The following is a 55926-nucleotide window of genomic DNA, read 5'->3' as shown; positions in this document are numbered from 1 at the left end:
TCGTCGCGGACGTCGAGCTGGACGGAGCGAGCGCCGATCTCGGCGGCGACCGCGGCGCCCTGGTCGGCGTCCCGGGCGCCGATCCAGACGGTGTGGCCCGCCTCGACGAGCTGACGGGCGGTTTCCTTGCCGAGGCCGCGGGTGGCCCCGGTGATGAGTGTCGTTGTCATGGGTCCAGCGTCGTGCTCGGCGGCGACCGCAGGGAGTCGCCCGGTTGTCGTAGGACCGGCAGGGCCAGGACCCGGTCGACCGTCGCGCGCAGACTGGGGACATGGCGGACACGGACTTCGGGCACACCCTGCGGCGGCTGCGCGACCACGTCTCCCCCGAGGCGGCGGGAGTGGTCGTCGGGCCCCGTCGGCGTGCGTCCGGTCTGCGCCGAGAGGAACTGGCCGGGCTCGCGGGGATCTCGGCCGACTACCTGACCCGGCTCGAGCAGGGGCGGGCGACCTCGCCGTCCGCCCAGGTCGTCGAGGCGCTCGCGCGGGCGCTGCGGGTCGCCGATGCCGACCGCGAGCTGCTCTACCGGCTCGCCGGGCACGCGGTCCCCGGCGCCGACGTGGTCCCGTCGCGAATCCCGCCGAGCGTGCAGCGACTGCTCGACCGGCTGGCGGACACCCCGGTCGCGGTCCTCGACGCCGCGGGGAACCTGCTCGTCGCCAACGCCCCGTACGACGCACTGATGGGGCCGATCGGCGCGCTGCGCGGGAACGACCGGAACACCGCGTGGCGGCACCTGGTCGGGTCCGGCAGCCGAGCCGTGCACACGCCCGAGGAGCAGGCGGCGTTCGAGGCGAACCTGGTGGCGGGGCTCCGGATGACCGCGGCGCGCTACCCGCTCGACCGCCAGCTGCAGCAGCTCGTGCGGGACCTTCGGGCGGCGAGCCCGCGGTTCGTCGAGCTGTGGGACTCGGGCGCGACCGCGCTCGGCGAGACCGCCCGCCGGAAGGTGATCGACCACCCGGACGTCGGGCTGATCATGCTCGACTGCGACACCCTGGTCGTCGGGCCGGAGGACCTGCGGATCCTGGCGTACACGGCCGAACCCGGGTCGGTGGACGCGGAGCGGCTGGCCCTGGCGATCGTGGTGGGGACGCAGTCGTTGGTGGAGTGAGGCGGGGGTTCGATTTCTGTGTGCCCCGACTCCGACGCGGCCGGACTAGCGAGCGGGCCGCACAGGTTTCCGAGGTGGGAGCGCAAGGGAACCACGACTGTGGAGGACGAGCAGGACCAGCCCGAGGGCCACCGGGAGTGCCACCAACTCGACGGACCCGCTCCCGACGTCCATCGCGCGGACTTCGTTCACCGCGAGCGCCCCGACGTACGGGACGAGACTCAGGACGATCGTGAACGCTGTCCGCCACCACCGCATGATCGCGAGAACGACGGCGCTGATCTCGAGCACTGCCGTCCCGTACCAGGCGTAGAGGTTCCCGTCCCACAGGGACCGGCTGTACTGCCACTGTCCGGGATCGCTGACGCTGCAGTAGCTGAGGGCGCCGAGCAGGAACCACCCGACGGCTGCTGCCGCGGTGTGCTGGGAGCGGTGCGGGCGCCCGAGGACCGCGACGACCGCACACGCGCTGAGCAGGAGCAAGGTCGCCCGGTCGACACTCCAGACGCCCGGGTACCGGTTCAGGAGGTACGGCGACACGGTCCCGAGCAGCACGGACACCAGGAGGACGACGCGCCCGACGTTCCACCGGCCGGAGAGCGCAGCGACGAGGGCGATCACCCAGAGCGCCGCGAACACGAAGCCCGTGTCGCGGAAGGGTCCGACCTGCACCATCGATCCCGGAGCCGGGTTGCCGGTGATCCACGGCGCCCAACTCGAGAACAGGAACTCGGCGAGAGCAAGCCCGGTGCCGAGGGTCAGGGCCACCGTGCTCGCGGGGTTCCGCACATCGGCCACCACGAGCCCGTCGAGCCGCAGGCCCACGCCGTGCTCGGCGATGGCCCGACGTTCCTGGCGGGTCGGACGCTCTCGGCCTTCGCCCTCGGCGACGTCGAGGAGTGTCCCGACGAGCGCGTCGGCGTTCGCGGACCGCCACGCAGCCGGGTACCAGGCGAGCAGTCGCCGGTACCGAGCTTCGAGTTCGGCGCTCATGCTCCGGCCACCTTTCCGGAGATGCTCGACGCGCGCGGCAGACGGGCACGCACCGCGCGCAGCCTGACCTCGAGTCGCTCGGTCTCCAGCGCGAGCCGCTGTTCGCCCTGGGTGGTGAGGGCGAAGTAGCGCCGGAGACGCCCCCCAACGACTTCGTCTCCGGCGCCGGTCACCAGTCCGTCCTGTTCGAGACGTTCCAGTGTCTTGTACAGCGTCGTCACCGGCAGGCTGACGTCGCCCTCCGTGAGCTCGGTGACGGCCTGGATGATGCCGTACCCGTGGAGCCGTCCCCGGGCGAGGGTGGTCATGACCCAGAACGCCGGCTCTCGCAACTCTGCTGTTCGCATGATGGGACCATTTACCCGAATCGGGAATATACCCACCTCTCCAGATGAGCGCTGCGACGACTGCGGCGCGATGCCGTTCCCCCACTTCGCGGGTGATGCCCGCCCTCGGGCTCAAAGACGCCTCACAGGTTGGCTACGATCCGAGGGCGCCGGCTTCCGGCGATCGCACTCGTCCGGCCGTTGTCGGACGGCACACCCGAGGGGACAACCCGTGCCACACAGCACCGCAACACTCCGACGCGCATGCGCGATCGGCGCGACGATCGCCGTCATCGGCCTGAGCACCGGCTTCGGGGCGCTGTCTGCCTCGGCGGCAGAACTGCCGGAAGCAGCACCGGCGACCGCGTCGGCAAGTTCGACCGCGGCCCCCACCGAGGACACCGCGCCCGGAACCGGCACGGACCCCGACACCGACACCGGCGCCGGCGCCGGCGCCGGTGTCGATGAGGAGACCGCAGCAGCGTCGCCCGACGCGACGACTCCTGTCGCCCCGGTTCCGGATGCCGCCGAGGACACGGAGGTGCCCGCGGACGAGACCACCGCGCCCAGCAGCGCTCCGGCCGCCCCGGCGACGTCTGCTCCCGCCGTCGCCGACCCCACCGCGACCATCGCCGGGGATGCGACCGTGGGCAGCACCCTCACCGCGACGGGGACGGGCTTCACCGGCACGCTCTCCTACGTGTGGACTGGTGACGGCACCACACTCCCCGTCACGACCGAGTCCTACCTCGTCCTCCCTTCGGACGCCGGCAAGGTCATCGCCGTCACGATCACGGGCGATGACGACCAGACAGCAACGGCGTCGACCGCTGCGGTGACACAGGCCGCCTCGTTCCCCGAGGCGACCACCGAAGACGAGCCGGTCATGCTGTCCACGACGGCCGGGGAACGGTTCACCCACACGTTCGCCGCGGACGGGTTCCCGAAGCCGACGTACTCGGTGGAGTACTTCTCGCTCGACGACCCGTACGCCGACGAGACCGATCAAGACGAATCCGGTTACCTTCCCTACGGTCTGTCGCTCGACCACTCCACCGGCGTGCTGTCCGGCACCTCTGACTACTCGGGCACGTACGCCTTCCGCATCGTCGCGACCAGCGGCACGACGACCGCCTCGCAGTACGTGAACCTCACGACGGACGCCTCGACACCGCTCGGCGTGCGGGTGACGGCCGAGGACAAGGACACGTTCCTCACCGCTCATTCCACGAGCTGGGTCATCGAGCGCGACGGCACCGTCTGGACCTTCCAGAACGAGACCACGCCCGAGCCCGACGGCGGTTACAGCACCTTGGGCGTGGGCTTCGAGGGCGGGCAGCCGACCATCGACCAGGGCGGCACGCTCCTGGTCGGCGGGAGCCTCGTCGACCGCTTCGGCAACGAGGTCGACGGCGCCGACGGCTACCCGGCACCGTTCACGGTGACGTCCGACCACACCTCTGACGTCATCGTCCCGAACACCGACCCGTGGGCAGGTGCCGAAGTGACGTTCCCGCACGCGTCGACCCACGCCCTGACCGTGGCGTCGAGCAGCTTCGCGACGGCGTTCACGGTGGACGTCCGTCCGACCGCTTCGACGGTGGCGACCCCTGTCGCTCCGACGAGCGCGGTCTCCGCCGCCGTCCCGACCGGCCAGCTGGCCTACACCGGGAGCGACGCGATGCACCTGCTGCCGTGGGCTGCGGGACTCGCGCTGACCGGCGTCGGCGTGATCGCGCTGCAGGCCCGTCGTCGGAAGCGATCCTGACCCACCACCGATGAACGACCGAGGGGCCCAGCGCGTGCTGGGCCCCTCGGTCGTTCGCTGCGAGCCCGCCTGAACCCTTCGGAGAAGGCCCACAGGTCGCGCCCTTCGCCCTTGTCCGGCTCGGACGTCGTCCATAGGCTCCCGCTGTCAGACGATCGTCTGACTCCAGAACGGGACGAGGACGGGCATGAACGACGACACGCAGGTCAGCATGAACCGGGTGCACTGGGACGGTGGTGTGCCGCGCAGTGCGGTGGACGCGCTGCTGCACGACGGCGGGCTGGCGGTGGTCCCGACCAAGGTCGGCTACATCCTGATGACCTCGGACCGCGCGGGTCTGGAGCGGAAGTTCGACGCCAAGGAACGCAACCGCAACAAGCCGGGCGTCGTGCTCGTGAGCTCGCTCGAGATGCTCCGGAGCATCGCGCAGCTCACCCCCGAGATCGACGCCCTGTACCAGCGGTGCTGGGACGAGGACATCCTGCTCGGGTGCATCCTGCCCTGGAGTGACGAGGGCCGAGCGGCGTTGCCGGCGGACGGCTCCGACGAACTCATGATGGACACCCGTGGCACGTCCTGCTTCGTCATCAAGTTCGGCGTCCCCGGTGAGCTCGCCGCCCGCGAACTCTGGACCGAGCACGGCAAGTTCGCCTTCGCGAGCTCGGCCAACCCGTCGGGCACCGGCAACCGTGGCGTGGTCGACGGCATCGGCGAGCGCATCGCCGAGCGCGCCGACGTGATCGTCGAGGCGGACGACTACGTCGCGTCCATCCAGCCGGAGCAGAGTGCCGAGACCCGCTACGAGCAGGGCGTCATGGTGTCGATGGTCGACAGCACGGGGACCCTGATCCCGCTGCAGGACGGACGCCGATCGGTCGTCCCCGCACCGACGCTGATCCGCAAGGGGCTCGACGTCGACCGGATCATGGGGCTGCTCGCGGACACGTTCACGAGCTGGGACTACCGGCAGGGTGAGTACTACTGAGGCCGCACGAGAGGACTTCCGTGGGCCGGAGCCGCCTGTCGCGTGAGGACGCCTCGAGCCGCATCACCGCGTTCGTGTACGGCAACATCGTGATCCTCGGCACGATCGCACCCATGCTCCCGGACACCGCCGAGAGCGGTCGGGGGCTCTGGTACGTCCTCGCCACCGCGTTCTCGACCTTCCTTGCACACACCTTCGCCGAGTCGGTCGGACGACGTGCGCGGAGCGACCACCGCCTCACCGGGGAGACCGTCCGCGCCGAGCTGCGAGATTCGCTGCCCATCCTCACCTCCGGTCTCCTGCCGGCTGCCGTCCTCGCCTACGCCTGGCTGACCGGCACATCCGGGCTCGCGGCCGAGATCATCGCGATCGCGTACCTCGTGGTCCGGCTCGCGCTCCTCGGGCCCGTCGTGGCCAGACTCCGCGGGGAGAACCCGTCCCCGCGGACGTTCGTGGCCGGCCTCGTCCTCGCGCTCGTCGGTGTCGGCATCGCACTGGTCAAAGCAGGTCCGGGGTTCTGAGGCGAGCGTGCGCGAGGCGCGCGAGCGCGGGAACCTCGACACCTCGCGTCGTCACGTGGGCCGGCCGTCGGCGACGGCCGCGACGGCTTCGATCTCGACCAGCTGGTCGTCGTAGCCGAGCACCGTGACCCCGAGCAGGGTGCTCGGCACGTCGTGCGCGCCGAAGGCATCGCGCACCACCTGCCATGCGGCGACGAGGTCGGCCTGCCGTGAGGACGCCACGAGCACCCGGGTGCTCACGACGTCCTCGATGGACGCACCTGCGGCACGCAGCGCCTCCTGCATCGTCTCGATGCACCGGGCAGCCTGGCCCGCGTAGTCGCCGACCGCGACGGTCGACCCGTCCGCGGCGAGCGGGCAGGCCCCGGCGAGGAACACGAGCCGCGTCCCGGCCGGCACGGTGGATGCGTACGCGTACTGCGCCGCGTCGCTCAGGACGTCGGACCGGATGAGACGGACAGCGCTGGCCATACCGGTCATCCTGCCAGCAGCGACGTTCGACCCTCGGCGGCGTCAGGCGCAGTACTCGTACGGCAACATCGCGACCGACCCCACCCAGATAGCACCCACGGTGGTGCCGTCCGTCCCCAGCTGGAACGTCATGTAGCGCCCGTCGGCCTGCACGCTCCACATCGAGTACGGCCCCTGGTCCTCACCGTAGGTGCCGGTGTACTGCAGGTCCGGGTACGCGGAGCGCACCTCGGTCAGGGGCGCTCCGATGCCGATCCCGGCGTCGGTCTCGGGCGAGTTCGTCGTCACCGGGTCCGACCCCACCCCACCGATGGTCACCCCGGCGACCTTCCCGTCGCGGGGGATGACGATGAGCCCGGGGGCGTCGGATCGCTCCCAGAACGTCGTCTCCGGGCTGGCCGGGCACGCATCCGTACTCCGGGTGTAGGCGGCTGCCAGGTCGTCGATCTCGCCCTGCACCGGACCACCGAGGGCGATCGGTCCGACCTCCTCGGTCGAGATGGTCCACGTCGCGGGGTCCGACAGGCTGAAGGCCGTGTCCGTCGCGGTCGGGGTCGCAGCGGGGGTCGCAGTGTCGGGGTCAGCCGGCGCCTCCGGGGTCGCGGTGGCAGTCGCGGTCACGGTCCGGGTCGGCGTCGCAGCCGGTGAGCCGGAACAGGCGGTCAGCGCCATCGCTGCGATGAGCCCGAGGGCCACCCCGGCGGTCCGGGCGGTGCCGTTCACGCGGCCCCCGCCGCACTGCGCCGCTGCCGATCCGGTGGGAGCTGGGGGCCGGGTTGCTGCACGGTCCTCCAGCTGCCGATCCGCGGGTCGAGCCGGACGGCGTCACCGCACTCGTCGCAGTGCGCCGCTCCCGCCTCGCCGAGCAGGATCTTCGCGCCGTCGTGGACGAACGGGTTCGGGTTGCCGGGCATCGTCTGTTTCCCTCCGTCGGCGGATGTCGAAGGGTCCCCGCCCGCAGGCGGGGACCCGACCGGCGCGCGCTCCGGAGAGCCGCAGCGCCAGCCGATGACCCCCGCGCCGTTGCGATGGCCGATCCACCGTACGTCGAGCCTCCACGAGGAACGGAACCCCTCGTCCCCCATCGCAACCAGAGCGTTACACAGCTTCCGGCGCAGCGATCAGGCGGCGTCCTCGACGTCGAACACGACGACCCGCGCACTCGCCGCACCGATGAACTCGGCCACCGGCCGGTGCTCCGGGTGCGGCAGGTACCCGGAGAGCGCTGCCCGATCGCGGAACCGGACGACGAGCATCCAGTGGAACCCGCCCTCCAACCCCTCGGTGCTCACGCTCGTGCCGGCCTGCACCGACTCGACCCCCTCGACCCGCGGCAGGTGCTCACGCGACAGGGCCGAGGCCTCGGACGACCGGTCCTCCCCGTCCCACTCGACCAGCACGGTGTGCGTCACTCCGGACACGTGGTCCCCTTCCTCGAACGCAAGAATGCGAAAACGCCAAAAGCCCAGAACGGCAGATCAGAACGCCGGCGTCCCGCCAGCGATCGTGATCGTCGACCCGGACTGGTAGCTCGACTCAGGGCTGACCAGGTGCACGTAGGCGGCACCGAGCTCAGCGGGCTGCCCGGGACGGCCGAACGGCGAGCTCTCACCGAAGTGCGACACCGTCTCGGCGTCGTCGGAACCCGGCTGCAGCGGCGTCCACACCGGCCCCGGCGCGACGGAGTTCACCCGGATGCCCTTCGGGGCGAGCTGCTGCGCGACGGCCTCGGTGAAGAGCTTGATCGCGCCCTTCGACACGGCGTAGTCGATCTTGTCCGGCGAGGGCGTGGACGCCTGGATCGAGCCGGTCGTCACGATGGTCGAACCGGGCTCGAGGTGCGGCACGGCGGCCTTGGTCAGCCAGAACAGCGAGTAGATGTTGGTCTTGAAGGTGGAGTCGAACATCGACGTGTCGAGCGTGAGGATGTCCTCGTTGCTCTCCATGCGCCCCGCGACCATGACCAGGGTGTCGAGACCGCCGAACTCGTCGACGCCCTTCTGCACCAGGTCCGTGCAGTACTGCTCGTCGGAGATGTCCCCGGGGAACAGCACGGCGCGACGGCCCTCGGACTCGAGCAGGTCGCGGACCTGTTCCGCGTCCTCCTGCTCGTCCGGCAGGTACGAGAGCACCAGGTCCGCACCTTCGCGCGACAGGGCGATGGCGGCGGCACGGCCGATGCCGGAATCGGCACCGGTGACGATGCCGCGGTACCCCTTCAGCCGTCCGAGCCCGACGTAGCTCTCCTCGCCGTGGTCGGGCTTCGGGTCCATCTTCCACGCGGCGCCCGGCAGCGACTGCTCCTGCTTCGGGTACGGCGGTGCCGGGTAGAGGGTGTTCGGATCGCGCTTCTCGTACTGGCTCATGGCCCCACTGTCGTCGCGGCGCCCGCACGGGCGCTCAGCTGGTGGGTGACGGACGCCGAGCAGGCGACCCCGGTTCTGGAGACGGGTGGGGACGGACTGGAGGCGCGGTGCCAGCTGAAACCGCGCCTCCAGTCCGTCAGGTGGTTCAGACGCCGGCCGTGGTCCGGATCCAGGACGAGGCCTGCGACAGCAGGGCGTAGTTCGAGCCGGCCTTGGTGTTCGCGCCGGGGTCGGCGCTGTCGCCGGTGGAGCAGACGGCGACGACCTTGCCGTTGACGAGCAGCGGGCCGCCCGAGTCGCCGTGGTTCGATGCGCCGGTCACGCCGGTGAGGTGCTGGGCACGACCGCTGAAGGCGTCGGTGCTCGCGCCGGTGAGCGAGACGGTGGCCTGGTACAGGCCGTCGGACTGGGTCGCGTTGGCACGCAGGCCGTAGCCCTGGATGGTGCCGGTGCCGCTCGACTTGGCGGTCGCGGTGAGGTCGAGGGGTGCGTAGGTGGACAGCGAGTAGGCGGTCCGCAGGTGCACGAGCGCGATGTCACCCGCCGGCGAGGCGCTGACGCGGTCGACGGCGACGGCCGTACCGCGGTTGACGGTGGAGTTGGAGTGGTAGACGTTCATCGCACCGATGCCGTCGATGCAGTGCCGGGCGGTGAGGATCCACGAGGCGTTGAGCTGCTCGCCGGTGCAGTTGCTGACGTAGCCGGAGGGGATGGAGCCGCCGGAGGCTTCGAGCTGCACCGCCCACGAGGTGGTGGGGGCCTTCTCGCCGCCGACGACCTTCGTGCTGACGGGCAGCGCGGACGCGGGCGAAGCGGCGAACACGCCGGCGGTGATGACGGCGACCGCGGCGAACGCGGCTGCGATGGACTTCTTCATGACGACTCCTCTGTCGGTGAAGCACCTGCCAGTTGCTCTGTGCAACTGATGCGTCATCCTGACCCCCTGTCCAGGGGTCGCACCAGTCCGCACTTCGACGGACGCGGCTGCTTGCGGACCCGAACGCCGTGATCCGGTACGCGAACTGGCTGAGCCGTGCGCCATCGGTCTGGTCGTAGCGTCGAAGCATGACGACCAGTGACGCGATCAACCTGCCGGATCGGTTGACTCCGGCCCTGGACCCTGACCTCGAGGTGCTCGACGCCATGGACCGTGTCATCGCGGCGTGCGTGGAGGGGACCTCGGCGACGGAGGCGGGGGTCGTGCTCGCGGACCGGTCCGGTGCGTTGCAGGTCATCGCCTCGACGAGCGAGCGCAGCAGTGAGGCCGAAGAAGCGCAGCTCGGGACGAACGAGGGCTCGTGCCTCGACTGCTACCGGACCGGCGAGACGATCGACGTGCCCGACGTGTCGACGCACGAGTCGGAGTGGCCGACGTTCGCGGCGACGATGCGCGAACGCGGGCTGCAGGGCACGTTCGCCGAGCCGATCCGTCTGCGGGACCGGACCATCGGCTCCCTGTGCGTCTTCGCCGACCACACCCGCGGGCACAGCGACCAGGACGTCGTGCTGCTCCAGCTGCTCGCCGACGCGGCTTCGGCTGCCCTGGTCCGACAGCGCGACCGCGGGGTGTCGACCACGATCGAGGAACAGGTCGAGGACGCGCTCGAGGCCCGGGAGCTCCTCGAACAGGCCAAGGGCGCACTCGCGTACCGACGGGGCATCCGGATGGACGAGGCGTTCCAGATCCTGCGACGTGCTGCTGCCGGTGCGGGCCGCGGGATCCGGGCCATGGCGGAGGACGTCGTGCACCGGGGCGCCGACCTCGGCAGCACCGGCTAGGCCCGTCGGGTCCGCGGCCCGTCCGGCTCCGTCCGCAGCACCAGGCCGTGGTGGTCGGTGGTGAGCGTCACCGCGACCACCTCGCCGAACGCGTCGCCGTCGAGCTGCACCAGCTCCGGGGTGTCGACGGTCAGCCGCAGCGTCCGTGCCCGGGTGTACCGGAGTGCGCGTGAGGTCGGCAACACGCGAGCGAGGAGTCGCCCGAACCGGGTGCGCGCGAAGAAGCGGTTGAGCGTCAGGGCGTACCCGACCTTGGTCCAGCCGAACCACCCGGCCGGCCGGAACGCCACGGCGTCGAGGATGCCGTCGTCCGGTCGCGCCGCGGGGAGCAGCAGGATGCCCGCGGTCAGGGTGCCGCAGTTCCCGACGATGATCGTGTGTGCGCTCATGCTGCGGAGCGGGCCGTCGTCGATCCCGTAGTGCACGGGGATCTGCCGGTTGCCGATCACGGACCGGGCGATGGGATCCGAGTAGGCCACCCATCCGAACCGCTTCTTCACCCACGCGTTCGTGTCCGCGGCCATGCTCGCATCGAGCCCGATGCCGGTCATCACCAGGAACGCGTGCGACGTCGTGGTGCCCGCCGGGTCGGTCAGGTCGGCCAGCCCGACGTCGATCGGGCGGTCCGTCCCGCTGAAGCCCGCACGGACGGACCGCACCAGGTCGCCGAGGGGCAGACCGAGGTTCCGCGCGAACAGGTTGCCGGTGCCGCTGGGGAGGAGCGCCACCGGGATCCCGGTGCCGCGGAGTTCCGCGGCGACGACCCGGAGCGTGCCGTCACCACCGGCGACGAGGACGACGCTCGGGTGGGCGTCGCGCGCAGCCCGGGCAGCCGCCCGTCCGTCGTCGTCAGCGCTCGTCTCGAACCAGAGCGACTCGGCCCATCCGTGCGCGCGCTCCTCGGCGCCGAGCACCGCTCGGAGGCGGGCCTGGTCGATCTTGGTCGGGTTCACGACCACCGCCGCTCGGAGCTGCTGCGGTTCGTCCGGGAGGTTCGGCACGGGGCGGCAGTCAGTGGATCCGGAGCTCGGACACCATCGGGCAGACGAAGGGGTCGCGGGCGCCGAGGCCGACGCGGTTGAGGTACCGGACGACGATCCCGTAGGAGCGCAGCAGCGTGGTCTCGGTGTACGGCACGTCGAGGGTGTCGCAGTGGTCACGGACGAGCAGGCGAGCCTGCTTCAGCGCCGGACGCGGCATCGACGGGAACAGGTGGTGCTCGACCTGGTAGTTCAGGCCACCCATCAGGAACGACACCCACCAGCCGCCACGGATGTTGCGCGACGTGCGCACCTGGCGGGAGAAGAAGTCGACCTTCGCGTCGTGGGCGATCGTCGGCATGCCCTTGTGGTTCGGGGCGAACGAGGCACCCATCATCACGCCGAACACGGCCAGCTGCACCCCGAGGAACGCACACGCCATCCCGAACGGCAGGAACCAGAACACCACCGTCAGGTAGATCGCGAAACGCGCCACCAGCAGGGCGCCCTCGAGGACCCGCCCCCGGACGTCACTGCGCCCACCCGTCCCGCGGAGCACCGACATGACCGCAGCCCGGTGCAGGTTGATGCCCTCGAGCGTGAGCAACGGGAAGAACAACCAGCCCTGGTACTGCACGAACACCCGGAGCGGCCCGTTCTTGACGGCGGCGGCGTCCTCCGGCAGGAACCGGATCACGTCCGGCGCGATGTCCGGGTCCTTCCCGACGGTGTTCGGGTTGCCGTGGTGGCGGGTGTGCTTGTTCATCCACCACGAGTAGCTGAGCCCAACGAGGAACGTCCCGACCCAGCGGCCAGCACGGTCGTTCCACTTCTGGGACGCGAACACCTGACGGTGCGCGGCCTCGTGCGACAGGAACGCGAACTGCGTGAACAGCACGCCCAGCGCACCGGCCACGATCAGCTGGAACCACGAGTCACCCAGGAACGCGAACGCGACCCAGCACGCGGCCGTCGCCACGACGAGCGCGGAGAACAGCGCCCAGTAGAACCCCCGACGGCGCTCGAGCAGCCCGGCTTCCTTCACCTGCGCCAGCAGCGCGGAGTACGACGAGGTGCCGCCGGTGCGCGGCCCGGCCGGGGAGCCGGTCTTCCGGTAGCCGCCGGTGAGGGGTTTCGAGCTGGTCTCCCGCTGCGGGCTGGTACCGGCGTGCTGCGTGGTCATGGATTCCCTGGTCGTCATCGGAATGGAGGATCGTTCCGGCGGCCGGGGTCTGGGGCTGCTGGTCCAACGCTAGAGCCGCCGCGCTCCTCGGTGCAAGCCACAGGTCCGCGTGTCCGCTGCTCGGCTACGGTTGTCCCGCCTGCTCGACGGAAGGACCGTTCCCCACATGACCGAGGTACGCGAAGCACGACTGGTCGAGACGTTCGTGACCCTCACCGACAGCCTGGTGGCGGACTACGACGTGGTCGACGTCCTGCAGACGCTGGTCGACCGGGCCGTCGAGCTGTTCGACGCCGCCGCGGGTGCCATCCACCTGCTCGACAAGCACGACGAGCTGCGGGTCGTCGCCTCGACGAGCGAGCGCAGCAGCTTCATCGGTCTGCTCCAGCTCAACGCCGGCGAGGGGCCCTGCATCACCGCCGTGACCACCGGCCGGTTGGTGACGTCGGAGAACGCCGACGACCTGCGGCAGCACTGGCCGCGGTTCGCCGAGGCCTCGCGGGCGCGCGGGTACGCGGGGGTCCACGCCATCCCGCTCCGGCTGCGGGACACCACCGTCGGGTCGCTGAACCTGTTCCGCGAGACCGAGGGGGCGCTGAACGGAGCCGATGCCCGAGCCGCGCAGGCCCTCGCCGACGTCGCGACCATCAGCCTGTTGCAGCAACGGACCCTCGAGCACGCGACCCTCACCGCGGAGCAGCTCCAGCGTGCGCTCGACAGCCGGGTCGCCATCGAGCAGGCCAAGGGGTACCTCGCACGTGCGGCCGGGGTCGACGTCGAGCAGGCCTTCGGCATGATCCGTCGCTACGCCCGCGCCCACCAGCGCTCGCTGAGCCAGGTCGCCGCCGCCGTGGCGCGCGACGACGTCCCGCTCGCCGACCTCATCGGGGCCGGAGCGTCCTGAGGGTTCGCTCGGGACGCTCCGGACCGCGCACGACTACTTCGTCGTCGTGAAGGTGCCCCGGGCCCGCTGGTCCGAGCCGTAGCCACGGGCGTGCACCACGTGCGTGCCCGGCGCCAGCGCCGCCACGGTCTTCGTGATCTTCAGGCGGACCTTGCCGGCGGCGTTGGCAGTCGTGCGGGTGGCCCGACCGCCGTCGATGCTGACGGTGACCGACTCGCCGGCACGGAACCCCGTCGCCGAGATCGCGACCTTGGCACCCTTCCGGCTGCTCGTCGGCGTCACGGCGATGGCCGTGCTGGACGCCTGCGCCTCGGCACACGCGTCACCCGGGGTCCCGACCGCCGGAGCGGACGCGGTCGGCCGTCCGTTCACGCTGCGCACGCCGTCGTCCTCGCGGATGCGCATCGTGCCGACCGAGTCACCGATCACCGAACCGCCCTGGGTGTTGCTGAGGGTCATCGCGTAGTCCGACGTCCGCGAGAACGACGGGGTGCGGTCACCGTTCACCGAGACCGCGACCGTGCGGCAGACCTCACCGGGCTGGAACGTGACGGGCTGCACCGCCGGGCGGATGCGCCCGTCGTACGCCTGGTCGAGGTCGAAGTACACGGTGGTGGCCTGCTCGGCCGGTCGGGAGAGCACGACCGCTGCCCGCACCACCGTGCGCGTGCGGCCCTCGTCGACGAACCGGTCCGCGATGCGTGCGGCAGGACGCTTCGTGACCACCGGGGTGCCGAGGGTCGCAGCGGGCACGAGCGACAGGTCGCTCAGCAGGACCCCGCTGTTCTTCTGCGGGACGTCGATCGTCACCTCGCGCACCGACGTCAGGTCGATGCCGGTGAACGTGTCGAGGGGGATGCGCGCCTGCTGCAGGATCGTCTTGCGCGGGGCCATCCGGGTACCGGGGAGCAGCTGTCCGGCACGGCTGGTGTCGGACAGGCGGCGGGTCGCCACGGCACCGGTCGCGTCGCGGAGGGTGATCGAGACGTTCGCGTTCGTCGTCGCGGTGTCGTCCGGGGTCAGGCGGAGCGACAGCGCCTGGAACCCCGTGAAGTCACCGGCCGCCGGAGCCACCGGGACGTGCACCTGGCCGCCGGTCGCCGCCTTGGTGGGCGAGACGTGCAGGGCGGGGGTGGCCGGCACCGACGACGCCAGGTAGGCCGGGGTGTAGTCCGGGGCGTTGGACGAGATCGAGACGCACGCCGGCAGGATCTGCTTCGCGGGCAGGTTGTCGGTGCTCGCGCAGGTCTTCGCCGTCAGGGCCCCGGTCGTGGTGATCGCCGGGTTCGCGGTGTCGAACAGGGCGAGGTCACGCCGGCTCGCGCCGGGCTGGGAGGCGCTCACCCGGATGTCGGCCGTGCCCAGGGCGGCGGGCTGGCGGTTGGTGCCGTCGAACATCGGCAGGAACTGCTGCTCACCGTCGAGCGTCAGGCGGAAGAAGCCGCTGATCAGGCTCGTGCCGATGGCGTACTGCTGGTCGGACGACAGCCGCGTGGTGTGCTTCGCCTTCGCCCCGCAGACCGCGTCGGACTCGTCGTACCAGTCGTCCGACGACGCCTTCGCGTACTTGCCGGGCGTCCACGTCGTGTTGAAGAAGTTGTGGTTCGCACCCATCACCAGCACCGAGGAGCGCAGCACGTCGTCCCCGAAGGCGGTGCGGGAGTCGTCGTAGAAGTGCTGTCCCTGCAGGTCGGACACGTCGCCGTCGCAGTACGGCAGGACGACCGCCGTGTTCGTGTCCGGCAGGGTCATGCGCCCGAAGTCGGTCGGCGCCAGGGGCAGGACGGCACGGATGCCGAAGGGGTTCGTGCGCTGCGTGTTGAGCAGGGCCGCGCGGACCACGCCGTCACCGCCGCGCGAGTGGCCCATGAGGCCGACGTCCTGCAGGTCGAGCTTGCCGGTGAGCAGCGGCGAGAGCCGGGGCTCCTGTCCGGCGTCCGCGCGCTGCAGCAGGCTGAGGTGGTCGAGGACGAGCTGCCCGCGGGCCACCGCTCCGCCGTCGTCCGAGTAGCTGCCGTCGAGGGCGTTGATCGCGTTCGCGGAGATCGACACGACGACGTTGCCGTGGCTCGCCAGCGCGGTCGCTGCTGCGTTGTAGCCGAGGTAGCTCGGGATGTCGGTCTGTCCCTTCCCACACGGCCACGCCTTCGGGTTGTACGTGCCGCCGTAGCAGGCCTCGTGGCGGCCGTGCAGGAACACCACGACCGGACGCTTGCCCGGGGCGTCCTTCGGCACGAAGACCGCGGCACGCATCTCGCCCTTGCGCCCGAAGCCCTTGATCGTCTCGGCTTCGTTGCCCAGGTCGTAGTCGGCCCGGGTGACCGCGTACTGGCCCGCGGCCGCCGGGTCGTCGGTCAGGGGCGCAGGGGCTTCGCTCGGCGCGACCGTCTGCGGCGCGGTGGCGGCCTGCCGGTTGCCCTGCAGGTCGGTCTCGCCCGTCCAGCCGAGCTCGACGCTGCGGGCATCGGCGACCGCGGGGTCGGTCGTGGTGACCGTCAGCTGCCGCTGGTCGAGGCTCGTCTGCGCGACGCCGATGTCGGTGCCGTCCACGAGCAGGACGGGGGCCGCCGCACGGAGCGGCAGGGGGTCGGCGAGGGTCAGGACGACGGTGTACCCGCCGTCGGTCGGCGTGACCGTCCAGTCGTCACCCTGCGCGACGGGCGTGCCCGGGGTCGTGATCGTGGTCGTCCCCGTCGCGGCGGTGGACCCGTCGCCCGGCGCGGCCGTGGCCGGCAACGCCGCGATCGTGCCGGAGACGGCGAGCGCCCCGGCGATGAGTGTCGAACACGCGATCTGCAGCGCGATGGTGGAACGGCGTCTCGGCGAACGGTTCACGTCGGATCTCCCCTGGTGCGACGGGCATGCGCCACCGCACGCTCCGTCGCCAACAGTAGGGAGCGCGCTGCTCACCGCGGATCGTCCTGGAGGATGAGGTGACGGCTCAGTCCCTGAGGGTCCTCACGGGTGCGACCACCGGGTGCCCGACGGCACGCAGACGGCCCCGCGACCAGGGTCGCGGGGCCGTCGATCGTGCGGGTCGATCAGATGCGGCCGACGGTGCGGCGACGACGACGCAGCAGGACCATGAGCGTTGCACCCGCGGCGAGCAGTGCGGCGGCGATGCTCAGCGGGACGGTCGGGTCCGAGCCGGTGAACGCGAGCTCACCGGTGGGCTGGTCGGTTCCGCCGCCACCGCCGCCGCCGGCGCCTGCGGGGCCGCTCGGGGTGGCGGTGGGCACCACTGCGGGTGCCGTCGGGGTGGGTGTCGCGGTGGGCACCGGTGCCGGGGCGCGGACCGTGATGGTGACCGTCTGGGTGTCGTCCGGGCTGGTGCCGTTCGAGGCGGTGATCGTCACGGTCGAGGTGCCCGGGGTGGTCGGGGTGCCGGAGATGACGCCGGTGGTGCTGTCGATCGTCAGGCCGTCGGGCAGGCCCGTGGCGGTGAAGGTCGGGTTCGGGGTGCCGGTCGCGGTGACGGTGGACGAGTAGGGCACGTCCACGGTGCCGTCGGACGGGGTGCCCGAGGTGATGGTGGGCGACTCGGACGGCGTGCCCGGTGCGGGGCAGCCGTTGGAGGCCGTGATCGTGTTCGTGTCGAGGGTGACCGCGCCGGTGCGGGCCAGCAGTCGGCCCTGCACGGTCGCGCCGGTGGTGGCGGTCACGGACTGCTGCGCCAGGACGGTGCCCTGGAACTGGGCGCCGGTGCCGACGGTGGCGGAGCTGCCGACCTGCCAGAACACGTTGCACGAGCTGGCGCCGCCGGTGATCACGATCTGGCTGGCGGACCCGATGGTCAGGGTCGACGCGGCCTGGAACACCCAGACGGAGTTCGCGCTGCCGGCGAGGGTCAGCGCACCGTTGTTCGCCAGGGCGAGGGCGCCGCCGGAGTACACGCCGGGTGAGAGCGAGAGGCCGTTCAGCTCGGTGAGACCGGTCTGGGTCGGGGAGAGCGACGCGGCGACGTTGTACGCGGTGGTGGTGTCGCGCTGGGCCTGTGCGGCCGCGGCGTCGGTCTGGTGCGTGGTGCCGTTGACGACGCCGTTCGGTGCGCCGCCGAAGCCGGTGATGGACGTGCCCGGCGACAACCCGAGGTCGCCGTTGATCACGGAGGGGCCGGTGTTCGTGACCGCGCTCGCGCCGAGGACACCGTAGGTCGATGCGGTGCCGAGGTTGACCGGACCGTCGATGACCGTCGCGGCGGATGCTCCGCCACCGGTCCCGAGGGTGACCAGCGCGGCGACGGCAGCCGCCGACACGACCAGGAGGGAACTGCGTCTGAGATGGCGAGCCTGCACGGTCCGACCGCTTCCTGCAAGGAGAGGCGGGGTGACGTCGGCGACGAGCGCGCATTCTCGGTGGCTCGAAGTATGCGCTTCTCCACAGTGATTACCTAGGAATGTCTGAACATTCGCCCAAAGCCTGGCAGTTGGCCTGGCTGCCTAGGCGATCCCGGCCTGTGAGCGCATGCTCACCACAGGTTGACCGGCCGCTCTCACCAGCGGACGGGTAGGGAGTTCGGGTCTCCCGTCAGCTGGTGCGGCGCCGGTCCCGGGTAGGACCGGTCGCCCACCCCCCGGACACACGGCGAAGGGCCCCGCGATCGGGATCGCGGGGCCCTTGCTGGTGCCGGGTGCTACTTGATGACGACCTTGATGGTCGGGCTGGTGCTCGTGCTGAGCTCCGAGGTCCCGGCGAAGACGGCGTGCAGGTTGTGCGTGCCCTTCTTCAGCGGGAGCTTCGACGTGACCACGCCGTTCTCCACCGTGACGGTGGCGAGGCGCTTCGAGCCCTGGTAGATCCGGGCGGTGCCGTCGACGCTGAAGCCGGTGGCCTTCACCTGGACGGTCGCCTTGCCACCGCTGTACTTGATGGCGGTGCGGGACGGGGCCTTCTCGACGGTGACCGTCATGGCCTTCGCCGTCTTCGAGTTCGTTCCCGAGTAGACCGGGTCCGCGTTGACGAACGAGGCCGTGACCGCGTGCTTGCCGATGGCGAGCGTCTTCGGCAGCGTCATGCTGGCCGCGCCGTCCTTGACCGGGGCGGTGCCGAGGACCTTGCTGCCGTCCTTGAACGTCACCGTGCCCTGCTGGGTACCGATGCCACCGGCGATGGTCGCGGTGACCGTGGCCGGCTTGGCGGTGCCGTAGGTCTGCTCGGCGGCCGACGCGGTGAGCGTGGTGGTCGTCGTCGGCAGCGTGGCGTGCAGGTTGAACTTGTCGACCGTCGAACCGATCGCAGCCGGGTCGGCCGTGGCCGTCGGCTGGAGGGTCACACCGCAGCTGTCCACCTTGCCGTGCTGCACCGCCGAGTTGAGCGTGGTGCAGTCGCTGGCGCGGATGTTCTCGACGGCGAGCTTGTCGTCGGTGACCGAGACCTTCACGAAGGTGCGGACGTGCTCCTGGTTCTCGACCGAGTTGGCGAAGTGACGCTCACCCTTGGGCTCGAGCGGGTCCGCGCCGTAGCCCTGGGTGGCGTCCGGGGTGGTGAGGTCGTAGTACTTCGAACCGGAGGCCGAGTTCGCCGTCATGTAGATGACGCCGCCGGGGCCGGAGAAGACCTCGGGAGCAGCGGGCTGCTCGTTGACGTTGGCCTTCTTGCCGTTCTTGATCGCGTAGCTGCGCGAGTAGGAGTGGTCGTGGCCCTGCAGGACGAGGTCGACACCCATGTCCGAGAACGAACGCGTGAAGTCGAACCGGCGCTGCTGGTTGTCACGGTCGTTTGCGTGGTCGGCCGGCGAGTAGATCGAGTGGTGGTAGACCAGCGTCGTCCACTTCGCGTCGTCGCCGTAGCGGTTGATGACGTCGCGCACGTAGTTCACGTGGGCAGCGTCCGAACCGGCCGCGTAGGCGTTCGAGTTGATGTCGATGAACAGGACGCCCTTGTACATGTACCAGTAGTCGCCACCCGAGTTCGCGGTGGTGTTGCCGCCCGGGTAGAAGTCCGGCACCTTGAGGGAGTTCGGCACCTGGTTGTGCTGCTCGTAGGCCTTGCCGCCCACGTCGTGGTTGCCGATGGTCGAGGCCCACGGGTAACGCTTCAGCACGTCGCTGCTGTCCGCGAACGCGCCCCACTCGTACTCGTTGTTGGCGTGCTCGACCTGGTCACCACCGGAGACCAGGAGCTCGGCGTCCGGCTCGGTCGACGTGGCGTACTTGAGCGTGTCCGCCCAGCCGGCGCCGTCGTCGTCGGTGAAGCCGGACGAACCGATCTGCGGGTCACCGAAGAACAGGAAGTCGAAGTCGCCGGAGAAGCTCTTCGTGGTGAAGGTGTACGACGCGGACCAGGCCGAGCCGTCCGCCGCACCGACGTGGTATGTGTACGAGGTGTTCGGCTCGAGGGCCGAGATCGTCGCGTGGGCGTTGATGTAGCCCGACTCGGCGGCGATGCCCGGGATGCTCTTGGTGTTCGAGTCGGTCGCGCTCGAGTCGGCTGCGGTGTTCGCGGCCTCCGAGGCGGCGACCGTCTGCTTGGCGTCCGTGAAGACGCCGTCCGTCATGGACGCGGTCTTCTGGATCTCGAGCGACTGCGCGACGTTCGTGGGGAAGTACCACGAGGCGATGCGCTGGCTCTCGGTCGCGCCGACGCCGAGCAGGATGTGGATCGGGCCACCGGTCGAGATGTTGGTGGTGGGGGTGTTCGTCGCAGCGGTGGCGGCGTTCGTGCCGACCATCGAGGCACCGGCGATGAGCGCGGCCCCGAGGACGGCCCCGCAGACGCGGAGGGTGGTGGTTCTGCGCCGGGTAGTGGCGCCGGACAGGAGACTCATGTTGGTCCGTTTCTCAGACGTGGGATGGTGCAGCACGGAAGACTCTGCATGCACTGCAAAACGTCTTGGTAAACGCTGAGTGACAGTTCGTCGCTGTTCAGGAACGAACGCGACGTGCCAGCAGTTCGGTGGCGAGCATCAGCCAGCCGCGAGCCGCTCGACGAACCAGATCATCCCCATCACGAACACGCCGGCGGTCACGGCGCCCGTCACCCAGAGCGACACCCGGTGCGCCTTCCGCCGCAGCAGCGAGAGCGGCGGGAAGACGATGACGATGATCGCGAGCTGCACGGCCTCGATGCCGACGTTGAAGATGAGGAGCGAGACCAGCAGCTGCCACGAGAACGCCTCGTGGATGCCGAGGGCCCCGGCGAACCCGAGCCCGTGGATGAGCCCGAAGGCGAAGACGACGGCCAGGCGGGTCCAGCCGGCGCGGTCGAGCGAGAAGTGTCCGTGCTCGCCGACCACCAGTTCGTCGGCCCGCGATCGACGACGCCAGAGCCGCCACAGGTACCAGCCGGCGACCGCGGCGATCGACAGGGCGATGAGCGGCTCGACGACGATCGCGGGCGGGCTGACCACACCGAGGGCGGCGAGGATGAACGTGATCGAGTGGGCGATCGTGAACGCGGACGCCGTGTAGACGACCTCGCGCAGGCGACGCGACCCGGCGATGAGCGCCACGAGGAACAGGATGTGGTCGATCCCGGTGAGCAGGTGCTCGGCGCCGAGGCGGAAGAACTCCCAGAAGCGCGCACCCGCCGACTGCTCGGTCGAGAACGTGCGCTGCGAGGCGTCGAGGGTGGCCGAACCCGTCCGGTCGTCGACGTCGTAGGTGACGATCGTCTTGGTGTCGCGCACGAAGGTCTCGTCGTCGGGGAAGAGCTCCGACGACACCACGTGCCCGGACTGCGTCTCCGACGGTTCCGGACAGGCGAAGTCCGCGGTCACGTGGGCGTACGGCACCTCGTCCTGCAGGTCGACGGTGACCGTGTCGTCGAGCGTGCCGGTGCAGGCCTGCCCACCGGCTCCGGTCACCCGGAACCGGTCGAACACGTACTTCCCGATCGCGTCGGTGTGGGCTTCGGCAGCCGAGACCATGCCGGGGAAGTCCCCGTTGTCCCAGGCCTGCTGCCCCTGCTCGTGCAGCGCGTCGTCGTGCTCGCTCGTGGCCACCGAGACGAGCATCAGGTCGTACTCGAGCCCGAGCTTCGCCTGCACGACGGTCGGCTTCGTGGACGTGACGTCGGCGTAGACCACCGAGCTGAAGCCGTGCGCCGACGCCGGTGCCGCGCCCGCGAGCACGCCGATCACGACCACCCCGAGCAGCACGAGCGCGGCGACGATGCGTGCGACGAGCGCGAACAGGGGGAGGGAGCGGGCAGGGCGGGCGCGCAGGAGCGCGGCGGTGGTTCCGGAGGGCACGCGCAGACGATCCGGCCCGCAGACGACCGGCAGGTGAACAACCGGTGACCAGCAACGGGACGGCGGTCGGACAGGTCCCCGGACCGGCCCGGAGCGGCCGTCGGGCGTGCTTGCATGGTGCCGTGATCCGCCCCGCCACCCGGACGACCTCCCTGTTGACCGCCGTCGCCCTCGCCGCGGCCGGCACCGCTCTGCTGGCCGGCTGCTCCGGGGCGTCGGACGGCGCCACCGGCGGTACCGGCACCGCCCCGACGGCGACCGCGTCGGCGCACGCCTCGGCCGGGGTCCTGGGCACCGGGTTCTCCGACCCCGACCAGCCGCCGGCGCCCGAGGCAACCATCCACCCCGAGCCCGGTTCGTGGTCCGGGGTGCACGCCCCCGCCGGCTACGACGTCGTGCTGCTCTCCGACGCGGGTGACGCCGCCGACGCTCCGACCCGGACCCTGCTCGACGCCGTCGAGTCGTGGGCCGCGGACGAGGACGTCACCGTCACCCCGGTCTCGGCGAAGGGCCCCGACGACCGGATCGCCGCGGTCCTGCGCGCCGTCGACGCCGAGCCCGACCTGGTCATCACCGTCGGCAACCACATGGTCGACCCGCTCGCGGCGGTCTCGCCGACCGCACTCCACCAGCAGTTCCTGGTCGTCGGTGCCGAGATCGCGGAGCCGACGTCGAACGTCACGGCGGCGGACTGGACGGGCGGCGGGTTCCGCGGCGAGGGCCTCGGGCCGTCGAGTCACTACGACCCGGAGACCTTCACCGAGGACCGCGCGGCCCGCGGCCTGCGCGCCGGACTCGCCGCCGTGCTCCACGACCTGCGCGGCATCGTCGTCTGGGTGCCCTGACCGGGCGCTCCCCCGCTACGCGGTCTCCGGCTCCAGGACGCGCGCCCGCACCTGCGCCGCGGCGCCGAGTGCCACGGCGTCAGACCCGAGCGTCGACTGCGCGAGCCGGATCGTCGCCCCGCTGACCGGCGGTTCCGCGGCGATCGCCGCCGTGATGGCCGGTTCGAGCAGGTCCCAGGACCGTGCGATCCCGCCGCCGATCAGGACGGTGGTGACGTCGAGGATCCCCGCGGTCAGCAGTGCAGCACGGGCCAGGCCCCACCCCGCGGTGGCGAAGACGGCGGCCGCGTCGGCGTCCCCACCGCGTGCGGCGACGGCGACGTCCCGTGCCGAGAGCATCCGCCCGGAGCGTTCGGCGTAGCGGTCGGCGATGCCGCGCGCGCCCGCGATGGTCTCCAGGTGCCCGGTCTGCCCGCAGGTGCACCGGGCGTCGCCGAAGCCGGGGACGTGGCCGATCTCGCCGGCGGCACCGCGCGGGCCGGCGAAGAGCCGCCCGTCGAGCACGAGCGCGCCGCCGACGCCGGTGCCGAGGGTCATCCCGAGCACGTCGGACTCCCCCACGACCGCGCCGGTGGCGATCTCGCCGAGCAGGAACGCGTTCACGTCGTTGTCCAGGGTCGCGGGGACGCCGAGGGCGTCCGTCACCGCGCGGGTCACGCCGTACCCGGCCCATCCCGTGAACGAGTTGCCGGTGACCAGGACGGTCCCCGTGGTCCGGTCGACGACGCCGGCCGCGCCCACCCCGACACCCGCCAAGGAGGCCCGGTGCGTCTCGAGCAGACCCGTCACGGCCCCGAGTGCGGCCGTCACGATCGCCGCCCCGCCCGCGTGGGCGGGCGTCGGCAGGTCGAGGCGGTCGATGACCTCGAGGTCGGGCGTGGTCAGGACGACCTTCGTGTTCGTACCGCCGACGTCGACCCCGGCCAGGACCCGGGTCACGCGGTCACCGCCGCGAGTGAGGCGAGGCGCTCCGTCCGACGCTGCCGTTGCAGCACGGGGTCGGGCACCGGCACCGCGGCGAGCAGACGCCGGGTGTAGTCGGTGGTGGGGTGCAGCAGCGTCGTGCCGGTGGTGCCCTGCTCCTCGACGACGCCCTGGCGCATCACGACGACGCGCTCGGCGAAGTGCTGCACGACGGCCAGGTCGTGCGAGACGAACAGGCACGCGAAGCCGAGGTCGTCCTGCAGCTCGCCGAGGACCTCGAGCACGGTCTCCTGCACGCTGACGTCGAGCGCCGACGTCGGTTCGTCGGCGACGAGCAACCGCGGTTCGAGCACCAGAGCCCGAGCGAGCGAGACCCGCTGGCGCTGCCCGCCGGAGAGCTCTCGGGGGGCACGGGACGCCAGGGTCCGCGGCAGCCGGACGGCGTCGAGCACCTCGTCGATGCGACGACGACGATCGGCCGAGGACATCCCGCGACGGTGCACGGCGAGGGGCTCCGCGATGCACTCGGCCACCGACATCCGGGCGTCGAGGGACGCCACCGGGTCCTGCAGCACGACGCCGATGCCGGAGCGGAGTGCACGTCGGTCACGGCCCTTCGCGGTCCGCAGGTCCTGCCCGAACAGCGACACCGTGCCGGACGTCGGCTTGACGAGCCCGAGCGCCACCCGGGCCGCGGTCGACTTGCCGGAGCCGGACTCGCCGACCAGGCCGACGGTCTCACCGGCGTGCACCGCGATGTCGATGCCCGCGAGCGCGTGGACGGCGCGCGCCCCGCGCCCGAACGTCACCGAGACGTCCCGCAGGTCGACCACCGGGGCCGCACCGGGCCTCCCGGCCGGCTCGGTCTCCGCGTCGGTGACGGGAGCCGACGGACGATCGCCCGCCACGTCGAGCCGCGGCACCGCCGCGAGGAGCCGCTTGGTGTACTCGTGCTCGGGGCGGAGCAGGACGTCCTCGACCCCACCGGTCTCGACGATCTCGCCCTGGAGCATGACCGCGACCCGGTCGGCGAAGTCCGCGACGACCCCCATGTTGTGCGTGACGAGCAGCACGCCGGTGCCGGTCTCGACGGCGAGCGCACGGAGGAGCTCGAGGATCTCGGCCTGCACGGTGACGTCGAGGGCGGTGGTCGGCTCGTCCGCGATGAGCAGCTTCGGCGCGTTCGCGATCGCCATCGCGATGACCACGCGCTGACGCTGCCCACCCGACAGCTGGAACGGGAACGACCGGGTGCGCGACTCGGGGTCGGGGATGCCGACCCGGCGCAGCAGGTCGACGGCCTCGGCCGCGGCGGCGGACGCGGAGACGTCACGGTGGTTCCGGATCACCTCGGCGATCTGGGCACCGACGCGGGTGAGCGGGTCGAGGGCGGTCGCGGGCTCCTGGAAGACCATCGAGACGGTCGAGCCGCGCAGGGCCCGGAGTTCGGGCTCGGGGGCGCCGACGACCTCGTGTCCGGCGACGACGGCGCTGCCCGAGGCCGTCGCGTTGCCGGAGAGCAGGCCCATCGCGGCGAGGGCGACGGTGGACTTGCCGGAGCCGGACTCGCCGACCAGGGCGAGGGTCTCGCCGGGGGCGACCGACAGGGACACCCCGCGCACGGCGTCGACGGTGCCGGACTCGGTGCTGAAGGAGACGCCGAGGTCGGTCGTCCGCAGGATCGGTTCGTTGGTCATCAGCGGCCCCGCACGTCGAAGGCGTCCCGCAGTCCGTCGCCCACCGCGTTGAACGCGCAGACGACCAGGATCACGGCCAGACCCGGCGGCACGATGAGCCACCAGCGTCCGGAGTAGGCGGCGGTGAGTCCCGCCGAGAGCATGCCGCCCCAGTCCGTCGCGGGCGGCTGCACACCGAGCCCGAGGTACGAGACGTAGGCGACCAGCAGGATCGCGTCGGCGACCTGGAACGTCGCCGCGACGACGATCGTCGACACCGAGTTCGGCAGCAGGTGCTTGCCGATGGCGCGGGCGTGCGAGCCGCCGATCGCGCGCAGTGTCAGGACGTAGTCGCGGTTCTTGAGCGTCAGGGTCTCGGCGCGGATCAGGCGGGAGGGCACGAGCCACGACACCAGACCGAGGATGACGATGAGACCGCCGACGCCGGGGTTCGTGATCGCCGAGATGACGAGCAGGATGAACAGGGCCGGGATCGCGATGCCGGCGTCGACGACGCGCATCATCAGGGCGTCGACCCAGCCGCCGACGTACCCGGCGACGGAACCCCACAGGGTGCCGACGACGGTGGCCAGGACCCCGGCGGCGATGCCCACCATCAGGGAGACCTTGCCGCCGTACATCAGGCGGCCGAGGACGTCGTGGCCGACGGCGTCGGTGCCGAGCCAGTGCGCGGCGCTCGGGCCCTGGTTGGCCTGCTCGAGCAGCGTGTGGGTCTGGTCGGTCGGGTACACGAACGGGCCGACGAAGCAGAACAGCACGATGACGACGATCAGGGCGAGGCCGATCACGGCGAGGGTGTTGCTCCGGAACCGGCGGGCGGCGAGCCGGAACCCGGTGGCCGCGACGGTGACGGGGGCGCCCGGGGCTTCGGGGGCCATCTGGACGGCGGTCATGCGCGGCTCGCCTTCACTCGCGGGTCGATGAGGGACTGTGCGACGTCGGCGAGCAGGGTGCCGATGACGGTCGCGATGGAGATGACGAGCACGCAGCCGAGCAGCGTCGGGTAGTCGGAGGACTGTGCGGCGTTCCAGAACAGCAGCCCCATGCCGGGGTAGTTGAACAGCTGCTCGGTCACCAGCGCGCCACCGAACAGCACCGGCAGGTAGTACCCGAGCATCGCGACGACGGGAGTCAGCGAGTTCCGGAACACGTGCCGCCGCAGGATCGTCGCGGTCGAGGCGCCGCCGGCACGGGCGGTGCGGACGTAGTCCTCCTGCAGGTTCTCGAGCGTCGAGGCGCGCATGTACCGACTGAACACCGCGATCATCGCGAGGGCTCCGGTCACCACGGGCAGCACGAGTCCGGCCGGGTCCTGGAACACCTCGGCCAGGGTGGTGCCGCTCGGGGCCTGGGACGGCAGCCACGGCAGCTGCTGGCTGAAGACGATGATCAGGACGAGGCCGAGGAAGAACGCCGGCGTCGAGTAGAAGACGAACGCCAGGGCGGTGGCGGCGTAGTCGACCGCACCGTTGCGGCGGGCCGCCTGGAGCATCCCGACCGGGATCGCGACGACGAGTCCGAGCACCGCGGAGATGCCGGTGAGCACGAGGGTCTTCGGCAGGCGCTCGGCGATGAGCTGCGAGACCGGCTCGTTGAGCGTGTACGAGGTGCCGAGGTCGCCGGTCAGCAGACGACCGAGGAACCGCAGGTACTGCACGGGCAGCGGCTGGTCGAGCCCCTGCGCCTGGTTGAACTGGGCGATCTGCGTGGGGGTCGCGGAGACGCCGAGCACGCCGCGGGCGGGGCCGCCGGGCAGCGCGTGCAGCAGGCAGAACACCACGACGGTGACGATGAGGATCACCGCGAGCGCCTGCAGGACGCGCCTGGTGAGGTAGAGAGCTGTGGTCATGCGGCTTCCGATGGTCGGATTGGAGACGTGAGCCGGGGAGGAGGCGCGGTGCGCGTCGGTCGCGCACCGCGCCTCCAGGGTCGGTTTCCTACTTGGTCCACTTCCACTGGGCCGGGTGGAAGTTGGCGAGCGAGTCCTGGTCGAAGCCGGACAGGCCCTTCTTGACGACCGAGATCTGGTAGTCGGGGCTCGGCAGCCAGATCACCGGCAGGTCCTTCGCGACCGCGGCGCTGTAGTCCTGCACGGCGGTGGCGTCGGTCGAGGTGGTGGTCGCGTCGATCAGGGAGTCGACCTCCTTGTTCGAGTAGCTGCCGAAGTTCGCCGAACCGCCGGTCTGGAACAGCGACTCACCGGTCGGGTAGGCCGGGAAGTACCAGCTGCCCGCGGTGCCGAAGAACGACAGGTCCCAGTCGCAGCTGGCCTCGTCCGAGGTGCAGGTCGGGGTCTGCGACAGCACGCTCGACACCGGCGCGGTCTTGATGGTGAAGTCGATGCCGGTCTTCGCGAGCGAGGACTGGATCGCGCTCATCATGTTGTCGGTCACGGTCGAGCCGGACTGCGACAGGACCTGCATCGAGAACTTCGTGCCCTCCTTGACCCCCTCGCCGCACTGGCTGGCGGACGTGCCCGGGTCGGTGCAGACCATCGTGCCGCCCTGCTCCTCCCAACCGTGGCTGGTCAGCAGGTCCTTGGCCTTCGAGGTGCTGAACGGGTACGGGTTCGACTTCTGCACGTCGGAGACGTAGTCGGACTCCTGTGCCTGCGGGATCGGACCGTAGGTCGAGGTGGCGGTGCCGTTGAAGACGACCTTCGACAGCGACGTCTGGTCGATCGACATCTGGACGGCCTGACGGGCGTACAGCTGCTTGAAGACGGCGCCCATCGTGGGGTTGTTGAAGTTGTACGGCATGTACGTGATGGCCCAGCCGGTCCACGGCTCGACCTCGTAGCCCTTCCCGGTGAAGGACGCCTTCTGGTCCATGTCGGTGGCGTTGATGTACCCGTAGTCGACCTCGCCCGAGCGGACGGCGTTCACCTCGGCGTCGGCCGTGGTGAAGGGGAGCAGGTTCACCGTGGTGATCGACGGCTTCTCGCCACCGTCGTACTTCTTGTTGGCTGTCAGCGTGACCTTGCCGGCCGTGGTGAAGGTCTTGACGCCGTAGGGACCGGAGATGGTCTTCCACAGGTCGTCGGTGGCGTAGTCGGAGATCTTGCCGGCGGCGGTGTTGAGGTACTTCCACACCTGCTTCGCGCCGGCGGTGGTCTCGTCGGCGTCGGTCACCTTCGCGGTCGCGCTGGTCTTGTCCCAGGCGTGCTGGGGCAGCGGGATGATGTGGCTCAGCTGGTTGGCGAGCATCCAGTCCGAGTTGTAGGCCTTGTCGAACGTGATGGTGAAGTGCGTGTCGTCGACGGCCTTGAACGACGTCCAGTTGTCCGGCGCCTTGCCCTTGGAGTACGAGCCCCACTGGTCCTTGTTCGCCTTGATCAGGTTGAACCAGAACCCGACGTCGCGGCTCGTGATCGCCTCGCCGTCCGACCAGTGCCGGTCGCCGAGCGTCATGGTGACGCTCTTGCCGTCGTCGGCGAACTTCGCGTCGGTGGCGACGGAGCCGGCCTTGTTCCACGCGATCTTGCCGGTGGAGCCGTCGTACGCGACGAGCGGCTCGTACAGCGACTGGGCGATGGAGCCGTTGTTCGTGTTGAGGTGCGCGGCGGTGCCGATCGGCAGGATCCAGTTCGGCGTGAAGTTGGCGGGGAGCGCGTAGTCGATCTCGTCGGTCGATCCCTGCGAGGCGTTGCCGCCTCCGGAACAGCCGGCGAGCAGCGCGCTCACGGCGATCGCAGCTCCGGTGAGGAGCGCCCAGCGACGGGGCTTGGACATGCGGTGTCTCCTTGTGCGAGGGACTTCGGGGAGGTGGAGCACGGGTGCCGAGCGGCACGAGGACAGTCAAGGACCAAAGCGATTGGAAAAACAAACATCTCGATGTAAAAACTGCGTTACTGCGGAACGGACGAAAGGGTGGACCGCTCGATCCGCCCCGTAGGCTCGCGGCAGAACGGACCACCGACCGGTGTTCCGTTCCCGTTACGCCCGGATTGGAGAAAGTCGTGGCCGATCTCAGCGCCCGCGTCCTCGAGCTCGTCGCCTCGGGGCAGGCCGCCAGCCGGACCGAGATCGCGAAGGTGCTCGGAGCCGCCCCGTCGACCGTCTCGCACGTCGTCGGCCAGCTCCTGGAGCACGGGATCCTCGCCGAGGAAGGCACGGACGTCTCGACCGGCGGGCGCCCCCGCAAGGTGCTCCGCATCGGCGGCATCGACGAGTACGCGGTCGCCGCGGACGTCGGCGGCGGGCACGCGCGCATCGGCGTGGTCCTGCCTGGAGGCGCGATCGAGTCGGTCGCGAACGTCCCGTTCGCGCTCTCCGACGGTCCGACCGCCGGGCTCCAGCGCCTGGCCGCGCTGCTCGAGCGGCTCGCCGACGACCGTGGTCGCGAAGGGCTGCGGGGCGTCGGGCTCAGCCTGCCCGGGCCGGTCGACGTCGTCGCCGGGGTCGTGGACCTGCCGAGCCGGATGCCGGGGTGGAACGGGTTCCCCGTGGCCGCGTGGCTGAGCGACCGGTTCGGCCTGCCGGCGATCGTCGACAACGACGCGAACTGCATGGCGGCGGGTGAGCAGACCGTCCAGGATCCCGCTCGACGCCAGACCATCACGATCAAGGCCGGCTCGGCGATCGGCGCGGGCATCGTCATCGACGGTCGGCTCTACCGGGGGTCGACCGGCGCGGCCGGGGACATCACGCACGTGCGGATCGACGCCGCCGGGGACACCCCGTGCTCGTGTGGCAACACCGGATGCCTGGAGACGGTGGCGTCCGGGGCCGCCCTGGTCCGGATCCTGTCGAACGCGGGGGTCGACGTCGCCTCGACCGCCGACGTCGTCCGGCTCGCCTCGGACGCACACCCCGAGGCCACCCGTGCCGTGCGGATGGCGGGCAAGTACCTGGGCGAGGTGCTCGCCGCCAACGTGAACTTCTTCAACCCGGACGCCGTCTACCTGGGCGGCATCCTGTCGACCCTCGACCCGTTCATCGCCGCCGTGCGCAGCCAGCTCTACGAGAGCTGCCACCCGCTGATGACCCAGCACCTGGCCATCGAGCCGGTGTCGCTCGGTGCCGATGCCGGGCTCGTCGGCGCCGGGCAGTTCGCCCTGCAGCGGGGCCTCGCCGCCTCGCTCGAGGAGCTCTCCGCGCCCATTCCCCAGTCCACCACCAGGAACAGGAGCGTCCGTGTCTGAGACCGGTCCCGTCACCCCCGCCGTCCCCGCCAGCACCGCTGGTGCCCGTCGCCCGGTCATCGCCATCGCCGGGCTCGCCATCGAGACGTCGACGTTCACGCCGACCCGGACCCACGCCCCCGCGTTCCACCCGGACCGCGGCGACGAGGCCGTCGCCCGGTACCCGTTCCTGGCGACCATGGCCGACCGGGCGGACTTCCGCGGGGCGCTCATCGGGCACGCGCTACCCGGCGGGATCGTCGACCGGGCGTCGTACGAAGCCCTGGCCGACGAGATCGTCGAGCGGCTGCGTGCGATGGGTCCGGTCGACGGGCTCTGGTACGACATCCACGGCGCGATGGTGGTCGAGGGGCTCGACGACGCCGAGACGGACCTGCTCGGCCGCATCCGCGCGGTCGTCGGCCCCGACGTCATCGTCTCCGCGTCGATGGACCTGCACGGCAACGTCACGCGCGAGCTCGCCCACCAGGTCGACCTCGTCACCTGCTACCGGATGGCCCCGCACGAGGACACCCTCGAGACGAAGGAGCGTGCCGTCCGGAACCTCGTCGACGTGCTCACCGAACGACCCGTCGGTGCGCAGCGACCCGTGAAGGCCTGGATCCCGATCCCCGTCCTGCTGCCCGGCGAGCAGACCTCGACCCGTCTCGAGCCGGCGAAGTCCCTGTACGCGCAGGTCCCGCTCGTCGAGCAGACCGAGGGCGTGCTCGACGCCGCGATCTGGGTCGGGTACGCGTGGGCCGACCAGCCCCGCGACCAGGCCGTCACCGTCGTCACCGGGTGGGACGAGGCAGCCGTCGCCGCCGGTGCCGAACGGCTCGCGGCGGCGTTCTGGGACGTCCGCGAGGACTTCGTGTTCGTCGCCCCCACCGGCACGTTCGAGGAGTGCCTCGACGCCGCGCTCGCCCCGGGCGCCGCGAAGCCGTACTTCGTCTCGGACTCGGGCGACAACCCCACGGCGGGCGGCTCCGGGGACATGACCTGGGGGCTGACGCAGGTGCTCGCCCGCCCGGAGTTCCAGGACCCGTCCGGCCCGACCGTCATCTACGCGAGCGTGCCCGGACCGGCCGCGGTCGCCGCGGCGGTGGACGCCGGCGTCGGTGCGACGATCACCGTGACCGCCGGTGCGTCGGTGGACCACGTGCACGCGGGCCCGATCACGATGACCGGGCGGGTGCACGCGATCAAGCACGGCGACCGAGACGCCGAGACCGAGGTCGTGCTGCAGGTCGGCAGCGTCTTCGCGATCCTGACGAAGCTGCGGAAGCCGTACCACCACGAGCACGACTTCACCGACCTCGACCTGGCGCCGCGGCAGGCGGACGTCGTCATCGTGAAGATCGGGTACCTCGAACCGGAGCTGTTCGACATGTCCGCCGACTGGATGCTCGCGCTCACCCCGGGCGGTGTCGACCAGGACCTGCTGCGCCTCGGGCACCACAGGATCGAGCGGCCGATGTTCCCCTACGATCGAGTGTTCCCGACGGCACCGGACCTCCGCGCCCGCATCGTCCCCGCCTCCAACGAACCGCTCGGAGCCCCTGCATGAGCACCACCGCCGCACTCGAGATCGCCGTGACCTCTCCGGCGGGTGCGATCACCGCGCGGGACGGCGGCGCCGACCGCGTCGAACTCTGCGTCGGGCTCGAGCTCGGCGGGCTCACCCCGTCCCAGGCCCTGGTCGAGACGACCCACGAGACCGGGATCCCGGCGCACGCGCTGGTCCGCTGCCGTCCGGGCGGGTTCGTGCACTCCCCCGACGAGGTCGAGCTCATGGTGCGCGAGGTCCGCACGGTCCTGCGCTCCGGGGCCGCCGGTGTCGTGGTCGGTGCCCTGCGACCCGACCGGACCCTGGACGAGGACGCCCTCCGCCGCTTCGTGGACGCCGCCCGGTCGGTCAGCGCCACCGCCGAGGTCACCCTGCACCGCGCGATCGACCACGCGACCGACCCCGTCGCCGCCGCCGGGTCGCTCGCCGCGCTCGGGTTCACCCGCGTCCTGACCTCGGGCGCCGCCCCCACCGCGGTCGCCGGCGCCGAGACGATCGCCCGCATGGTCGAGGCCGCCGGGCCCGTGCAGGTGATGGCCGGCGCCGGGGTCACCCCCGCCGACGTCCGCGCACTGCTCGCCACCGGTGCCGCCGCCGTGCACCTGTCGGCCAAGCGTCCGGCCGCGGACAGCACGCACGCCGGGGTGCCGATGGGCGCCGGGGACGACGGCTCGGCGCACTTCGTCACCGACGCCGAGGTCGTCGCGGCCGCGCGGCGCGCGCTCGACGCCTGACCCGCTCGCCGTCACACGGGAATGGCGGCCGTCGGAACCTGCTTGACGCCCCCATGACATCGTCAGCAGCGCGCCGCGGGTGGCTCAGCGTCACGTCCGTCGCACTCGGGTCGTTCGTGCTCGTCCTGTCCGAGTTCCTGCCCATCGGACTGCTCCCCGCCATCGCCGACGACCTGGACGTCGGCATCGGCACCGCCGGCCTGATGGTCGTCGCCACCGGACTCGTCGGCGCCGTCGCGGCACCGGTCGTCACCGTCCTGACCTCGCGACTCGACCGCCGGGTGGTGCTCGTGTCCCTGACCGTGCTGCTCGTCGTCGCCGACGGCCTCGCCGCGATCGCGCCCTCGTTCTGGGTGCTGCTCATCGCACGGATGCTGCTCGGGGTCGGCATCGGGGGCTTCTGGGCCATCGGCGCCGGGATCGCCGGGCGACTCGTCCGGCCCGAGCTGACCATCCGCGCGACCTCGCTCATCACGGCCGGCGTCTCCGTCGCGACCGTCGTGAGCCTGCCGCTCGGCGCCCTGGTGTCGTCGCTCGCCAGCTGGCGCCTCGGCTTCGTGATCGGTGGGGCGCTCGGTGTCGTCGCGCTCGTCCTGCAGCTGGCGATGCTGCCGAGGATCCCCGCGCAGCAGCGGGTGCGGTTCGCCACGCTCGGGTCGCTGCTCCGCGTGCCCCGCGCCCGGGTCGGGCTCATCGCCGCAGCCTTCGTCTTCGCGGCCCAGTTCGCCGCGTACACCTACATCGCGCCGTACCTGCAGCAGCTCGTCGGCGTCGGCCCGGACACCGTAACGATCGCGCTGCTGGTGTTCGGCGTCGCGGGCATCGTCGGGAACTTCGCCGCCGGCTTCACGCTCGACCGCAGTGTCCTCGCCACCATCGGGGCGTCGAAGTTCGTGCTCGCGGCGGCCGTCGTCCTGCTCCCGCTGCTCGCTCACTCCGTCGCGGGGGTCTTCGTGCTGCTCGTCGTGTGGGGCCTGGTGTGGGGTGCGCTGCCGCTCGGGATGCAGACGTGGATGTCGACGGCGTCGTCGGCCGGGTCCGAGACCGGGCTCGCGCTGTTCGTCACGACGATCCAGCTCGCGATCGCCGCCGGTTCGGTGCTCGGTGGGGCCGCGGTGTCGTCGTTCGGTCTGGCTGCCGACTTCTGGCTGGCGGGCGGGGTCGCGATCGTCGGTGCCGTGGTGCTCGTCGCGATGGGGCTGCGGAAGTCGAGCGCCGTGCCGGCGGTCGAGCCGGTCGCGGCCGACCCGACGCCGACCGGCCCGGTGGCCGTCGCCTGCCCCTGACCGCCGCTCCGGGGCCCGCAAGACACCGGTGTTCGCGCGCTGAACACGCGCAGACCGCGGTTCGATCGGTGAACACCGGTGTTCAGCGGAATCGGCACGACGGACGCAAGGTCAGGTCAGGGTGACGATGCGGTCGGCTGCGGCGATCGCCACCGGGTCGTGGGCCGCGTGCACCACCACGACGCCGGCCGCGGCCTCGTCGGCGAGCGCCGCCACCACGAGCGCCGCGGACTCCGCATCGACCCCCGCGGTCGGTTCGTCGACCAGCAGCACCCCGGCACGCTGCGCCAGCCCGAGCGCGACGAGCGTGCGCTGCCGCTGCCCGCCCGAGAGCTCCTCGATCGGCCGATCGGCGAGCTCCGTGATCGCCATCCGCTCGAGCTGCGCGTCGACGACAGCCCGGTCAGCGCGTCCGAGCGGCCGCCACCACGCGCGGTGCCGCCACCGCCCCATCGTGACGGCCGCGCGGACGGTGAGCGGGAGCGTGGTCGGCGGTACGGACTGGGTCACGTAGGCGACGCCGTCGGACGGGAGGCCCGTCACCCGCCCGGCGGTCGGTCGCACGACGTCCGCGACCACGTCGAGCAGCGTCGACTTGCCGGATCCGTTCGGTCCGGTGAGCGCGGTGACGACCCCGGCGGGGAACGTCACGTCGAGCATGTCGAGGACGGTCCGGTCGCCGAGGACGGCCGTCACCCGGTCCAGGTGGACGGCGGATCGGGGATCGGCGAGGGCGGTCGGCTCGGTCGCAGGCACCTGAGCACGCTATCAGTATCGATACTCGTTTTCATGTAGCGTCTCGGACCGTGACCTGGCTGACCGATCCGTTCTCCGTCGACTTCATGCTGCGCGCCCTGGTCGGCGGCTCCCTGGCGGCGATCCTCTGCGCCGTGGTCGGAACGTGGGTGCTGGTCCGGGGCATGGCGTTCCTGGGCGAGGCGCTCTCGCACGGCATGCTGCCCGGCGTCGCGATCGCCACCCTCACCGGGATCCCGCCGGTGCTCGGTGCCGCGGTGAGCGCGGGCGTGATGGTGCTCGGCGTCGGGGCACTGCGTCGTCGTGCACGACTGTCGTACGACACATCGATCGGCCTGCTCTTCGTCGGGATGCTCGCACTCGGCGTGATCATCGTGTCGTCCTCGCGGTCGTTCGCCACCGACGTCACCGCGATCCTGTTCGGCGACGTCCTCGCCGTCACCCGGGCCGACGTCGGCGGCCTCGCGATCGCCGCAGCCGTGGCCCTGGCCGTCGCCGTGGCGTTCCACCGGCCCTTCACCGCACTGGCGTTCGACACCCGCAAGGCCACGACGCTCGGCCTGCACCCACGACTGGCCGAGGTCGTGCTCATCGGGCTCGTCACCCTGGCGGTCGTCGCCTCGTACCGGGCCGTGGGCACCCTGCTCGTCGTGGGCCTGCTGCTCGCGCCGGCGGCCGCCGCCCGCGCCTGGACCCGGCACGTGGCCTCGACGATGCTCCTCGGCGCCGGCATCGGTGCGGCCGCCGTGCTCGTCGGGCTGCTCGTGTCCTGGCACGCCGGCACCGCCGCCGGCGCGAGCATCGCCGCGGTCGCCGTCGCCAGCGTCGTGGTCTCACGCGCCCTGGCCGCCGTCGTCCTGCGGCGCACCCCGATCCCGACACCGGCGCGCGCGGCCGCGCCGGCGGCACCACGATCCGCCGCACCGTCTCGAGAGGGAGCATGAAGCACTCGACCACCAGCCGCGCCCCCGCGCGCCTCCTGTCCACCATCGGCCTCGCCACCGGCCTGGCCCTCACCGTCACCGCCTGTTCCCCGGGCGCCCCGTCGGCCGACAGCTCGACCGGCACCGCCCGTCCCCACGGTTACGTGGCGGGCGCGAGCGAGTCCCAGGAACCCCAGGTGCGCCTCCTGGCCGTGTCGGCGACCGGCGCGACCGCGCTGCACGACCTGCTCACCGAGGAGACCACCGAACTCGACGACGTGAACGCACCGGAGCACTCGGCGACCGACGGCCGGTTCCTCGTGACGAGCGATGCCGACCGCACGACGATCGTCGACGGCGGGTCCTGGACCGTCGACCACGGCGACCACACGCACTACTACGCAGCCGAGCCCCGGGTCGTCGGCACGATCGACGGCGGTGGCCGGGTCGAGGTGCACTCGTCCGAGACCATGACGACGATCACCTGGCCGGACCGCGCCGAGGCCGTCGTGCTCGACCGCGAGGCACTGGGCCAGGGCAAGGTCGACGAGACCGCCCGGATCGACGCGAGCGTCCTGCTGCCGATGGGCGAGCAGCTCGTGGCGGCCGACGGCGACACGGTCCGCGTGCTCGACGCGGACGGCGAGGCGACCGACGCCGCCGACACCGCGCAGACCTGCACCGACCCCGCCGGCGGGATCGTCACCCGCGCCGGTGCCGTCGTGGGCTGCGCCGACGGAGCGGTCGTGGTGGACGACGCCGGCGAGACCTCGTTCGTCGACCTGCCCGACGGCGCCGAGCGTCCGACCGCCTTCGCCGCCCGCGCCGGACGGCCCACCGTCGCCGGACTGGCCGGCACCACCGGGTTCTGGCTGCTCGACGTGCGCGAGCGCTCCTGGCGGCTCGTGCCGACCGAACGGCCCCTGCGCGCCGTGGTCGCGGTGGACGACGAGGACGAGCACGTCGTCGGGGTCGACGACTCCGGGCGGGTGGTCGTCGTGACCGCCTCGACGGGGAAGGTGTCCACGACGACGGCGCTCATCGACATCGGCGCAGACGACCCCGCGCCGATGCTGCAGCTCGACGCCCAGCGCGCCTACGTGGCCGGCCCCGCGGACGGCACCGTGCACGAGATCGACTACGCCGACGGCGCCCGGGTCGCCCGCACGATCGAACTCCCCGTCGCCCCCGTCGCCTTCGCCGAGGTCGGACTGTGACCGGCACCAGGGCCCTGACCGCGGGTCTCGTCGCCGCGATCGTCGCCCTCGTCGCCACGGGTTGCACCACCGCCGGCTCCGACCGACCCCTCGTCGCGGTGACGACGAACATCCTCGGCGACGTCGTCAGCGAAGTCGTCGGGGACCAGGCCGACGTCATGGTCCTCATGCCCCCGGGCGCCGACCCCCACTCGTTCGAGGTCTCCGCGCAGGAAGCCGCACGACTGCGGAGCGCCGACCTGGTGGTCGAGAACGGGCTCGGGCTCGAAGAAGGGGTCGCCCGTCACGTCGCGGCGGCGGCCGCGGACGGCGTGCCGGTCTCCACCGCCGGGGACGCGTTCGATCCGCTGGAGTGGACCACCGAGGACGACAGCGGCCCCGACCCGCACTTCTGGACCGACCCCGCCCGGATGGTCGACGTGGTCGAGGCCCTCGACCAGGACCTGCGCGACGCCGGCATCGAGCCGACCGGCACCGATGCCTACCTGGACGAGCTCCGCGACCTGGACGACACGATGACGACCGCGTTCCGGACCGTGCCCGAGGAACGCCGGGCGCTCGTCACGAACCACCACGTGTTCGGGTACCTGGCCGACCACTACGGGTTCCGGGTCGTCGGGGCGGTGATCCCGAGCGGGACCACCCTGGCCTCTCCGAGCGCCGCCGACCTGCGCGACCTGGCCGACGCCATCGACGAGGCGGGGGTCCGGACGATCTTCGCCGACGCCTCGCAGCCCGCGCGACTGGCCGAGGTACTCGCGGAAGAGGTCGACCTGCACGTCGAGATCCGACCGCTGGCGACGGAGTCCCTCACGGAGGACGGCGACGCCTCCACCTACCTCGGCATGATGCGCTCGAACACCGAGGCCATCGTCGACGGCCTGTCGACTGGTAATTGAGAATGAGAATCAATACAGTGAGCGACATGACGAACACGAAGACGCTCCGGGCCGCGTGGCCCGCCGCCCTGCTCGGCGCGGCCGCCCTGGCCCTGACCGGGTGCGCCACGAACACCGACGCCGGGTCCGACACCGCTGCGACCCCGAAGGCCGACGGGACCCGCATCACCCTCACCTACGACGGCGGCCTGCTCGTCCTCGACCAGGACCTGCAGGTGGTGGCCGACGACGCGATCGACGGCTTCACCCGGGTCAACCCCGCCGGCGACGGACGCCACGTGCTCGTCACCGTGCCCGAGGGCTTCCGGGTCCTCGACACCCAGGCCGAGCCGGCCCTGACCGACGCGGTCTTCCCCGCCGACACCGGTGGCCACGCGGTCGTCCACGGCGACCGCACCGCCCTGTTCGCCGACGGCACCGGCGACGTGACGACGTTCGACCACACCGAGCTCGACGGAGCCGACCTGCCCGAGGTCGAGACGACGAAGTCCGAGGCCGCCCACCACGGCGTCGCGATCGAGCTCGAGGACGGCACGCTCCTGACGACCATCGGCACCGAGGAGAGCCGCTCCGGCGTGCGCGCCCTGGACGCCGACGGCACGGAGATCACCCGGTCCGAGGAGTGCCCCGACGTGCACGGCGAGGGTGCGGTCAAGGGTGAGGTCGCGGTGTTCGGCTGCACCGACGGCGCCCTGGTCTACCAGGACGGCGCGTTCGAGAAGATCGACGCCCCGACCGAGTACGGCCGCACCGGCAACCTGTTCACCACCGATGACTCGTCCGTCGCCGTCGGCGACTACAACGACGACCCCGACAGCGAGGGGTACCTGCTCGACCAGATCGCCCTGATCGACGCGGCTTCGGGGAAGTACACGGTCGCGGACATGCCCGACGGCGTCGGCTTCACGTTCCGCGACCTCGCCCGCGGCCCCGGTGACGAGGCCGTCGTGCTCGGCGACGACGGTGCCCTGCACACCTTCGACGAGACCACCGGCGAGCAGCTGGAGTCGTACCCGGTGATCGACGCGTGGGAGGGCCCGACCGAGTGGCAGGACGCCCACCCGGCCCTGAAGGTCGAGGGTGACATCGCCTACGTCACCGACCCCGCCGAGCAGAAGATCCACGCCGTCGACCTGACCACCGGCAAGGTCATCGCCTCGAGCGACGAGCTGCCGGGCGTGCCCAACGAGATCGCGGTCGCGTAGGGCTGGAAACGACCCGAGACGGACAGGAGGCCCGTGGCGATCCCGCCACGGGCCTCCTGTCCGTCGTCAACGCGTGGACCGCGCGACGTCAGCCGCCGTCCGTCAGCCCTTGACCGGGATCGACTGCGCCTTGAGCGCCGCGATGGTCTTGGACTGCCCGGACTCGAGCGCCTCGCTCAGGGTGCCCGAGCCGGACGCCGCCTGCCCGAAGCCGTCGGAGACGTCCGAGTAGGTCTGCGTCATCGTCGGACCCCAGGTGAAGGGCTGGATGTCCTTCGCCGCGGTGGCGAACTCCTCGTAGATCTTCTGGCCACCGTAGAAGTCGAGCCCCTCGGTCAGGGCCGGCAGGTCGGCGCCGGTGGTCGAGGCCGGGTACAGGTTGGCCTCCTTGTTCAGTGCGGAGAGCGCCTCGGTCGAGGTGTTCAGCCAGACCAGGAACTTCGACGCCTCGGCCGGGTGCTTGCTGCCCGCGAAGACGACGTTCGACGAACCGCCCCAGGCGGCCGACTTGGTCTCGCCGGACTTCCACTGCGGCATCGGAGCGACGGCCCACTTGCCCGAGGTCGACGGCGCACCGCTCGAGATGGTGTTCGCACCCCAGACCGCGGAGACCCAGGTCCAGTCCTTGCCGCTGTCGTAGGCGTTGTTCCATTGGTCGGTGAAGCTCGGCAGGGTGTTGACGAGCTTCTTGTCGATCAGGTCCTGCCAGTAGTCGGCGACCTTCTTCGACGCGGCGTCGTCCAGGTTGACCTTCCAGTCCTGGCCGGAGTTCTCGAACCACTGGCCGCCGGCCTGCGAGACGAGCCCGGCGAACTGGTTGACGTCACCCTTGGCGAAGTTGGTGATGTTGCCGCCGAGCTTCTTGATCTTGACGGCGTCCTCGGCGTACTCCTCCCACGTCTTCGGGGCGTCGAGGCCGGCCTTCTCGAACAGGTCCTTGCGGTAGTACAGCGCCATCGGACCGGAGTCCTGCGGCACGGCGTAGACCGACTTCCCTTCGCCGAAGGTGACCTGGTTCCACAGGCCGTCGGAGAAGTCCTTCTTCGCGTCGCTGATGCCGGCGCACGCGCCGATGTCCTCGAGGCCGCCCTGCACGCGGAACGCCGGCAGGGTGTCGTACTCGACCTGGCCGATGTCCGGCGCCTGCTTGGCCTTCAGCTGGTTGAAGAAGTTCTGGTAGGTGCCGCTGTTGCCGTTCGCGACGATCGAGACCTTGACCTGGATGTCCGGGTTGGCCTTGTTCCAGATCGCGACGACCTTGTCCATGTTCGGCACCCAGGTCGTGAAGTCGAGGGTGACCTTGCCGTCCGAGGGCTTGCAGCTGGCGGCGGCGGTGTCGGATCCACCGCCGCTGCTGCTGCCACCGGTGCTGCAGCCGGCGAGGGCCACGGTGGCGGCCACGGCGATCGCGGCGACGCTGAGGAACTTCGTTGTCTTCATGCTGTTTCCGTTCGGATGTGGTGTGGGGAGAGCTGGTGCGGGAAGGGGTGCGGGTCGAGGGGCTACTTCAGGCCGCCGGAGCCCAGGCCGGAGCGCCAGAAGCGCTGCAGGCTCAGGAAGGCGATGAGCAGCGGGATGATCGAGACGAACGACCCGATGAGCACGAGGGTGCGCAGGTCCGGGTACTGGTTCACGCTCGAGTTCCACGTGTAGAGGCCGAGGGTGACGGGGAACAGCGACGAGTCGCGGAGCATCACGAGCGGCAGGAAGAAGTTGTTCCACACGGCGACGAACTGGAACAGGAAGATCGTCACGAGCGCGGGCGACATCAGTCGGACGGCCACGGTGAAGAACGTGCGGACCTCGCCGGAGCCGTCGATGCGGGCCGCTTCGATGATCTCGTCCGGCACGCTCGACGCCGCGAACAGCCGTGACAGGTAGACGCCGAACGGGCTGACGATGCTCGGCAGGAACACCGACCAGAACGTGTCGGTCAGGTCGACCTGGCTGAAGATGAGGAACAGCGGCAGGGCCAGGGCGGTCGCCGGCACGAGCACGCCGCCGAGGAACACGTTGAACAGGACCTCGCGGCCGCGGAACCGGTACTTGGCCAGGGCGTACCCGCACATCGCGGAGAGCACGGTACCGAGCAGGCCGGCCACCCCGGCGTAGGCGATGCTGTTCAGCAGCCAGCGCAGGTAGATGCCGTCCTGCCGCGTGAACAGCTCGACGAGGTTGCCGAAGAAGTCCTGCACCGAGGTGGCGCTGAACCACAGCGAGAACGTCGAGTTGAAGTTCGCGGCGGTCTTGGTGGACGAGACCAGCAGCCAGAAGATCGGCAGCAGGAAGTAGAGGGTGAAGACCCCCATCACGATCATCGCGGCGCTGCGCGAGATGACGCTCTCACGGGGACCACGCGCTCCGCGCTGGTGCGGACGGGAGGCCCGGTTCGGCTCGAGTGGTCGGCCGACGTCGCGGACGAGGTCACCTTGGGACGGGGCGTTGACGGTCATTCGGCGGCCTTCCGCTGGGTCAGTCGGAGGAACCCGATCGACAGGACGAACGTGGCGACGGCGAGCACGACCGAGAACGCCGCGGCGAGGTTGAAGTTCGGCACCGAGGACGTCGAGTAGACGAGCATGTTCGGCGTGAACGTCGACGAGATGGTCGAGGTGAACTGGCGGAACACGGTCGGCTCGGTCAGCAGCTGCAGGGTGCCGATGACGGAGAACACCGCGGTGAGGACGATGGCCGGCACCACGAGCGGGATCTTGATCGACAGGGCGATCCGGAGCTGGGACGCACCGTCGAGCTTCGCCGCCTCGTACACCTCGGCGGGGATCGCGAGGAGCGACGAGTAGATGATGAGCATGTTGTAGCCGACGTAGACCCAGGTCACGACGTTGGCCACGGCCCACAACACGGTGCTGCCGCCGAGCAGGTCGACCCGCGAGGTCACCGCGGAGAACGGCGACAGGTCGGGGGCGTAGAGGTAGCCCCACATGATCGCGGCGATGACGCCGGGCACCGCGTACGGCGCGAAGAACGCCAGGCGGAAGAACCGCTTGCCGCGCAGCAGCGGGGAGTCGAGCAGCAGGGCGAACAGGAGCGCGAGCCCGAGCATCACCGGCACCTGCACGACACCGAACAGCAGCACGCGGAGCACGGAGCTCCAGAACTCGCCGTCCTGGAACACCAGGGCGTACTGGCTCAGACCGCCGAAGACCTGCGTCGGGGCGCCGAACGTGCCCTGCCGCTCGATCTTCTGCAGCGACTCCCACACGGCGTAGAGGATGGGGACCAGGTAGAACGCCGTGAACAGGACGGCGAACGGCAGGACGAAGATCGCGATGGCGCGGCGGTAGCGGAACCCGCCGCCCCGGCGTCGTCGGGTCGCGCTGGGCGACTGTGCGGTGGTGGTCATGAGCGGTTCCTGTCGGTGCGGATGATCTGGGTCCCGCCGGGGGCGATGGCGGTGGTCCCGGTGACGGGGCGGTCGGCGACGAGCTCGTGGCCGACCTCGTGGTGCTCGACGGTGCGGTCGGAGTGGTTGAGCAGGAAGACCCACTCGTGGGTGTCGTCCCGGCGACGCACGACCTCGAGTCCGGGGCGGACGGCGGGGTCGGCGCGCACCCCGGCCTCGTCGAGGACGCGGTGGACGAAGCCGCCCAGCGCACCGGCGTCGAGCACCGTGGACGTGTACCAAGCGGTCCCGGCGCCGTGCTCGTTGCGGGTCACCGCGGGGCGCCCGGCGAGCGAGCCCTCGGCGTAGTCGACGATGCTCGTCGCACCGCGCAGCTCGACCGGCTCCGACCAGACGCTGCCGGTCGTGCCGTCGGACAGCGCGATCGTGGCGTCGGCGGCGAGCGGGAGGAACTCGTCCACCCGCACGCCGAGCAGGTCGCGGAAGGCGCCGGGGTAGCCACCGGTGCGGACCCGGTCGCGCTCGTCGACGATGCCGCTGAAGCAGCTGACGATCGCGTGTCCGCCGCCGGCGACGTGGTCGGCGATGACGGCCGCGTGCTCGTCGCGGACCAGGTACAGCTCGGGGACGACGACGAGCGCGTACCCGTCGAGCGGTGCCCCGGGGGCGACGACGTCGACGGTCACGCCGAGGTCCCAGAGCGCGGCGTGGAAGGCGTGGACCTGCTCCAGGTAGCGGAGCGCGGTGCTGGGGTGGGCCTCCAGGTCGGCCGCCCACTGGTTCTCCCAGCTGAACACGAGCGCCACGTCGGCGACCACGCGTGAGCCGCGCAGCTCGCCGAGCCGCTCGACCAGGGCGCCGAGCGCGACCACGTCGCGCCAGGTCCCCGACTCGGTGCCGGCGTGCGGCAGCAGCGCGGAGTGGAACTTCTCGCTGCCCTGCACGGACGCGCGCCACTGGAAGAAGCAGACCCCGTCGGCGCCGCGGGCGATGTGCGCCGCGGTGTTCCGGAGCATCTCCCCCGGGGCCTTCGCGACGTTGTGCGGCTGCCAGTTGACGGCGCCCGTCGAGTGCTCCATGAGCAGCCAGGGGGCGCCGCCGGCCAGGCCACGGGTGGTGTCGGCGGCGAAGGCGAGCTCGACGTGCGGCCGGGGCAGGCGGTGGTCCAGGTAGTGGTCGTTCGCGATGACGTCCATGTCGCCGGCCCACGACCAGTAGTCGAGCGCCGTGATGTGCGCAGCGACCATGAAGTTCGTCGTGACGGGCTTGTCGCTCAGCTCGCGCAGGACGGCAGCCTCGGCGCGGTGGTGGCCGAGGAGTTCGTCGGACGAGAACCGGTCGAAGTCGACGGTCTGCGCCGGGTTCGTGAACGACAGCGTCGCGCGGGGCGGCAGCACCTGCTCCCACGCCGAGTAGCGCTGGCTCCAGAACGAGGTGCCCCAGGCGGCGTTGAGTGCGTCGACCGTGCCGTACCGGGCCTGCAACCAGCCGCGGAACGCCTGGGCGGACACGTCGCAGTAGCAGTGTGCGTTGTGGCAGCCGAGCTCGTTCGACACGTGCCAGAGCCGCACGGCGGGGTGGTCGCCGTAGCGCTCGGCGGTGGCGCGGACCAGGGCGAGGGCGTGCTCCCGGTAGATCGGCGAGCTCGGGCAGAACGCCTGGCGGCCACCGGGCCAGCGGGTGGTGCCGTCGGCGACGACGGGCAGGACCTCTGGGTACCGGGTGGTGAGCCACGGCGGTGTCGAGGCGGTGCCCGTGCCGAGGTCGACCCCGATGCCCGCGCCGTGCAGCAGCTCGATGACGGTGTCGAGCGCGGCGAAGTCGTACTCGCCCTGCCGCGGCTCGACGTGCGACCAGCCGAAGACGTTGATCGCGACGAGGTTCACGCCGGCCTCGCGCATGAGCCGGACGTCCTCGACCCACACCTCGGGGTCCCACTGCTCGGGGTTGTAGTCGCACCCGAACGCGAGGCCCGTCGAGCCGAGGCCGAGCGCGCCGGTGGCGGTCGTCGGCAGGGTGGTGGTCGTCACGGGGATCCTCGCTGATCGGGGCGACCCCGGCCGCCTCGGTCGCGTGCGACCCCTTCGACGGCGAAGGCCACCCAGTGTTCTGGGAGCGCTCCCAGTCCGCACCGGCCGATCGGGGCTGGATGTTTCTGGGAGCGCTCCCAGATCAAACACCAGCGGCTGCACCCTGTCAACTGCGAGGCGTTCCGAGGGCTCCTCAGTGGCGGATATGGTTGCCCCATGTCCGAGGTCCGATCCGCTCGTCAGCGCGCCACGATCCAGGACGTCGCCGACGAAGCGGGGATGTCGCGCGGCACCGTCTCACGGGTGCTCAACGACGAGCCGTACGTGTCCCCGAAGGCGCGCGAGGCCGTGCAGGACGCCGTCCGACGCGTCGGCTACGTGCGCAGCGCCGCCGCCCGCAGCCTGGTCACCCGGCGCTCCGGGGCGATCGCGCTCATCGTCCACGAACCCTCGGTCGTGGTGCTCGACGACCCCAACATCGGCAACATCCTGATCGGCACGAACGCCGTGCTGTCCGACGCCGACCAGCAGCTCGTCACGATCATGGTCGACTCCGCCCGTGACAGCGAGCGCGTGGTCGAGTACCTGCGCGGCGGGTTCGTCGACGGTGCCATCGTGCTGTCCGCCCGCGACGGCGACCCGATCACCGGCGCGATCGAGGAGATCGGCATGCCCGCGTGCTTCGTCGGGCACCCGTCCGACGCCGCGAACATCTCGTACATCGGCATCGACAACCGCGCCGCCGCCGAGCAGATCACCCGGCGCCTGGTCGACACCGGTCGACGCCGGATCGGGATGCTGGCGTCGGGGCTCGACCGCGACTCCGGCCAGGACCGTCTGGCGGGGTTCACCGCGGCACTCGGCGAGCGGTTCGACCCCGACCTCGTCGCCCGGAACCCCCTGTTCAGCTACACCGCCGGCGCCGAGGGCATGCGCGAGCTGCTCGAGCGGGCCCCGGACATCGACGGGGTGTTTGCCGCGTCGGACGCGGTCGCCGCCGGTGCGATGGACGTCCTGCAGCGCACCGGCCGGAGCGTGCCGGGTGACGTCGGTGTGGTCGGGTTCGACGACAGCGCCTGGGCGCTGCGGTGCGACCCGCAGCTGTCGACGGTGCGGCAGCCGGCGCGCCTGCTCGGCGAGCAGGCGGCGCACCAGGTGCTCGAGCAGATCGGCGGCACCGACGACGGTCCACGCGGTCTGCTGTTGCCGACGGAGGTCGTCTGGCGCGGGTCCGCGTAGCCGGCCGCAGGACGGACTGGAGGCCCGTGGCGGCGTCGCCACCGGCCTCCCGTCCGTCCGCGGGTGCGTCCCGCACCCGCTGGGTCAGCCCTGCGGCGGCGAGTAGAGCTGCAGGTCGTTGCCCTCGCTGTCCTTGAAGGGGATGATCTTGCCCCACGGGTGCTCGCTGATCTCGCCCTGGATGTCCGCGCCGCGCTCCTTGAGCGCGGCGACCTCGTCCTCGATGCTGCCGTCCGGCTGGAACGACACGACGGCGCCGCCGTCGCTCGCCTGGCTGGCGGACTCGCGCCCGTTCAGGCCGATCATGAGGCCGCCGGCGTCGATCTCGCTCCAGTCGTCGGACTGGTCCTTCACGGTGAGACCGAGCGTGTCGCGGTAGAACGCGACGGCGCGCTCCATGTCGCTGACCGGGACCCAGACTGCTGCGACTCCACTTGCCATGGTGTTTCCTCTCGTCGTGGTGTGCCGTGGACGGTAGGCAGGGCTCGTGCACGCCGGTACAGGGTCGGTGTCCCCCGGCGTCGGGTCAGCCGGCCGCCGGACGCCACATGCTGATCGGGGTCGCCACGCGGAACCCCGCGATCGGCGCACCGTCGGTGAACCCGTGCCGTCGGTACAGCCGGCGGTTCACCGGGGTGGAGGACTCCAGGTACGCGCCGTCCGACGTCCGGTCCGCGCGCTCGAGTGCGTGGCCGAGCAGCAGTCCGCCGATGCCCCGACCACGTGCTGACGCCGACACCCCGATCTCGGCGAGGTACCAGTGCGGGGCGACCGGTCGGGCGCGCTCCATGCGGCGCAGGTGGGCCACCGCGCGGAGCGCCCCGCCGAGCCCCAGGGTCCGGAGGAACGCCGGCACCTGCCGCACGAAGGCGCGGACGCCACCGGGCTGCCGACCGGGTGCCTGCCAGAAGGCGGCGCCGACCACGCGGTCACCGATCGTGGCGACGTCCACCCGACGCGCGGGCATCGGCACCGACCGGATGAGCGCGGCGAACAGCCCGGTCAGCACGGCGGGGCGGTCCTCACCGGATCGCGGCGGCCGGAACTCGGCGAGCACCGGGTCGTCGGCGAAGGCCTCGGCGAGGACGGCCGCGGCCGCCTCGAGCTCGGCGGGTCCTGCTGCTCGGACGACGGTCTCCATGCTGACTCCTCGGTTGTTCGATGATTTGGCCACATGGCCGACTTCATCTTCACGGCCGGTCCCGCACGCGCCCCGTACGCTTCCTGTGATGACCGAGGACCAGCAGTCGCGCGGGTACCGCAGCCGACAGGACCGCCGTGCGGAACTGCTCGACGCCGCCGCCCTGGTCGTGCGGGACGACGGCCTGCGCGGCCTCACCACCCGGGCCGTCGCCGCCCGAGCCGGCGTCGCCCACGGTGTCGTGCACTACGCCTTCGGTGCGCGGCGCAACCTGGTCGTCGCGCTGCTCGAACGGCAGGCACGTGCGGTCCTGCCGCCGGTGCTCGCGGCCGCCGACGAGCACGACGACCTGGCCGCGGCGCTCGAGGCGGGGATCTCGGCGTACCTCGACCTGGTGCGGCGCGAGCCCGAGCGCTTCCGGGTGCTCGAGGCCCTCAGCGCGACGGCCCTCGCCCCGGACGGCGACGGGGACCTGCTCGACGCCGAACGACGGCTCTGGCGCGACGGCGTGGTCGCCGGGATCGAGCGCTGGACCGCACGGCACGGGGCGACGCCGTCCGAGCCGGTGCCCGTCGTCGCCGACGCCGTGATCACCCTGGTGGACGGGCTCGCCCGCGCCGCGTGGAGCGATCCGGACGGCACCGCGACCGCCCGATCGCGGGCGTTGCTGGTGCGCGGATTGACCACCGCGGTGACCACGGCGGTGACCGCCGCCGTGACCGCCGAGCGCTGACCTGCAAACCGACCGGGGAAGCGCTCCGAATGTCATGTGTGCCGCACACTGCGGCGCGTACAGAAAAGAGGGCTGATCATGACCAGCAGCGCAGCAACCGCACGCACCACCTCCGGTTCGACGTGGACCCAGCGGGGCGCGTTCGTCTTCGGTGTCGTCTTCCTGATCGTCGGCATCGCCGGGTTCATCCCCGGACTCACCATGGACATGGGCTCGATGTCCATGGCCGGCCACGGCTCCATGGCCCTGCTCCTGGGCCTGTTCCAGGTGTCCGTCCTGCACAACATCGTGCACCTGCTCTTCGGCATCGTCGGGCTGCTCGCCGCCCGCCGCGCAGCCTCCGCACGCCTGTACCTCGTCGCCGGCGGCATCGTCTACGCGGTGCTCTTCGTCTACGGGCTCTTCACCGCGGGCATGGCCGGTGGCGCGAACTTCGTGCCGCTGAACAGCGCGGACAACGTGCTGCACGCCTTCCTGGCCGTCGCGATGATCGTGCTCGGCTTCGTCCTGCCGCGGATCGGCACGCGCACCGCGCGCTGAACCGCAGCACACGACGGACGGGAGGCCCGTGGCGACACCGCCACGGGCCTCCCGTCCGTCGTCAGGGGCGTCCGTCGTCCGCGTCGACGACGCCCGGGGTCGGGGTCGTGCCCGTGAAGGCGTCGCGCATCGTGCCGACACCGCGCTGCGGGTGGGCGCGGTCCAGGTACTTCGCCCGCGACTCCTTGCGCGGTTCCGGATCGGTGCGCATCGCCTGGTTCCGGTCCTGCTGCAGCGCGCTGTCCACCTCGCCCTCGCGGTTGAACGACCACATGAGCATCGGATCGCCGATCGGCAGGTCGTGTGCGGGCTGCGAACCCATCGGGGTGCTGTGCCAGGTGTGCCAGGTCTTGCCGTACGAGTTCACCAGGTGCCCCATCAGCTCGGTCTCCACCGCGATCGGCAGGCCCGGAGCGACGAGTTCGCCGGAGAACACCTCGTGGTTGTGCGGGTGCCACGACGCCTGCTCGTCCTCGGGCAGGGAGTCGAACAGCCGCTCGGACACGATGTACTCGATGCCGATCAGGTTCGCGTCGGCGGTGTTGCCGTCGAAGAGCACGCACTGCAGCATCTCGGCGTTCACCACCTTGCAGAAGTGGTGCGCCTCCATCTGCACGTCGGGCTCGCCCTTCACGCAGTGGAAGCCGACCACGTAGACGTCGAACCCCCGCAGCGGTGCCGAGGTCTGCAGCACGGCGGCACCGCGGTCGAGCAGGGCGAGCTCGAAGCCGCCGGCCGCTCCGGGCGGGGTGACACCGGTCTTCCGGTCGTGCACGGTGGGGTTCAGGGGCATGGGGGCGTCCTTCCGTCCGTTCGAGGTGGGCGCCATGCAACCCGGCAGCCCCTCGGAACGCTGTGCGGTTGCGGCGTACTGTCCGCTGCATGCCCGCACTCATCGACACGTTCACCCTGTCCAACGGTCTGCACATCCCGAAGATCGGCTTCGGCACCTGGCAGATCCCGTCCGGCTCCGACGCGTACGACGCCACGAAGACCGCCCTCGACCTCGGCTACCGCCACATCGACACCGCCCTGGCGTACGGCAACGAGGCGAGCGTCGGCGAGGCCGTCCGCGACAGCGGCATCCCCCGCGACGAGCTCTTCATCACCACGAAGCTGCCGGCCGAGATCAAGACGGCCTCGGGCGCCCGTGACGCCTTCGAGGAGTCGAGCAACAACCTCGACCTCGGACACGTCGACCTGTACCTGATCCACGCACCGTGGCCCTGGAGCGACATGGGCTCCGACCACCGAGACGGCAACGTCGAGGTGTGGAAGGTCTTCGAGGAGCTCTACGACGCCGGCCGCACCAAGAGCATCGGTGTCTCGAACTTCGCCGTCGCCGACCTCGAGGACCTGCTCGGCCGCACGGACGTCGTCCCGCACGCCAACCAGATCCGCTGGTTCATCGGCAACACCCAGGACGAGACGACCGCCTTCGACCGCGAGCACGACATCCTGACCGAGGGCTACTCCCCGCTCGCCACCGGAGGCCTGCTCGAGAACGAGCAGATCGCCGAGATCGCGGCGAAGTACGACAAGACCGTCGCCCAGGTCGCGATCCGCTACCTGCTCGAGAAGGACGTCCTGCCCCTGCCGAAGTCCACGACCCCGTCACGCATCGCCGAGAACGCCGACGTCGACTTCGTGCTCGCCGCCGAGGACGTGGCCGCGCTCGACGCGCTCGAGGACACCGCGAGCTGACGCGGCCCCACCCCGGACGGGAGGCGCGGTGCCAGCTGGCACCGCGCCTCCCGTCCGGCGTCCTGCACCGGTTCAAGGGCTCGCCAGCCCGTGGCGCGCCCGCCCGCTCAGCGCTCTGCGCTGTCGTACTCGATGAGTCCGTCGTCTTCCAGCCGCTGCAACCGGTCCGCGAACTGGTCGGCGGCCGCATCCCCTCGGATCGCTACTCCTGTGATCGAGCCCCACGTCTCGACGGCTCCGCCGAATTCGTGGATGACATCGTGAGCGATGCGGAAGGCGCGTGCATCACGAGGGCTGACCCTGAAGACCCACGACTGTCCCCGTTCGACACGACCTCCGTACTCAAGCTGTCCGGTTGAAGTGTTCTCGACCGTGTCGATGATGTCTCCGAGATGGACGTCCTTCGCGAACAAGGGGACGCAGCTGACGACGTTGCGGCCGTCGTCGAGGACGATGATCGTCAGGTCTTCGTAGCGGATCGGGTCCCACGACGGATCAAGCTCCACACGGACGACCTTCTCGACTCCGAGCACTGGGTTGTCGTGCGTGACGACGGTGTCATCCGGCATTCCTACGGTTCCTTTCGCAAGCGCGGCGCGCTTCATCCGATCTTCCGCAGCCCGAGCGCAGCCTTCTTCCGCACCCACGGGCGATCGTCGGTCAACTTCTCCTCGAAGGCCTCGCGCGCTCGCGGGTTCGACCGCTTGCTCAACGCGAACACCGCATGCCCGCTGACGTCGTGGTCGTCCATCAGCTGCAGGAGGACATCGACCGCATCCGGCCGCTTCGACTTCCCCAGCGCGAGGGCCACCATCTGCCGTGCTCCTCCGTACTGCGGATCGAGCGCGAGCGCTGCCACGTCATCGAAGTACGTGTCCACGTACGCCGTCTCGATCGAGGCCCCCACCGCCCAGCGCGTACCCGCTTCGTCGGTGAAGTTCCGGAACGCCTCGACCAGCGCAGGCATGGCCGTGCCCTTTGCCGACGGGTTCGACAGCGCATGAGCGAGGTCCTGTTGCATGGCCGGCGTCCGCGCCTTCCGCAGCCACTCGATCAGCAGGGGGATCGCGTCCTTGTAACGAATCCCGGCCTGGGCGAAGACGGACAGGTTCGAGAAGTCGTACCCCAGCGCTCGGAGGTCCGCCAGGATCGCCGACTGCTCGGCGGCTTCTTCTGGAGTGAACGGCATCAGGTCCTCCGGAGCGCAGGGCGGCGAGCTCGGTTCAGGAACGGCTGTGCCGCCTCATGCATGCGAGAACTCGATGCGGAAGCGGAAGTCCTCGAAGTCGACGTCGCCCAGTCCGTTGCTGCACCGAACGACCATCGCGTCGACCTCCTGCTCGACGATCATGCCGAAGTTCCCCGTCCATGCATCCTCCGAGCCGTACGGGGAGCGCCAGACGTTCCACACCCGCATCCGCTCGAGGCGTGACGGGTCGTCGACCGCGAACTCGATGACCGGCGGTGCCGTATCCGTCCAGAGCCGGAAGCCGCGCCCGCTCAGATGGTTGATCGTCACCGTCGACCCCTTGGCGTCGAGCGCCATTCCTTGGTCTCGATCGCCACGGGCCCCCTCGAACACGATCCGTCCCCGTGCGATCCCGGGCGGAAGGTCGAGGATCGCCCAGACCGTCGTGCCCCGCAGATCGATCGACGCTGCTCCGGCTTGCCGGAAGCGCTCCTCCATGAAGATCGACACGAAGAGCAGTCTCCTGCAACGAGCGGGGTCAGAGCCAGCCGGTCTCGTAGGACAGAAAGTCCGGACGCTGCAGAGCTTCCAGTGCTTCTCGAACAGCAGCGAGTCTCTGGGTGCCCTCGACCGCGAACGCGACCAGACGCCCGCGCGTTTCCACGAGCGCGTCATTTCGCTGCAACAGCTCCAGGAGTGCTGCGGCTGCGTCATCACGCTCAACGAATGCTCGGAGAACCCAGAATGCGCTTCGTTCGAGAACTGCAGTCGGCGTGGGACCGACTCCGTCACGCTCCTCGAGACGCACTCTGTCACCGAGCGACCAGCCGTACGTGAAGAACGGGATGCAGCAGAGCTGGTGGGTGCCGTCACCGAGGTCCCGGAAGAGGAGCTGCTCGAACTGCAGAGGACTCGTCGGATCTTCAGCGATCGTCGCGTCCGCGACGAAGTCCACTCGGCCAGCCCACACCGGGTTCGGGTGAAACGCCCATCGAGCTGGATCGGGTGCAGTCAAGCGACCTTCTCCAGCGAGACGCCACGAACAGACGGGCGCTGACCCTCGTCGTGGATGGACGACCGCTTCACGCGGCCTGACCGTATCACCCGATCTTCCGCAGCCCGAGCGCGGCCTTCTTCCGCACCCACGGGCGGTCGTCGGTCAACTTCTCCTCCAAGGCCTCGCGCGCTCGCGGGTTCGGCCGCTTGCTCAACGCGAACACCGCATGCCCGCTGATGTCGTGGTCGTCCATCAGCTGCAGGAGGACGTCGACCGCTTCGGGCCGCTTCGACTTCCCCAGCGCGAGGGCCACCATCTGGCGAGCGCCTCCGTACTGAGGATCGAGCGCGAGCGCTGCCACGTCATCGAAGTACGTGTCCACGTACGCCGTCTCGATCGAGGCCCCCACCGCCCAGCGCGTGCCCGCTTCGTCGGTGAAGTTCCGGAACGCCTCGACCAGCGCGGGCATAGCTGCGCCCTTTGCCGACGGGTTCGTCAGCGTACGAGCGACTGCCCGCTGCATCATCGGCGTCCGCGCCTTCCCTAGCCACTCGATCAGCGTCGGTACCGCGTCCTTGTACCGGACACCGGCCTGGGCGAAGGCGGACAGGTTCGAGAAGTCGTACCCCAGCGCTCGGAGGTCGGCCAGGATCGCCGACTGCTCGGCGGCTTCTTCTGGAGTGAACGGCATCAGGTCCTCGGGAGCGCAGGGCGGCGAGTTCGGTTCACGACCGTCATCGGATCGACAGATTGATCGCGACGACGCCGAGCACGAAGACCAGGACGATGACCACGAGGCCGGTCGCCGGCGTCACTACCCGTCGCCGCACCGTGGGAGCACCGGATGCTCCGATGACCCATGTCGTGATCGTGACGATGAGTGCGACCAGCGGTACGAGGAACTGCGCGGTCTCCCCGACGGCGTACGAACACCGCATCGTCTCGTCGGAGCCACACGGCGTGTACAGCAGCTGCGCGGCGAGCATCCCCGGCAGCGAGCCGATCGCCACGAACACCTCGAGGAACACGAGGAAACAGAACGCGAGTCCGAGCAGCCACCAACCACGTGGACGGCGCTGGACTTCGTCGATGGATGACCGCTTCATGTGAGGCTGACCGTACCGCAGGGGTGACACGGAGCACGGACTCGTAGGGTCGAGTCGTACCGACCGCACACCCGGGTGGGTCCGTGCCCCACAGCGGACCTGACGACGGGAACAGATCGTCCCTGTTGCCGGTTGCACCACACGGTGTCGCAGCCAGTGACACGAGAGCCCAGGAGGCCACCATGACCACCACCGAGACCGCCATCCTCGCCGGCGGATGCTTCTGGGGAGCGCAGCAGCTCCTCCGTCGTCGTCCCGGCATCGTCAGCACCCGCGTCGGCTACTCCGGCGGCGACGTGCCGAACGCGACGTACCGCAACCACGGCGACCACGCCGAGTCGGTCGAGATCGTCTTCGACCCGTCCCAGATCTCGTACCGGGACCTGCTGGAGTTCTTCTTCCAGATCCACGACCCGTCGACGAAGGACCGCCAGGGCAACGACATCGGTCGCAGCTACCGTTCGGCGATCTTCTTCACCTCGGACGAGCAGAAGCAGGTCGCGCTCGACACCATCGCGGACGTCGACGCGTCGGGCATCTGGCCCGGCAAGGTCGTCACCGAGGTCACCGCGGCCGGCCCGTTCTGGGAGGCCGAGGACGAGCACCAGGACTACCTCGAGAAGAACCCGCACGGCTACACCTGCCACTTCGTGCGTCCGGGCTGGAAGCTCCCGCACCGCGACGAGGCGACCGCGGCCGTCTGACCTGACGACCGCTGCGGATCAGCGCGATCCGCCGAGCAGTTCCAACCAGTCCCCGGGAAGGCGATCCGCCGGCCCGGGGACTGCCTGCGTCACGGGGTGGCTGGTGGGGGCTGCGAGCTCGAGCCCCTCGGAGCGGGTGTCGTCGCGGTAGTCCCAGGCCCAGGTCTCGCCGGGCTCGTAGCTCTGGATGACCGCGTGCCCGGTCTCCTCCCAGTGCCGCGTCGCGTGCGTGTTGAGGGAGTCGTCGCAGCAGCCGACGTGGCCGCACGCCGCGCAGCGGCGCAGGTGCACCCACCACGAGCCGGTCGCGTCGCACTCGACGCACCCGTCTCCGCTCGGTGCGATCTCGGGGTGGATCATCTCGGCCTGGTCCGTCATGGCCCCATCATGCCTGTGAAGGGCCACATGCGGTCGGGAGGCACGGGGCGGGCCCGCACCGCGCCTCCAGACCGTCATCGGGTCGCGTCCAGGGCGAGGCGTGGGGCGGTCGTGCGGGTGGCCGGGCCAGGATGGCCCTGGGGCCGACAGCCGATCGGCTCGCAGAGGGAGGACACCGTGGACACAGCGCCGTACTCGCAGCCGTTGCGGGAGTACATCGAACAGCTGCGGACCGAGGGGTACAGCGTCGCGGACGGTCAGACGGCCGACCCGGAGCTGATCGACCCGCACGGCAACCCGGTGCTCACCTGGCAGGACGACTACCCGTACTCGGAGCGCCTGCCGCGGGACGAGTACGAGTACCAGAAGTACCTGCTGCAGATCGAGCTGCTGAAGTGCCAGTACTGGCTCGAGGACACCGGTCAGAAGGTCGTCGTGCTCTTCGAGGGGCGTGACGCCGCGGGCAAGGGCGGCACGATCAAGCGGTTCACGGAGCACCTCAACCCCCGGACCTCGCGGGTCGTCGCGCTGAGCAAGCCGACCGAGCGCGAGCGCGGTGAGTGGTACTTCCAGCGGTACGTGCAGCACCTGCCGGCCGCCGGTGAGATGGTCCTGTTCGACCGCTCCTGGTACAACCGTGCCGGCGTCGAACGGGTGATGGGGTTCTGCAGCGACGACGAGTACGAGTCGTTCATGACCCAGGTGCCGCAGTTCGAGCGGATGCTGGTCGACTCCGGCATCCACCTGACGAAGTTCTGGTTCTCGGTGACCCGGCGCGAGCAGCGAACCCGGTTCGCGATGCGCCAGCTCGACCCGGTGCGACGGTGGAAGCTGTCCGACATCGACCTGCTGTCGCTCGACCGGTGGGAGGACTACACCGAGGCGAAGACGGCGATGTTCACCCGGACGAGCAAGCGCTACGCACCGTGGACGATCGTGCGGTCGAACGACAAGAAGCGCGCCCGGCTCAACGCGATGCGGTACTTCCTGACGCAGTTCGACTACCCGGACAAGGCCGCCGACGTCATCGGCAAGCCGGACCCGCTCATCGTCCGCCGCGGCAAGCGGGACGTCGACGTCGAGTGATTGCCCCGCTCACCCGTGATCCCTCGCCGGTGATCCCCCGCCGCTGATCCGCCCGCCGACTCGGAACGTTTACACGCCGGGGCCTGCCGTCACGCACTCGAAACAGACGGGCAACGGCGCCGACACAGGGCCGCACGACACTTGTCGCACTACCTGTCACCCGACAGGTACTCCGCGAAAGGTCTGCAGTCATGCGTTCTCCGCAAGCACCGCTCCACGCACCGCGCGCCACGTCCGACGTCGACACCCAGGGGCTCGCCCGCCTCGGCTACGAGCAGGAACTCCACCGCGGGGTCGGCTCGTTCTCCTCCTTCGCGGCGGGCTTCTCCTTCGTCTCGATCCTCACCACGGTCTTCCAGCTGTTCGGACTCGGCTTCGGGCTGGGCGGTGCTGCGTTCTTCTGGGCGTGGCCGCTCGTCTTCGGCGGCCAGCTGCTCGTCGCGCTGAACTTCGCGCAGCTCGCGGCCCGCTGGCCCATCTCCGGCGCGATCTTCCAGTGGTCGAGCCGTCTGGCCGGAGCCCGGTTCGGGTGGTTCACCGGCTGGACGATGATCATCGGCCAGATCCTCACCGTCGCGGTGGCGGCCATCGCCGTGCAGGCCGTGCTCCCCGCGATCTGGGACGGGTTCCAGGTCGTCGGCGGTCCGGGCGCGGACCCGTCCGTCGCATCGCCGACCGGTGCCGCGAACGCGGTGGTCCTCGGTCTGGTGATGCTCGCCGTGACGACGATCGTGAACATCACGAGCGTCCGGCTGATGGCCCGCGTGACGAGCTTCGGCGTGCTCATCGAGATCATCGGCGTGGTCGTGCTCATCGGCGCCCTGTTCCTCCTGCCGCACCGCAGCGCCTCCGTGGTGTTCACGACCGCCGGTTCGACGAGCACCGAGCCCTACGTGTGGGCGTTCCTCGCGTCCTCGCTGATGGCCGCGTACGTGATGGTCGGCTTCGACTCGGCC

57 protein-coding genes (2 of these 57 only partly in view) are annotated in these 55926 nt (G+C 70.9%); 22 read left to right on the top strand and 35 right to left on the bottom strand.

Annotation, left to right across the window (positions count from 1 at the left end):
* Positions 1-170: the 5' portion of an SDR family NAD(P)-dependent oxidoreductase gene (locus tag DEJ08_RS01375; protein WP_111054797.1), read on the bottom strand. The gene continues 514 nt to the left of window position 1, outside the view; only the first 170 of its 684 coding nucleotides appear in the window; its start codon is at positions 168-170; the stop codon falls past the left edge of the window.
* Between the two features lie 101 nt (positions 171-271).
* Between DEJ08_RS01375 and DEJ08_RS01370 the strand changes: the two genes are divergently transcribed.
* Entirely contained in the window at positions 272-1114 is an 843-nt protein-coding gene (locus tag DEJ08_RS01370; RefSeq protein ID WP_111054796.1) for a helix-turn-helix transcriptional regulator, read from the top strand.
* Positions 1115-1159: 45 nt separating this feature from the next.
* On the opposite strand, the gene DEJ08_RS01365 is transcribed toward DEJ08_RS01370, so the two are convergent.
* Together DEJ08_RS01365 and DEJ08_RS01360 are read right to left on the bottom strand one after the other, a co-directional pair.
* Positions 1160-2107: a hypothetical protein gene (locus tag DEJ08_RS01365; RefSeq protein ID WP_111054795.1), complete on the bottom strand. Its 948-nt coding sequence runs from the start codon at positions 2105-2107 to the stop codon at positions 1160-1162.
* Positions 2104-2454 (bottom strand): PadR family transcriptional regulator, encoded by a 351-nt coding sequence (locus DEJ08_RS01360; protein WP_111028664.1) that lies wholly within the window; start codon positions 2452-2454, stop codon positions 2104-2106. The genes DEJ08_RS01365 and DEJ08_RS01360 overlap by 4 nt, the downstream gene beginning before the upstream one ends.
* Positions 2455-2665: 211 nt before the next feature.
* On the opposite strand from DEJ08_RS01360, the gene DEJ08_RS01355 reads away from it, so the two are divergent.
* The 3 genes from DEJ08_RS01355 to DEJ08_RS01345 all read left to right on the top strand — a co-directional run bounded on the left by DEJ08_RS01355 (position 2666) and on the right by DEJ08_RS01345 (position 5707).
* On the top strand, positions 2666-4201 hold the full coding sequence (locus tag DEJ08_RS01355) for a putative Ig domain-containing protein (protein WP_111054794.1): 1536 nt from the start codon (positions 2666-2668) through the stop codon (positions 4199-4201).
* A 187-nt stretch (positions 4202-4388) separates the two neighbouring features.
* Positions 4389-5186 carry an L-threonylcarbamoyladenylate synthase gene (locus DEJ08_RS01350; RefSeq protein WP_111054793.1) on the top strand — a complete coding sequence of 266 codons (798 nt, stop codon included), beginning with the start codon at positions 4389-4391 and terminating at the stop codon, positions 5184-5186.
* Positions 5187-5206: 20 nt separating this feature from the next.
* Positions 5207-5707, top strand: coding sequence for a hypothetical protein (locus tag DEJ08_RS01345; protein ID WP_241660384.1), 501 nt, complete (start codon positions 5207-5209; stop codon positions 5705-5707).
* A gap of 51 nt (positions 5708-5758) precedes the next feature.
* Here the strand turns inward: DEJ08_RS01345 and DEJ08_RS01340 are convergent, their stop codons facing one another.
* From DEJ08_RS01340 to DEJ08_RS01315, 6 genes are all read right to left on the bottom strand, one after another.
* A complete protein-coding gene (locus tag DEJ08_RS01340; RefSeq protein ID WP_111054792.1) occupies positions 5759-6178 on the bottom strand; it encodes a Rid family hydrolase in 420 nt (139 codons plus the stop codon).
* A 42-nt stretch (positions 6179-6220) separates the two neighbouring features.
* Positions 6221-6901, bottom strand: a complete 681-nt coding sequence (locus tag DEJ08_RS01335; protein WP_111054791.1) for a hypothetical protein — start codon at positions 6899-6901, stop codon at positions 6221-6223.
* The gene (locus DEJ08_RS01330; RefSeq protein WP_071404793.1) at positions 6898-7092 is read right to left on the bottom strand and encodes a hypothetical protein; all 195 of its coding nucleotides are present in this window, start codon (positions 7090-7092) and stop codon (positions 6898-6900) included. The genes DEJ08_RS01335 and DEJ08_RS01330 overlap by 4 nt, the downstream gene beginning before the upstream one ends.
* A 207-nt stretch (positions 7093-7299) precedes the next feature.
* Positions 7300-7599 (bottom strand): Dabb family protein, encoded by a 300-nt coding sequence (locus DEJ08_RS01325; RefSeq protein ID WP_181439011.1) that lies wholly within the window; start codon positions 7597-7599, stop codon positions 7300-7302.
* Positions 7600-7656: 57 nt separating this feature from the next.
* The gene (locus tag DEJ08_RS01320; protein WP_110858568.1) at positions 7657-8544 is read right to left on the bottom strand and encodes an SDR family oxidoreductase; all 888 of its coding nucleotides are present in this window, start codon (positions 8542-8544) and stop codon (positions 7657-7659) included.
* A 145-nt stretch (positions 8545-8689) separates the two neighbouring features.
* Positions 8690-9421 carry a S1 family peptidase gene (locus tag DEJ08_RS01315; protein WP_084740785.1) on the bottom strand — a complete coding sequence of 244 codons (732 nt, stop codon included), beginning with the start codon at positions 9419-9421 and terminating at the stop codon, positions 8690-8692.
* Between the two features lie 188 nt (positions 9422-9609).
* Between DEJ08_RS01315 and DEJ08_RS01310 the strand changes: the two genes are divergently transcribed.
* The gene (locus DEJ08_RS01310) at positions 9610-10323 is read left to right on the top strand and encodes a GAF and ANTAR domain-containing protein (protein ID WP_111047968.1); all 714 of its coding nucleotides are present in this window, start codon (positions 9610-9612) and stop codon (positions 10321-10323) included.
* Here DEJ08_RS01310 and DEJ08_RS01305 read toward each other — a convergent pair.
* The gene (locus DEJ08_RS01305) at positions 10320-11324 is read right to left on the bottom strand and encodes a diacylglycerol/lipid kinase family protein (protein ID WP_111054789.1); all 1005 of its coding nucleotides are present in this window, start codon (positions 11322-11324) and stop codon (positions 10320-10322) included. The two genes, DEJ08_RS01310 and DEJ08_RS01305, sit on opposite strands and share 4 nt — an antisense overlap.
* A gap of 10 nt (positions 11325-11334) precedes the next feature.
* Entirely contained in the window at positions 11335-12486 is a 1152-nt protein-coding gene (locus tag DEJ08_RS01300; protein ID WP_111054788.1) for a fatty acid desaturase family protein, read from the bottom strand.
* A gap of 166 nt (positions 12487-12652) precedes the next feature.
* Here DEJ08_RS01300 and DEJ08_RS01295 point away from each other — a divergent pair, with 166 nt between their 5' ends.
* Positions 12653-13390: a GAF and ANTAR domain-containing protein gene (locus DEJ08_RS01295; protein WP_111054787.1), complete on the top strand. Its 738-nt coding sequence runs from the start codon at positions 12653-12655 to the stop codon at positions 13388-13390.
* Between the two features lie 33 nt (positions 13391-13423).
* On the opposite strand, the gene DEJ08_RS01290 is transcribed toward DEJ08_RS01295, so the two are convergent.
* The 4 genes from DEJ08_RS01290 to DEJ08_RS01275 all read right to left on the bottom strand — a co-directional run bounded on the left by DEJ08_RS01290 (position 13424) and on the right by DEJ08_RS01275 (position 21581).
* A complete protein-coding gene (locus tag DEJ08_RS01290) occupies positions 13424-16225 on the bottom strand; it encodes an alpha/beta hydrolase (protein ID WP_111054786.1) in 2802 nt (933 codons plus the stop codon).
* A 206-nt stretch (positions 16226-16431) separates the two neighbouring features.
* Positions 16432-17646: an ice-binding family protein gene (locus DEJ08_RS01285; protein WP_239001383.1), complete on the bottom strand. Its 1215-nt coding sequence runs from the start codon at positions 17644-17646 to the stop codon at positions 16432-16434.
* A gap of 377 nt (positions 17647-18023) precedes the next feature.
* The gene (locus tag DEJ08_RS01280; protein ID WP_111054785.1) at positions 18024-20156 is read right to left on the bottom strand and encodes an Ig-like domain repeat protein; all 2133 of its coding nucleotides are present in this window, start codon (positions 20154-20156) and stop codon (positions 18024-18026) included.
* 138 nt (positions 20157-20294) lie between these two features.
* Positions 20295-21581 carry a HupE/UreJ family protein gene (locus tag DEJ08_RS01275; RefSeq protein ID WP_111054784.1) on the bottom strand — a complete coding sequence of 429 codons (1287 nt, stop codon included), beginning with the start codon at positions 21579-21581 and terminating at the stop codon, positions 20295-20297.
* Positions 21582-21703: 122 nt separating this feature from the next.
* On the opposite strand from DEJ08_RS01275, the gene DEJ08_RS01270 reads away from it, so the two are divergent.
* Positions 21704-22426 (top strand): type 1 periplasmic-binding domain-containing protein, encoded by a 723-nt coding sequence (locus DEJ08_RS01270; protein WP_111054783.1) that lies wholly within the window; start codon positions 21704-21706, stop codon positions 22424-22426.
* Positions 22427-22441: 15 nt separating this feature from the next.
* Here DEJ08_RS01270 and DEJ08_RS01265 read toward each other — a convergent pair whose 3' ends face one another.
* The 5 genes from DEJ08_RS01265 to DEJ08_RS01245 form a co-directional block, all read right to left on the bottom strand.
* Complete coding sequence (locus tag DEJ08_RS01265) at positions 22442-23365, bottom strand: ROK family protein (protein WP_027467215.1); 924 nt, start codon at positions 23363-23365, stop codon at positions 22442-22444.
* Positions 23362-25047, bottom strand: a complete 1686-nt coding sequence (locus DEJ08_RS01260; RefSeq protein ID WP_111054782.1) for a dipeptide ABC transporter ATP-binding protein — start codon at positions 25045-25047, stop codon at positions 23362-23364. Before DEJ08_RS01260 ends, DEJ08_RS01265 begins: the two co-directional genes overlap by 4 nt.
* On the bottom strand, positions 25047-25940 hold the full coding sequence (locus DEJ08_RS01255; protein ID WP_111024068.1) for an ABC transporter permease: 894 nt from the start codon (positions 25938-25940) through the stop codon (positions 25047-25049). Before DEJ08_RS01255 ends, DEJ08_RS01260 begins: the two co-directional genes overlap by 1 nt.
* Positions 25937-26896 carry an ABC transporter permease gene (locus DEJ08_RS01250; RefSeq protein ID WP_027467218.1) on the bottom strand — a complete coding sequence of 320 codons (960 nt, stop codon included), beginning with the start codon at positions 26894-26896 and terminating at the stop codon, positions 25937-25939. The genes DEJ08_RS01255 and DEJ08_RS01250 overlap by 4 nt, the downstream gene beginning before the upstream one ends.
* Positions 26897-26984: 88 nt before the next feature.
* Positions 26985-28778 (bottom strand): peptide ABC transporter substrate-binding protein, encoded by a 1794-nt coding sequence (locus tag DEJ08_RS01245; protein WP_111039708.1) that lies wholly within the window; start codon positions 28776-28778, stop codon positions 26985-26987.
* 227 nt (positions 28779-29005) lie between these two features.
* Here DEJ08_RS01245 and DEJ08_RS01240 point away from each other — a divergent pair, with 227 nt between their 5' ends.
* Genes DEJ08_RS01240 through DEJ08_RS01225 form a run of 4 tightly spaced genes read left to right on the top strand, consistent with a single transcriptional unit; the run spans position 29006 to position 33759 of the window.
* The gene (locus DEJ08_RS01240; RefSeq protein ID WP_111054781.1) at positions 29006-30190 is read left to right on the top strand and encodes an ROK family protein; all 1185 of its coding nucleotides are present in this window, start codon (positions 29006-29008) and stop codon (positions 30188-30190) included.
* Positions 30183-31739: a M81 family metallopeptidase gene (locus tag DEJ08_RS01235; protein ID WP_111054780.1), complete on the top strand. Its 1557-nt coding sequence runs from the start codon at positions 30183-30185 to the stop codon at positions 31737-31739. The genes DEJ08_RS01240 and DEJ08_RS01235 overlap by 8 nt, the downstream gene beginning before the upstream one ends.
* Entirely contained in the window at positions 31736-32473 is a 738-nt protein-coding gene (locus DEJ08_RS01230) for a copper homeostasis protein CutC (RefSeq protein WP_071245156.1), read from the top strand. Before DEJ08_RS01235 ends, DEJ08_RS01230 begins: the two co-directional genes overlap by 4 nt.
* 53 nt (positions 32474-32526) lie before the next feature.
* Complete coding sequence (locus tag DEJ08_RS01225) at positions 32527-33759, top strand: MFS transporter (protein WP_111054779.1); 1233 nt, start codon at positions 32527-32529, stop codon at positions 33757-33759.
* A 111-nt stretch (positions 33760-33870) separates the two neighbouring features.
* Here DEJ08_RS01225 and DEJ08_RS01220 read toward each other — a convergent pair whose 3' ends face one another.
* A complete protein-coding gene (locus DEJ08_RS01220; protein WP_258367116.1) occupies positions 33871-34515 on the bottom strand; it encodes an ATP-binding cassette domain-containing protein in 645 nt (214 codons plus the stop codon).
* 50 nt (positions 34516-34565) lie between these two features.
* Between DEJ08_RS01220 and aztB the strand changes: the two genes are divergently transcribed.
* Genes aztB through DEJ08_RS01200 form a run of 4 tightly spaced genes read left to right on the top strand, consistent with a single transcriptional unit; the run spans position 34566 to position 38759 of the window.
* Positions 34566-35459, top strand: a complete 894-nt coding sequence (aztB, locus tag DEJ08_RS01215; protein ID WP_111054778.1) for a zinc ABC transporter permease AztB — start codon at positions 34566-34568, stop codon at positions 35457-35459.
* The gene (locus DEJ08_RS01210; protein ID WP_111054777.1) at positions 35456-36655 is read left to right on the top strand and encodes a YncE family protein; all 1200 of its coding nucleotides are present in this window, start codon (positions 35456-35458) and stop codon (positions 36653-36655) included. Before aztB ends, DEJ08_RS01210 begins: the two co-directional genes overlap by 4 nt.
* The gene (locus DEJ08_RS01205; protein WP_502866906.1) at positions 36652-37554 is read left to right on the top strand and encodes a metal ABC transporter solute-binding protein, Zn/Mn family; all 903 of its coding nucleotides are present in this window, start codon (positions 36652-36654) and stop codon (positions 37552-37554) included. The genes DEJ08_RS01210 and DEJ08_RS01205 overlap by 4 nt, the downstream gene beginning before the upstream one ends.
* Before the next feature lie 26 nt (positions 37555-37580).
* Entirely contained in the window at positions 37581-38759 is a 1179-nt protein-coding gene (locus tag DEJ08_RS01200) for a hypothetical protein (RefSeq protein ID WP_111054828.1), read from the top strand.
* A gap of 102 nt (positions 38760-38861) precedes the next feature.
* Here the strand turns inward: DEJ08_RS01200 and DEJ08_RS01195 are convergent, their stop codons facing one another.
* From DEJ08_RS01195 to DEJ08_RS01180, 4 genes are all read right to left on the bottom strand, one after another.
* Entirely contained in the window at positions 38862-40199 is a 1338-nt protein-coding gene (locus DEJ08_RS01195; RefSeq protein ID WP_111054776.1) for an ABC transporter substrate-binding protein, read from the bottom strand.
* 62 nt (positions 40200-40261) lie between these two features.
* Positions 40262-41212 (bottom strand): carbohydrate ABC transporter permease, encoded by a 951-nt coding sequence (locus tag DEJ08_RS01190; protein ID WP_228516621.1) that lies wholly within the window; start codon positions 41210-41212, stop codon positions 40262-40264.
* Entirely contained in the window at positions 41209-42123 is a 915-nt protein-coding gene (locus DEJ08_RS01185; RefSeq protein ID WP_027467229.1) for a carbohydrate ABC transporter permease, read from the bottom strand. The genes DEJ08_RS01190 and DEJ08_RS01185 overlap by 4 nt, the downstream gene beginning before the upstream one ends.
* Positions 42120-44153 (bottom strand): beta-galactosidase, encoded by a 2034-nt coding sequence (locus tag DEJ08_RS01180; protein ID WP_111054775.1) that lies wholly within the window; start codon positions 44151-44153, stop codon positions 42120-42122. The genes DEJ08_RS01185 and DEJ08_RS01180 overlap by 4 nt, the downstream gene beginning before the upstream one ends.
* Before the next feature lie 216 nt (positions 44154-44369).
* Here DEJ08_RS01180 and DEJ08_RS01175 point away from each other — a divergent pair, with 216 nt between their 5' ends.
* The gene (locus DEJ08_RS01175; protein WP_111054774.1) at positions 44370-45392 is read left to right on the top strand and encodes a LacI family DNA-binding transcriptional regulator; all 1023 of its coding nucleotides are present in this window, start codon (positions 44370-44372) and stop codon (positions 45390-45392) included.
* 84 nt (positions 45393-45476) lie between these two features.
* Here DEJ08_RS01175 and DEJ08_RS01170 read toward each other — a convergent pair whose 3' ends face one another.
* Positions 45477-45833, bottom strand: coding sequence for a VOC family protein (locus DEJ08_RS01170; protein WP_027467232.1), 357 nt, complete (start codon positions 45831-45833; stop codon positions 45477-45479).
* An 85-nt stretch (positions 45834-45918) separates the two neighbouring features.
* The gene (locus DEJ08_RS01165) at positions 45919-46533 is read right to left on the bottom strand and encodes a GNAT family N-acetyltransferase (protein ID WP_111054773.1); all 615 of its coding nucleotides are present in this window, start codon (positions 46531-46533) and stop codon (positions 45919-45921) included.
* 88 nt (positions 46534-46621) lie between these two features.
* Here DEJ08_RS01165 and DEJ08_RS01160 point away from each other — a divergent pair, with 88 nt between their 5' ends.
* A complete protein-coding gene (locus DEJ08_RS01160; RefSeq protein WP_146248511.1) occupies positions 46622-47266 on the top strand; it encodes a TetR family transcriptional regulator in 645 nt (214 codons plus the stop codon).
* A 78-nt stretch (positions 47267-47344) separates the two neighbouring features.
* The gene (locus DEJ08_RS01155) at positions 47345-47806 is read left to right on the top strand and encodes a DUF4383 domain-containing protein (RefSeq protein WP_027467234.1); all 462 of its coding nucleotides are present in this window, start codon (positions 47345-47347) and stop codon (positions 47804-47806) included.
* Positions 47807-47867: 61 nt separating this feature from the next.
* Here the strand turns inward: DEJ08_RS01155 and DEJ08_RS01150 are convergent, their stop codons facing one another.
* A complete protein-coding gene (locus tag DEJ08_RS01150) occupies positions 47868-48599 on the bottom strand; it encodes an OBAP family protein (protein ID WP_111029083.1) in 732 nt (243 codons plus the stop codon).
* An 89-nt stretch (positions 48600-48688) separates the two neighbouring features.
* Here DEJ08_RS01150 and DEJ08_RS01145 point away from each other — a divergent pair, with 89 nt between their 5' ends.
* Complete coding sequence (locus DEJ08_RS01145) at positions 48689-49510, top strand: aldo/keto reductase (protein ID WP_111054772.1); 822 nt, start codon at positions 48689-48691, stop codon at positions 49508-49510.
* Positions 49511-49617: 107 nt separating this feature from the next.
* On the opposite strand, the gene DEJ08_RS01140 is transcribed toward DEJ08_RS01145, so the two are convergent.
* The 6 genes from DEJ08_RS01140 to DEJ08_RS01115 all read right to left on the bottom strand — a co-directional run bounded on the left by DEJ08_RS01140 (position 49618) and on the right by DEJ08_RS01115 (position 52802).
* Complete coding sequence (locus tag DEJ08_RS01140; protein WP_181438413.1) at positions 49618-50079, bottom strand: DUF4265 domain-containing protein; 462 nt, start codon at positions 50077-50079, stop codon at positions 49618-49620.
* A gap of 32 nt (positions 50080-50111) precedes the next feature.
* Positions 50112-50699 carry a HEAT repeat domain-containing protein gene (locus DEJ08_RS01135; RefSeq protein WP_111054770.1) on the bottom strand — a complete coding sequence of 196 codons (588 nt, stop codon included), beginning with the start codon at positions 50697-50699 and terminating at the stop codon, positions 50112-50114.
* A 54-nt stretch (positions 50700-50753) separates the two neighbouring features.
* Entirely contained in the window at positions 50754-51209 is a 456-nt protein-coding gene (locus DEJ08_RS01130; RefSeq protein ID WP_111054769.1) for a hypothetical protein, read from the bottom strand.
* A 28-nt stretch (positions 51210-51237) separates the two neighbouring features.
* Entirely contained in the window at positions 51238-51654 is a 417-nt protein-coding gene (locus DEJ08_RS01125) for a DUF4265 domain-containing protein (RefSeq protein ID WP_181439010.1), read from the bottom strand.
* Between the two features lie 145 nt (positions 51655-51799).
* Complete coding sequence (locus DEJ08_RS01120) at positions 51800-52387, bottom strand: HEAT repeat domain-containing protein (protein ID WP_111054767.1); 588 nt, start codon at positions 52385-52387, stop codon at positions 51800-51802.
* 43 nt (positions 52388-52430) lie between these two features.
* Positions 52431-52802 carry a hypothetical protein gene (locus DEJ08_RS01115; RefSeq protein ID WP_111054766.1) on the bottom strand — a complete coding sequence of 124 codons (372 nt, stop codon included), beginning with the start codon at positions 52800-52802 and terminating at the stop codon, positions 52431-52433.
* Positions 52803-52984: 182 nt separating this feature from the next.
* Between DEJ08_RS01115 and msrA the strand changes: the two genes are divergently transcribed.
* Positions 52985-53506: a peptide-methionine (S)-S-oxide reductase MsrA gene (gene msrA / locus DEJ08_RS01110; protein WP_071404762.1), complete on the top strand. Its 522-nt coding sequence runs from the start codon at positions 52985-52987 to the stop codon at positions 53504-53506.
* Between the two features lie 18 nt (positions 53507-53524).
* On the opposite strand, the gene DEJ08_RS01105 is transcribed toward msrA, so the two are convergent.
* Entirely contained in the window at positions 53525-53884 is a 360-nt protein-coding gene (locus tag DEJ08_RS01105) for a UBP-type zinc finger domain-containing protein (protein ID WP_071404761.1), read from the bottom strand.
* A gap of 177 nt (positions 53885-54061) precedes the next feature.
* Between DEJ08_RS01105 and ppk2 the strand changes: the two genes are divergently transcribed.
* Complete coding sequence (ppk2, locus tag DEJ08_RS01100) at positions 54062-54970, top strand: polyphosphate kinase 2 (protein WP_027467245.1); 909 nt, start codon at positions 54062-54064, stop codon at positions 54968-54970.
* A 191-nt stretch (positions 54971-55161) separates the two neighbouring features.
* On the top strand, positions 55162-55926 hold the 5' end (the start) of the coding sequence (locus DEJ08_RS01095) for an APC family permease (protein ID WP_110863544.1). Its footprint extends 864 nt past the window's final position; the window shows 765 of its 1629 coding nt (coding positions 1-765); its start codon is at positions 55162-55164; its stop codon lies off the right edge, out of view.

Source organism: Curtobacterium sp. MCLR17_054 (assembly GCF_003234335.2).
Classification (GTDB): domain Bacteria; phylum Actinomycetota; class Actinomycetes; order Actinomycetales; family Microbacteriaceae; genus Curtobacterium; species Curtobacterium flaccumfaciens.
The sequence above is the reverse complement of the archived record's forward strand: the minus strand, read 5'-3'. Positions and strand labels throughout refer to the sequence as shown.

Bases quoted from the DNA above. Each gene is read 5' to 3' on its own strand.
- DEJ08_RS01230 (WP_071245156.1), top strand. From the start codon at position 31,736: ATGAGCACCACCGCCGCACTCGAGATCGCCGTGACCTCTCCGGCGGGT.
- DEJ08_RS01295 (WP_111054787.1), top strand. From the start codon at position 12,653: ATGACCGAGGTACGCGAAGCACGACTGGTCGAGACGTTCGTGACCCTC.
- DEJ08_RS01245 (WP_111039708.1), bottom strand. From the start codon at position 28,778: ATGTCCAAGCCCCGTCGCTGGGCGCTCCTCACCGGAGCTGCGATCGCC.
- DEJ08_RS01195 (WP_111054776.1), bottom strand. From the start codon at position 40,199: ATGAAGACAACGAAGTTCCTCAGCGTCGCCGCGATCGCCGTGGCCGCC.
- DEJ08_RS01250 (WP_027467218.1), bottom strand. From the start codon at position 26,896: ATGACCACAGCTCTCTACCTCACCAGGCGCGTCCTGCAGGCGCTCGCG.
- DEJ08_RS01255 (WP_111024068.1), bottom strand. From the start codon at position 25,940: ATGACCGCCGTCCAGATGGCCCCCGAAGCCCCGGGCGCCCCCGTCACC.
- DEJ08_RS01300 (WP_111054788.1), bottom strand. From the start codon at position 12,486: ATGACCACGCAGCACGCCGGTACCAGCCCGCAGCGGGAGACCAGCTCG.
- DEJ08_RS01320 (WP_110858568.1), bottom strand. From the start codon at position 8,544: ATGAGCCAGTACGAGAAGCGCGATCCGAACACCCTCTACCCGGCACCG.
- DEJ08_RS01155 (WP_027467234.1), top strand. From the start codon at position 47,345: ATGACCAGCAGCGCAGCAACCGCACGCACCACCTCCGGTTCGACGTGG.
- DEJ08_RS01340 (WP_111054792.1), bottom strand. From the start codon at position 6,178: ATGGCCAGCGCTGTCCGTCTCATCCGGTCCGACGTCCTGAGCGACGCG.
- DEJ08_RS01145 (WP_111054772.1), top strand. From the start codon at position 48,689: ATGCCCGCACTCATCGACACGTTCACCCTGTCCAACGGTCTGCACATC.
- DEJ08_RS01260 (WP_111054782.1), bottom strand. From the start codon at position 25,047: ATGACCAACGAACCGATCCTGCGGACGACCGACCTCGGCGTCTCCTTC.
- msrA (WP_071404762.1), top strand. From the start codon at position 52,985: ATGACCACCACCGAGACCGCCATCCTCGCCGGCGGATGCTTCTGGGGA.
- DEJ08_RS01185 (WP_027467229.1), bottom strand. From the start codon at position 42,123: ATGACCACCACCGCACAGTCGCCCAGCGCGACCCGACGACGCCGGGGC.
- DEJ08_RS01280 (WP_111054785.1), bottom strand. From the start codon at position 20,156: ATGAGTCTCCTGTCCGGCGCCACTACCCGGCGCAGAACCACCACCCTC.
- DEJ08_RS01135 (WP_111054770.1), bottom strand. From the start codon at position 50,699: ATGCCGTTCACTCCAGAAGAAGCCGCCGAGCAGTCGGCGATCCTGGCG.
- DEJ08_RS01330 (WP_071404793.1), bottom strand. From the start codon at position 7,092: ATGCCCGGCAACCCGAACCCGTTCGTCCACGACGGCGCGAAGATCCTG.
- DEJ08_RS01115 (WP_111054766.1), bottom strand. From the start codon at position 52,802: ATGAAGCGGTCATCCATCGACGAAGTCCAGCGCCGTCCACGTGGTTGG.
- DEJ08_RS01315 (WP_084740785.1), bottom strand. From the start codon at position 9,421: ATGAAGAAGTCCATCGCAGCCGCGTTCGCCGCGGTCGCCGTCATCACC.
- DEJ08_RS01210 (WP_111054777.1), top strand. From the start codon at position 35,456: ATGAAGCACTCGACCACCAGCCGCGCCCCCGCGCGCCTCCTGTCCACC.
- DEJ08_RS01175 (WP_111054774.1), top strand. From the start codon at position 44,370: ATGTCCGAGGTCCGATCCGCTCGTCAGCGCGCCACGATCCAGGACGTC.
- DEJ08_RS01310 (WP_111047968.1), top strand. From the start codon at position 9,610: ATGACGACCAGTGACGCGATCAACCTGCCGGATCGGTTGACTCCGGCC.
- DEJ08_RS01165 (WP_111054773.1), bottom strand. From the start codon at position 46,533: ATGGAGACCGTCGTCCGAGCAGCAGGACCCGCCGAGCTCGAGGCGGCC.
- DEJ08_RS01365 (WP_111054795.1), bottom strand. From the start codon at position 2,107: ATGAGCGCCGAACTCGAAGCTCGGTACCGGCGACTGCTCGCCTGGTAC.
- DEJ08_RS01225 (WP_111054779.1), top strand. From the start codon at position 32,527: ATGACATCGTCAGCAGCGCGCCGCGGGTGGCTCAGCGTCACGTCCGTC.
- DEJ08_RS01170 (WP_027467232.1), bottom strand. From the start codon at position 45,833: ATGGCAAGTGGAGTCGCAGCAGTCTGGGTCCCGGTCAGCGACATGGAG.
- DEJ08_RS01360 (WP_111028664.1), bottom strand. From the start codon at position 2,454: ATGCGAACAGCAGAGTTGCGAGAGCCGGCGTTCTGGGTCATGACCACC.
- DEJ08_RS01150 (WP_111029083.1), bottom strand. From the start codon at position 48,599: ATGCCCCTGAACCCCACCGTGCACGACCGGAAGACCGGTGTCACCCCG.
- DEJ08_RS01350 (WP_111054793.1), top strand. From the start codon at position 4,389: ATGAACGACGACACGCAGGTCAGCATGAACCGGGTGCACTGGGACGGT.
- DEJ08_RS01160 (WP_146248511.1), top strand. From the start codon at position 46,622: ATGACCGAGGACCAGCAGTCGCGCGGGTACCGCAGCCGACAGGACCGC.
- DEJ08_RS01190 (WP_228516621.1), bottom strand. From the start codon at position 41,212: ATGACCGTCAACGCCCCGTCCCAAGGTGACCTCGTCCGCGACGTCGGC.
- DEJ08_RS01120 (WP_111054767.1), bottom strand. From the start codon at position 52,387: ATGCCGTTCACTCCAGAAGAAGCCGCCGAGCAGTCGGCGATCCTGGCC.
- DEJ08_RS01105 (WP_071404761.1), bottom strand. From the start codon at position 53,884: ATGACGGACCAGGCCGAGATGATCCACCCCGAGATCGCACCGAGCGGA.
- DEJ08_RS01200 (WP_111054828.1), top strand. From the start codon at position 37,581: ATGACGAACACGAAGACGCTCCGGGCCGCGTGGCCCGCCGCCCTGCTC.
- DEJ08_RS01370 (WP_111054796.1), top strand. From the start codon at position 272: ATGGCGGACACGGACTTCGGGCACACCCTGCGGCGGCTGCGCGACCAC.
- DEJ08_RS01140 (WP_181438413.1), bottom strand. From the start codon at position 50,079: ATGCCGGATGACACCGTCGTCACGCACGACAACCCAGTGCTCGGAGTC.